Raw genomic sequence first — 57,671 nt, 5'->3', positions numbered from 1 at the left:
TAGTTTGCGTAGAAGCGATAAACAGGTAAACCAAAGCCTGATCTTCATCTTCAGGTAAGCCTTTCTTTATACCGATTGCATTCAGTGCGGCATCGCTCAGTGCAAGAGCATTGATATTCTGTGACATGGCAAAAGCTGCACCTGCTGCATAACTAATAGAGGTAGTATCCTGTCCGGAAGCTTTTTGTGCCACTCCGAACACTTTACCGTCCGCTGTCGTTACCGGACAACTCACCATCTTATCTTTCAATACCATATCCAGTGTATAATAATGATATTTATCACCACCGATATTATCCACCTTTTTCACTTTGCCGCTGGTCACGTTTCCACCTTTCTGAGTGGAATAAGGTAACAGATAGACTTCGGCACCTACAGCCGGAGCTACAGTGGACACCTGTAATGCCGGTACCTTCTTTACTGTAATGCCGACACGGAACTTTATGATATCATACATATCATTGGCTCCCAGAATACATTCAACCGGCATTTTCTCTCCTTCGGAATTAATGATAACAGCACGCTGAGCTCCTTTAAACAAAGAATAGTCAGACAGAGCCACTCCGTCTTCGGTCACAAAAAATCCGTTACCAGTATTCTGAATTTTGTCGTCTTTATCATACGTAACGATGGAAAACACCGATCGTTTCGCCTTCTCTACCCATTTGGGGGCTTGCGCTACACTCCATTGTGACAGGAGACAAAGCACAAATGTGAATAATATGCTCTTTTTCATGTATTTGAATGTTGTTTTAGTTTGTACGTTGTTTCACGCCTTCATAAATCAGGATACCAGCGGCTACCGACACATTGAGTGACTCAATACTGCCCAACATCGGAATCTTGACCCATTCGTCGCATAACGCAAGGTTATCGTACGAAACACCGGTGTCCTCGGCGCCCATAATGATGCACATCGGACCGGTATAGTCGGCCTTCGTATAATCATAATCACCCTTTTCGGTAGCAGCCACAATGCGGAATCCACTATCTTTCAGATATTGTAAAGTTGTCTTTAAGTTCTGTTCACGACAGACAGGCAAAGTATGCAGAGCTCCGGCTGAAGTCTTCATCGCATCCGCATTGACCGTAACACTTCCTTTCGCAGGAATAATGACAGCATCCACTCCGGCACATTCGCAAGTACGGGCTATGGCACCAAAATTACGCACATCCGTAATCCCGTCGAGCATAACAAAGAACGGACTCTTACCTTCCTCAAAGAGGAAAGGCACCAGATCTTCGGTCTTCTGATACGTCACCGAAGATATGAATGCCACTACACCCTGATGATTTTTACGGGTGATGCGGTTGATACGTTCCACCGGGACGCGCTGAACAGGAATCAGCGTACCTTTCAGAGCAGCAAACAGCTCCTTGGACAAGTCACTCTGAATGTCTTTCTTCACCAAAATCTTGTCTATCTCTTTACCAGCCTGAATGGCTTCAATCACGGCACGGACGCCGAAAATCATTTCGCTTTTATCAATCATGTAATTGTCTGCATTTTTAGAGTATGCAACTCGCCAATGTTCATTGCACGCCACTATATACTTATTTTATTATTTTTCTCTCTTTCAAAGAAGGTTCCAGCAATGCCCTTGCATTGCTTAGTGCAGCCTCGGTCAAAGTGGCGCCACTCAGCATATGTGCCAACTCTTCTACCCGCTCTTCGTCAGTCAGACGACGAATATGGCTATTCGTTTCCGTATCATTATCCCGCTTGTATACCTTATAATGGGCACGTCCACGGGCAGCAATCTGAGGCAAGTGGGTGATACTGATCACCTGCCTGTTTTGTTCACCCATCTCTTGCATGATGTCCGCCATGCGATCTGCAATCTCACCGGATACTCCGGTATCGATTTCATCGAACACAATAGTGGGCAATTTTACGGCTCCTGCTATCATTGCCTTGATAGACAGCATAACACGAGCTATTTCACCACCGGACGCAACTGAAGATATACTCTGCAGCGCTCCGTTCTTATTGGCAGAGAATAAGAAGTTCACCGTATCTTCTCCTTGGGGACCCAATTCTTTTTTCAGCCCCATTTCCACCTGGAAGCGGACATTGGGCATTCCCAAAGGAATCAGACGAGCTGCCATCTGCTTTTCCACTTCACAGGCAATCTCCGTACGGGCCTTCGTCAGGACAAACGCCTGTTTCTTTACCTTATTATATTGCGCATCTCTCTGTTCCGTCAATTGAGCTATCCGATCATCATACGAAGTAATGGCAGCAAGTTTCGTTGCATATTGCTCTGAAAGGACGATCAACTCTTCTACTGTCTGAACACGGTGTTTTTGTTCCAAAGAATAGATCAGGTTCAACCGGTCATTCACTTCTTCCAGCCGGGATGGATTGAACTCGACACTCTCTCCCTGATCCGATATTTCCTGAGCTATATCTTTCAGTTCTATATAAGTGCTCTCCATCCGTTCAGCCAATTCTCCGGCAGGCTGGTATACCCGCTGCAATCCATTCAGAGTACCCAAACTCTCTTTCAAAGCAGGCAACAGTCCTCCTTCGTCTGAGGCAAGAGTTTGCTCTACCCGATATAATCCGGCTTTGATATCTTCGGCATGTGCCAATGTTTCGGCCTCCTGTTCCAATTCTTCCTGCTCTCCGGCAGAAAGATGTGCCTCCTCCAATTGTTCTAACTGGAAACGGATATAATCTTCATCCGTTTTGCTCTGTTCGGCCAGTACAATCAGTTCGTCAAGTTCTTTACTGAGCTTTTTCCATTCCTGATATAAATGATGATATACATCCAAAGCCTCTTCGTTGTGGGAAAGTATATCAAGTACATTGAGCTGGAAACCTTCTTTGTTAAGCAACAGATTCTGGTGCTGCGAATGTACATCGATCAATTGCTCGCCCAATTCTTTCATTTGTGTGAGCGATGCAGGCGTATCGTTAATAAATGCTCTGCTTTTGCCGGAAGACTGTACCTCACGGCGAAGTATACATTCGGGCTCATACTCCAGCCCGTTCTCTTCGAAAAAAGCTTCCATATGATAAGCTGATATATCGAACCTGGCCTCAATAATACATTTCGAAGCACCTTGCCGAATAGCCTTCACATCAGCACGCTGTCCGAGTAAAAGTCCGATTGCGCCCAGAATAATGGATTTCCCGGCACCGGTTTCACCGGTAATCACAGAAAATCCGGTTTCGAAACGGATATCAAGTTTCTCAATCAGAGCATAATTCTGGATGTATAATGAACGTAACATAAATCACAATTCTTTTATCATTCGATCAATAATATCTCTGGCTACTTCAGTCTTGGATTTTAACGGATAATCGGTTCTGCCTCTACAACTGAGAATACTGATTTTATTTGTATCGTAACGGAAACCCGCACCTGCATCATTCAATGAATTCAGTACAATAAAATCGAAGTTCTTCCGGATCAGTTTTCCTTCGGCATTACGCTGTTCATCATCCGTTTCAAGAGCAAAACCGATTAATTTCTGCCCCGGTGTCTTCAGTTTACCCAATGCAGCGGCAATATCGTGGGTGGGCTTGAGATGTAGCATCAAATCATCTCCCTCCCGTTTTATCTTCTTATCGGCTACAACATCCGGAGTAAAATCTGCTACTGCAGCACATAATATTCCGGCATCCACCAATGGGTATTGCGCCATAGCAGCCTCATACATTTCCTGAGCAGACTCCACATCAATACGGGTAATGTGTGAATGATATACCTTCTGTTGCACCGGTCCGGCTATCAGCACTACCTCCGCTCCGCGACGGGCACACTCCTCTGCCAATGCAAATCCCATTTTACCGGAAGAATAATTACCAATGAAACGTACCGGATCAATCTTTTCATAAGTCGGTCCGGCTGTAATCAGCACTTTCTTTCCTGCCAGCTCGCCCGTAGAGGAAAAGAACTCATCAAGTACCCGGATAATATTCTCCGGTTCTTCCATGCGCCCCTTACCTACCAAATGGCTTGCCAATTCTCCCGAAGCCGGTTCAATGATATGATTACCGTATGAACGCAGCGTATCCAGATTCTTCTGGGTACTGGGATGCGCAAACATATCCAAGTCCATGGCCGGAGCGATAAACACCGGTGCCTTCGCTGACAGATAAGTCGTGATCAGCATATTGTCTGCTATGCCATTTGCCATTTTACCAATGGTAGAAGCCGTCGCAGGCGCTATCAGCATAGCATCTGCCCAAAGCCCCAAGTCTACGTGGCTGTTCCACGTTCCGTCCCGCTGGGCAAAAAACTCACTGATAACAGGCTTACTGGTCAAAGCGGACAAAGTTATCGGAGTAATAAACTCCTTTCCGGCAGGAGTAATTACGACCTGTACCTCCGCTCCCTGTTTAATCAAGCCGCGTATAATGTAGCAAGCCTTATAAGCAGCAATGCTACCGGTAATGCCAAGTATAATTTTCTTTCCGTTCAGCATAGTTATTTTCCCGTTAACTCACGCAGGCGAATCTTCGTCAACATGGCTTTTGTATTCAGCGTAAAGTCACTATTGAGAATCCAACTGTAATATCCGGGATCTTTTTTCAGCACTTCACTCACCGGCTGGCCTTTGTATTTGCCAAAATTAAAAACCTCCACTCCATTGTCATCATACACCATACGTCCGGCAAAATCCACATTCTTGTTATAGCTTGAGTAATCGGCCAGGAAAGACATATCGTTTTGCAAATCTTCCGGATAGCGGTCAAGTTGAGCCATCAGAACCTCGTACGTGGCGCGGGTATCGGCTTCCGCTGTATGTGCATCTTCCAAATTACGGCCACAATAGAATTTATAAGCAGCCGAAAGAGTACGTTGTTCCATCTTATGGAAAATTACCTGTACATCAACAAACTTGCGCTTACTCATATCAATATCAACCCCGGCACGAAGAAACTCTTCCGCCAACACGGGAATGTCAAAACGGTTGGAGTTGAAACCAGCCAGATCACAACCTTCAATGTCATTCGCAATGCTTTTTGCCACCTCCTTAAAAGTAGGACAATCAGCTACGTCAGCATCAAAAATACCATGAACGGCAGATGATTCGGCAGGAATAGGCATTTCGGGATTAATACGGAGAGTTTTCGACTCTTCATTCCCGTTCGGATATACTTTAAGATAACAGATTTCTACAATTCGGTCTGAGTTGATGTTAGTCCCGGTCGTTTCCAGGTCGAAAAAGACAATAGGGTTCTTTAGGTTGAGTTTCATTATTTATACGGTTTTGTTTAAATTCACCACAGAGGACACCGAGTGCACAGAACTTCAATTCAAAAGAATGATGTCTCTGTGATCTTTGTGTCCTCTGTAATGAATCCGATTCTATTTCTGTTCCGCAGTTAGTCGTTCAGCATCATCGGCATCAGCAGCATCAACAAATCTTCGTTTTCTTCCTGTTCTACCGGAATAATGACACCTGCTCTTGACGGATCAGCCAATTCAATGATCACTTCCTCTGCCGAGATATTATTCAGAATATCGATCAGGAAAGTAGATTTAAAGCCAATACTCATTGCTGCACCGGCATATTGGCACACCTGTGTTTCCTCTGCAGAAGTAGAGAAATCAATATCCTGAGCCGAAACCACTATCTGGTTTTCCTGCATACGGAGTTTGATAAGACTGCTTGCCTGTGAAGAGAAAATGGATACACGACGCAAAGCACCTATCAGCTGCATACGGTCTACCGTCACTTTGTGCGGATTGTTTTGTGGAATCACTGAATTATAATTGGGGTAGCGTCCTTCAATCAGACGGCAAACCATACGATAACTTTCGAGCGTGAAGACAGCATTGCGTTCGTCAAACTCGATCACCACCATACCCGATTCCTTAGGCAACAGGTTCTTCAACAAAGTTGCCGGTTTTTTGGGCAAAATAAATGCAGCACGTTCATTTCCGCGTGCAGCCAATGTTTTACAACGTACCAACTTGTGCCCGTCCGAAGCTACCATTGTAATGTCTTCAGTCGTAATGTCAAAGTAGATACCATTCATCACCGGACGGAGTTCGTCATCGGCAGTAGCAAATACCGAACGGTTAATGCCTCCCAGCAATATCTGTGCTTCCATCTCCACACGAACCGCATTATCACCGAGTGTAGCCGATTGCGGAAACTCGTCGGCATTCTGCCCCATCAGGCTATATTTACCATTTTGGTACTGTACCGTAATTTCATAGGTATCCGGCTTTATTTCGAATGTCAACGGTTGTTCCGGAATCTCTTTCAATGCATCGAGCAACGTTTTTGCAGCGACGGCAAACTTTCCGTTAGAATCACTCTCGTTCACCTCAACCGAGGTTACCATCGTAGTTTCACTATCAGAAACAGTCACAGACAGTGTTCCGTCCTCCAACTGAAAGAGAAAACAATCTAAAATAGGCAGCGCATTTTTTGAGTTTATCACACGGCTAACAGCCTGTAAATGGCTGGAAAGTGCAGTACTTGAAACGATAAATTTCATATAATCTGTGATTTTAAATTTTATATTTTTGCAAAGCACAAAGTTACAAAAAAGATCGAGGCAGCACAATAAAAGAGAAGAAAAAACAGGAGAATATTCGTCGGATATCCCTAAAAAATTGTAACTTCGCCGCACAATTTAAAATTATCGCAATGGAATTTACAGGAAAAATTATCGCTATACTCCAGCCCAGAGGTGGAGTTTCTAAGACAAGCGGCAACGAATGGAAGGCTCAGGAGTATGTAATCGAAAATCATGATCAATATCCAAAGAAAATGTGTTTCGACATCTTCGGAGCAGACAAAATAGAACAATTCAACATCCAGATGGGTGAAGAGTTGACCGTATCATTCGATATCGATGCACGTCAATGGCAGGATCGTTGGTTCAACAGTATCCGTGCATGGAAAGTAGAGCGTGTAGGCGCAGGCGCACCCATGACTCCGGGAGCTCCGGTTCCTCCTCCGGCACCATCTTCAGCACCGGAATTCATTGCCGGTGATGCAAAAGACGACTTGCCTTTCTAAGCAAACATGCCTTAGTATAAGACACAAAACCCCGAAAGCTATCCAATTTCTTTCGGGGTTTTGTGCCTCTTACCGTAGTCAGGAAACATCGTCAGAATCACCTTTATAAATCAAAACCACATTAGGATAGACAACTCCGTCAGTACAGGTAAATTGTGCAGAAAGAACAAAATGACGGAAGAACTCCTGATTGCGAAAGAAAAATGCAGGTATCAACCTGACGTAGTTCTCCGGCTGGGAAAAAGTTTCTCCCAAGTCAGCCACCATCATAAAGTTATATGACGGAGAAAGATTTACTACCGCTTCCTCGTATCCGGGAGTATCGTTCAGAATTTCTTTTTTATCCAGGCAACGGACATATGTGGCAAGACTCTCCGCATCCGGAGCCAAAATCAGTCTCTCTCCATAGAAACAAGCATAGACATATAAGGCAGATTCCGTGATTCCGGTCAATTGCGTAAACAATGTATTACGTGGCAACACATAAAGCGTATAAGCTCTTAAAGGCGTATTACAGAAAGTAGTACGTGGCTTCGGAGGGCCGTCCACTTCTTTCGGAGCACTCCGGAGCACTCCTTGCAACACCCGCTCAGCCTGCTGGGCATCCTTCAAGGGAATAGTCATCACCGCACAAGGATTCGCAAGAGTGTCCGCCGAATGGAACAGGCAGGTCACAAGTTCGCCTCCGGCATTATCCTTGAGGAATGCAAGCAGTTCTCCGTCCCGGTCCCTGATATAGTCTGAATAGGTTGATGTTGTATATTCCTGCCGGGCAGTAAAGTCAAGCATCGCCTGCATATCCGTCACCGACCGTTTATTGAAAAAGAAAGTAGAAGCCGGCAGGATGTCTCCCGGAAAGTCTTCTACAGGTTGTTGTTGCCGAAGCACGTTCATAAAAGTCATACAGGTATCAGTATCATGACTGACTCCAGAAAAGTAAATGGCATCCCCGTTCATTTTCATATCAAATTCGGTCCATCCCCCCAATTGTGTACACGAACGAATCCCATCGGTAGCCTTGCCCATACTCAAGGGTTGCATACGGGCATAAATAGTAGCCGCTACACGGGCACGCTTGTCTTCATGCACTTTTACAAAAGAGCTGTCGGTCAGCAAAGACTTTTTCGACAAACGTGCGTCGATCACTTGTTCTATCAGCTTCTTCTGATAGCTCACCGCCAAAAAATCGGAAGTGAAGTAGCAAGCTAAAAAGCTATCATCCGGCATCGGATAGATGCGTATCTCCTCCCCTTTATAATCAAACAGTTTTGATGGGAAACTGCTTGAACAGTATTTACGTATAAATTTCTCCACTAACTCATAATCACCATTTCCCAAACTGCAATACAACACCTGGTTACGGTCATTATCCGGCTCATGAAAGCTCAACAACACCTTATTCATCTGTTTACTCAACCCGTGAGGCGTATCTTCCAACAATGTATAAAGATGGAGTTTCAAATAAGAAAATAATTTGGAAATATAAAGGAAATGCTGATCTTTGCTACAACTCAGTTCATTGATACTCTGTATCATCCCGGCAAGATCATCCGTTTCGAGAACCACAGTGGCCGAGCGCGGAACAAGCGTATAAAGATTAAAGTCTTTACGCCCCTCAACCGCCGATAATCTGAAAAAAGAAAACATAGCAAAGCCTGTACACAGTAGTACAACAGACGAGATTACGGCTATTTTCACTATCGTACGGAGTTTCATGGCATTCGTTGTTTATCGGCTCACTGCAAAAATAATAAATTCTCCAAATAAAACAAAATATACTTAAAGAAAGAATTATTAAGCATTAATCACTAACATTCTATTTCAAGCCCGTCGAATGCAAAATGCACATGCGGAGGAAGTAGTTTTTCCACATCTGCCTGAAGTCCGATATGATGACTCATGTGAATAAACCAGGTTTCCTTTGCCCCAATGCGTTTCACAGCCTCCAGCGCTTCAGAAAGGCTTTGATGGGTGTTGTGTGGTGCTACACGCAATGCATTCATCACCAGCACATCTACCCCTTGTAACTGCTCAAACGATTCATCAGGCATGGTCAGCATATCAGTAATATATCCGAGCTTTCCGATCCGATATCCCAGAATGGGCAGTTTGCCGTGCATTACCCTCAAGGGTAACACTTCGGTATGATTAACAAGAAACGGACGATTGGGTTCAATCTCACGCAAAGGAATATTCGGAACTCCCGGATAAGTATGTTCCACAAAGCAATAAGGCATCCGGCTACGCAAACGCTCAGCCGTATACGTTTCGGCATAAATAGGTACCTCTCCGAAACGACAGAAAGGACGTAAGTCATCCAAACCTCCCACATGGTCATAATGTTCGTGGGAAATCAATACGGCATCAATTTTACCAAACGGGACATGTAACATCTGTTCCCTGAAATCCGGACCGCAGTCCAGCAATAAAGTAGCATCCCCGGTCTGCACCAACGCCGAGGTACGAAGACGATGATCTTTCGGATCTTTTGAAGTGCAAACCGCACAAGTGCATCCAATCTCGGGCACTCCGGTAGAAGTCCCGCTACCAAGTATTCTTATTTTCATTTCAGATAAAATTCACCTCCGGATGAATATCTATTCCAAACTTCTCTCTAACCGAAGCGCGTACTGCATCCGAAAGTGCCATAACATCCGCGCCTCTGGCTCCTCCGCGATTCACCAGTACCAGCGCTTGCTTATCATGTACCGCTGCCGGCCCCAAAGCTTTACCTTTCCAGCCACACTGATCAATCATCCAACCGGCGGGAATCTTTATCCGGTCGGCATCTATTTCGTAAAAAGGCATATGTGGATACTCTTCTTGCAACGCTTCAAATTTGATGCGGGACACAATCGGATTCATAAAGAAACTTCCCGCATTACCCATCACCCGGGGATCCGGCAATTTCTCCTCACGGATGGCGATAATCACCCGGCGCACGGTCTCCAATGTCACCGTAGGATACTTCTCCAATTCCCGGCGGATAGTACCGTAATCCAACGTATAATATTCCTTCTTACTTAACTTAAAGCTGACATAAGTGACAAAAACACTCTTATTTGCAGGGCGCTTAAAGATACTGTCCCGATAGGAATATCCACACTCTGAAATATCATAAACACGTTCTTTCCCCTCAATGTTCAAGGTTTCCACCCGCACAATCAGATCTTTTACCTCAACCCCATAAGCCCCGATATTCTGCACCGCACTGGCTCCCACTTCTCCGGGAATCAGGGAGAGGTTTTCCGCACCGTACCAATTATGCTTCACGCAATAATCCACAAAGTCGTCCCAGACTACACCTGCACCTACACGAACGACAATATCATCATCCGTTTCGTCCACCACCTCTACTCCTTCGATACGCGAGTGTAAAACAGTACCTTCGTAATCTTTAGTAAACAGCAGGTTACTGCCTCCCCCAATGTGCAAATAAGGAGAAGTCACTTGTCCTGAATCAATCAACCGATGCAATTCATCCACTGAAGCGTACTCCAAAAAACGAGCTGCGGACACATCGATGCCAAAAGTGTTATGTGATAAAAGAGAGTATTTTTGTTCCATAATCATAAAAAGCAATCACTAAATACTTGTATCCTCAAACTTATACAGTTCCCATCCGCTGTCTTTGCGCTGGAAATAGAGGATATTGGAGAACCCGTTGCCAATACCTTTCAATGCCAATATCTTGCGTGAAGTATTGTCATCATTCTGCTGTCCGTAATTAATATTCGAAAGCTTATCAGTAGGCAATACCGGCTTAAAGGCAAACCACTGGTTCAAGTCAAGTGTAGTTTCGAGTATTGAGAAATCGTCATCCGGATCAGTGGTAACAAACGCAAGCGGCTGCCGGATTCGGTGACTCTGGAAGATACTGTCTGTTGCAAAGTGCCCATAAAATTCGACGAAATCCTCGTTCTCGCTTTTCTCAATCGGACGCAGATTGATTGCTTCAAGCATCCACGCCCCTTTAATTCTTTCAAAATAATATTTCTTCACCATTCGTTTCTTGATGAAAATCCATTCCACCTGAACGGAAGTGAGTGAAGTATCCCCTACCATGTCCATGTCCTCTTCCCGGTCGAAGAGCAAGGTATAATAACTCTGTTTAGTAAACAAGTCATCGTGCTTCCAGTACTTCTTATCAATTTTTGAAGCTCGTTCTCCGTTGTAGTAGGGCAACGGAAACACTACGCGCTGCCTTTGCAGAGCGTCATCAGAAGCAAAGTTATAGATAAAGTCGTCAAACGATTCGTCAGCTTCAATCGGTTTAGGTTCGTCCGAAGCCTTCTCTTTATCAATGGAGTCGGCTTTGTTCACCATAGCCGAATCTACCAGATGTGTAATAGATGCAAAGGGGTCAGCGTCAGTCTTTTTGTTGTTTCCACATGCGGCAAACAACACCAGGACGGTGACTCCCGCCATTATTGTTTTCATTTTAATAGTTAGCAATGTGTCGATATTCCCATGTGCCAACCGGTTTTCAAAACCATTTCATTATTCCGGCGGGCACATGGGCCTATATCATCACATTATTTTAATTTAGCTCTTAGTTTTTCAAGCATATCTACTGTCATACTCTCCAAATCGTAAGCCGGTTTCCAGCCCCACTCTTCGCGGGCACAAGAATCATCCATACTGTCAGGCCAGCTGTTGGCGATGCGCTGTTTCAGCGGGTCTACCTTATATTCCATTTCAAAGTCAGGAACATGTTTCTTGATGGCAGCATAAATTGTTTCGGGTGCAAAGCTCATAGAAGCGATGTTGAAAGCATTACGGTGTACCAGTTTCGTCGGATCAGCTTCCATCAGCGAGATAGCTGCGTTCAGCGCATCCGGCATATACATCATATCCATCAGTGTTCCTTCCGGAATCGGACAGATAAACTTCTCTCCTTTTACGGCAGAGTAGTAGATGTCTACTGCGTAGTCAGTCGTACCACCTCCCGGAGGTGTCACATTCGAAATGATTCCCGGGAAACGCACGGCACGTGTATCTACGCCATACTTATTAAAATAATAGTCGCTCAGCAACTCCGTGGTTACCTTGCTGATACCATACATAGTGCGCGGACGCTGAATGGTATCCTGCGGTGTCTGCACGTGAGGTGTGCTTTCGCCAAACGAACCGATCGAACTCGGAGTAAACACGGCGCATTTGTTTTCGCGGGCCACTTCGAGTACATTCCATAATCCGTCGATACCGATTTTCCAAGCCAGTTTGGGCTTCGATTCGGCCACAACAGACAGCAGGGCTGCCAGGTTGTAGATTGTGTCGATATTATACTCCTTCACTACAGAGGCGATCATCTCCTGATCTGTTACATCGACTACCGCCGACGGACCGGATTCTTTCAATTCCCCTTTGGGCTCTGCCCCGTGAATATAACCTGCTACTACATGTGTGTTTCCGTAGCGTTTACGTAGTTCCATCGTGAGCTCCGAACCAATCTGGCCGGTTGCTCCAATTACCAAAATATTTTTCATTATCTTTACTAATAAGGTGTATTAAGCTAAATGGTGCGCAAAGTAAGCACTTTTTTTTCATTTTTATACCAAATATATGTTGTTTATTCCAAGAAAAATTGTGTCCTTTGCAAAAGAAACTAAAACCCCAAACACTATGTACGGTAAAATGAAAGAACACCTCAGCAACACGATTGCTGAAATTAAAGAAGCAGGCCTCTACAAAGAGGAACGCTTAATCGAAAGTGCACAACAAGCTGCTATCACTGTTAAAGGCAAGGAAGTACTGAATTTCTGTGCCAACAACTACCTTGGATTGTCTAACCATCCCCGCCTGATCGAAGGTGCAAAGAAGATGATGGACCGTCGTGGATACGGTATGTCTTCTGTACGTTTCATCTGCGGAACTCAAGATATACATAAGGAGCTGGAAGCCGCAATTTCAGACTATTTCAAAACCGAAGACACTATTTTGTACGCAGCTTGCTTTGATGCCAACGGCGGTGTGTTCGAACCGTTGTTCACCGACGAAGATGCCATCATCTCCGACTCACTGAACCACGCTTCTATCATCGACGGAGTACGTCTTTGCAAGGCAAAACGCTATCGTTATGCCAATGCAGACATGGCCGATCTGGAACGTTGCCTGCAGGAAGCACAAGCCCAGCGTTTCCGCATTATCGTTACCGACGGCGTATTCTCAATGGACGGTAATGTAGCTCCAATGGACAAAATCTGTGATCTGGCCGAGAAGTACGATGCCCTGGTGATGGTAGACGAATCTCACTCTGCCGGTGTAGTTGGTGCAACCGGTCATGGAGTAAGCGAACAGTACAACACTTACGGACGTGTAGATATCTACACCGGAACTCTGGGTAAAGCCTTTGGTGGTGCTTTGGGCGGATTCACAACCGGCCGCAAAGAGATCATCGACCTGCTTCGCCAGCGCAGCCGTCCGTACCTGTTCTCAAACTCACTTGCTCCGGGTATTATCGGTGCCAGCCTCGAAGTATTCAAGATGCTGAAAGAAAGCAACGAAATCCATGACAAACTGGTAGAAAACGTAAACTACTTCCGCGACAAGATGACCGCAGCCGGATTTGACATCAAACCGACTCAGAGTGCTATCTGTGCCGTGATGCTGTACGATGCCAAACTGTCACAGGTTTATGCAGCCCGCATGCAGGAAGAAGGTATTTATGTAACAGGTTTCTACTATCCGGTAGTTCCGAAAGACCAGGCACGTATCCGTGTACAGATTTCAGCCGGTCACGAGAAAGAACACCTCGATAAATGTATCGCTGCATTCATCAAAGTAGGTAAAGAATTAGGTGTACTGAAGTAAACCTTTATTTCTCTTCCATTGTTATTGTATATAAAAGTATGATAACAATGGAAGAACTTACACTCACGACACCCGCGCTGCTATTTTCAGCCGTTTCACTTATTCTTTTGGCATACACCAACCGTTTTCTCTCGTATGCCCAATTGGTACGCACTCTTCGCGACCGTTATATGGAAGATCCCTCTGATATCAATGTAGCTCAAATTGAGAATCTGCGCAAACGCCTCAACCTGACCCGCATGATGCAGGTGTTCGGCATTGCCAGCCTATTCTTCTGCGTAGTTACCATGTTTCTTATCTACATCGGGTTGTTCCTGCTTTCCATCTATATTTTCGGACTCGCACTGCTTCTGTTAATCGCCTCTTTAGGCGTTTCTCTCCGTGAGATACAGATATCGACTCGTGCCTTGGACATCTACCTGAGCACAATGGAAGGAAAACTAAAACATTAAAAATTACTTTTCCACACCACGCCCATAGGAGCCACATAAATAAAGTTCCGCTCCTCCCCACCGGAAGCAAGCGGAACTTTCACAAACAAAACAACAGATCGTTTATAACTTTATCAATCCATACCGGTCAGTCAGCCCGCTCCTGAATGCAACGTAGGGGAATCGCTTCACGTTCATGTCCTGTAAGAACAATACTTGCTTTTGTCGAAGCAGTTTTTCCTATTTTAAAATAACTCACTGTTTCCCCTCCCGAAGCAGTACCTAACTTATTTCCGCACCAAATTAAAGCAGATTCTCCAATATACGCAAACTGACTATCCAAATAATAATAACCGGTGAGCCGAACATAAGTCGTTAGTTTTTTATTTGTATCATATGCCATAACCATTCCTCCATGTGCACCAACACTATCCGAATTCATCACATTAGCACCATTGTCTGATGCTTTGACTGCTTGATTCACATTGCTAAACAGTGAAAGATAGTTCTCAATCAGTGCTACACGCCATCCTGCCGGACACGGATCATGAACTGTCTTCTGAATATTCCAAGCATTCAGATATGTATTATTCCGATCACTGTCCGCTATCCATTTATGTACATTTGTCTTTTTATATATATTCAACGGATTCTGGTAAGCCGTCCGATAAGTCGCCTGAGCATTTACAGCCGGATCAAAAGGCAGGAAAGTGACTCCATCCGGCTTATATAAGCTTAATATTCCCACAATCGGTTTAGTCATCGGAGTAGGAAGATTCACTATCGTGATCGGCTTATTCGAATAACTGCTCGGATATGGATCTTTCCTTCCCCATTGATAATGGAATCCATGTGTCTTAAACTTCTCCACATCCGACGGCGGCACGCCGGCATATCCGGCCATAGCCCCCAGATTACGATCCATCATCGGTAACTGGTTTCCATGATTGCCATATGTAAATTTCAGTTTTCTTTTAGTCAACGGCTCTTGCACATCCGCATCACCTGTCGCGTCCGGGCGGTAGTCCGTCACCCACACATGCCAGCTCCAGAGTATCTTACCATCCGCACCATAAGCGGCAATCACCCCGCTACCACCGGTAGTTCCCGGAGCCACACGGCAATAAACACGGGCTTCCCCTTTATTCTTCACCGGATACAACGTCGGATCGGTTCCATCTGTCCGTTTCAAATCCACGATGTTCGTATGGTCATCCTCCGAAGTTACGATTCCCATTACCGGCTCACCGATGTCTCCATCCTCTTTGGTTTGCCAGAGCAGTTTCATCGTAGTGATTCCTCCGGAAGCCTCACACCAACCTTTCAATACATCGTTCGTTTTATCCGGATCTCCATTCTGTTGGTATGCCAGCGGATCAAAGCAGAAGCCGCCTCCGGCGGATACCATAAAGCAATTGGCCGTAGGCACAAAGTTTTCATTATTTTCCGAAGCGGGTACAGGGTTGATATAGGTCACCCGTTTATCACTTGTCGGGATACCGCTATGTGCAAAGTTCACCGTATAATCATAATTTGCATTACTCTTAATGTCGAAATTCGTCGACTGCCTCCCGCCGATATAAACACGATAGTCCAGTTTAACTTTTGCATCCTGATCGCTCACCGCGACAAAGTTAAAGAAAGAACTTCCTTTAGGAGCATTCTCTTTTGTCCGTTGGGTTTCAGAGTTCGCTGCCGGTTTCTCTCCGCGCATATTGGCCGGTACCCAGCAAGAGTAACTTCCGCTTTGTGCCACATTTTTTATCTGCAAAGTAGTAAACTGATCCAGGATAGAAGGATAATTTCCCTCACTATCGGGGGTAGGGATAACCGCATAGTTCAACGGGACACTTTGGAGCAACAGTTGTTTCAAAGTATATCCGCTCACAGCATATGTCCACTCCACGGTGAGCCGGGCAGCCAGGCGCTTCAGCAACAGGCGGGTATCATAGCTCCCCTCCGGACTCTGAATCACAGCCTTACCGTCGGTGCCCGTCACCACATTCACATGCTCCAGATGGAGCACATAAGGCATCTTCTTCATATCTTCACTATTCGAAGGATTAATCGCATTGATCACAGACGAGTTTACGTCCATCGCCTGCACCTTCTCCAAAGAGTTACTACCCAAGGCAGCTATCGCCCCCCCGTTGCCACGCGCCACAATCAGCAACTGGCAGTCCGTCAGTGCGCTTAAAGTGACCTCCAGATGTTTCCCAAGCGCTACATTGCCATAGTCCTTCCCGTTTTTATAAGTTCCATTCGAGTCATACTGACGTATCTCCAGGTTATATAACTGATCCGGAACGCTTGTCCCGCCACGAGTCATCGTTCCTGACGAAAGGTTCACATCAAAAGCAGCTTTGCTGCTTTCAACGGCGAGCCGTTGAGGCGAGCCGTTGAGGCGAGCCGTTGAGGCGAGCCGTTGAGGCGAGCCGTTGAGGCGAGCCGTTGAGGCGAGCCGTTGAGGCGAGCCGTTGAGGATCATTATCACTTGAATCTTCGGCAAAGCCGAAGACCATCGATACCGTCACCTCTTCACTATCCGCCGGAGGAACCACCGCCTCTTCCGTCCGGTCCTCACATCCACTCAACCCTCCCAGAAGGATCACTCCTCCCAAGAGCATTAACCATTTATTCTTCCAAGTCTGTTTCATATCATTATTATTCTTGTACACATCGAAACGGATAAGGTTCACCGAGAACTCCCCAACCATTAGCCGGAGTAGTCAATTCTCCTGCCGCTATTTTTGTATAATATATCCGGTAGTTATTGCCAGTCTTTGCTATCGTATTCGTTCCTTCGTATCCGGCGGCACTTCCATTAAATATCAAATTTCCATTGGCAAAAGACCGGTATGCCGTGACCGGGAACCAGGCTGTATTATCTTCCGTACGGGGAGAGGGCACACCACTTCCACCGGATACATTATACAGACGTCCACCCCGCTCGTGTGCACTACCATTTTGCACAAACGCTCCATTCGCATTAAACCAATACCCCTGCCCCGTGTTCCAGCCCTTGTACACTGTTTGATAGGGAGTCTTCCATCCTGCCGGACAAGGGTCATAAAGAGTTTTAGAGTTATTATACAAATACTGATACTCCGCGGTAGTTTCATTCAAACTATACCAAGAGCACCTGCTATTGTTCTGATCGCTGCCCGAACCTGTTATAATATGATCAGGATGCTCAATCACATATTGCAGCGTATTGCCATTTACTAATGTAATATTGGAATAAGCGACCTTTCCCAGTTTTACCCCTCGTCCTTCTCCGTCATAAATAACGTTGAGTTCATTCGCCGTTCCGTCTATCGACCCCAAGAACGGGTCCTTGCGCCCCCAATAGTACAGATAGCCTATCCGCTTTGCAAATTCCAGCAATGAAGCATTCTCACCGGGAAATCCTCCGGCAGTCGCGCACAGATTCCGGTCCATAATCACTTTCCCGACATGCGCTCCTCCATCTTTGAAAGCATCAGTAGCATACTGATGTACACTCCCGTTCTGAGTCAACTGCTGTGCCTGGGCATAAGTGACAGAGGAAGTAATCCCCTGCGGCACATAATCGGTTATCCAAAGGTGCCAGCTCCATACAATCGTACTGCCGGAATAGGCAGCAATCAAGGCATTCCCCCCTTTGCTCACCGGCACTTTAACGTGGATACGGGCTTTTTGCAGATCACCTCCGTCGGTGATACGCGCCAGATTTGAATGATCGTCTCTACTGATGGCATACCCCATCACCAAATCGCCCGACGTAGCATCATCCTTGGTTTGCCAGATCAACTTAACATCCGTTATTTTTTTGTTATCGGCCAGCGTCGCACCATCCGTCAGATGTGTATTCCAACCACTCAACGGAACATTATAACCATTCATCCCCGCTTCGTGCTTATACGGATTAAAACAGATATTCGTACCGGGCTTCATCATGAAGCAGTTGGAGGTCTCCACCAGGTTGGTGCTTAGCACCGGACTCTGATCTAACAGTTGGATGCGTCTGTCGGCCTGATAATTAGTCGATGTGATATGCACATCCCAGTTATAATCCTTATTCTCGTAAAGGTTGAAGTCTGTCGACTCCCGTCCGCCCAGATAAGCACGGTAGTAGAGGCGCTCCTTCTTCTCTACGTTGTCCACCACTAACTCCATGTACGAAGCGGCGGTAGGCGCATTCTCTTTCGTACGATAATAGGCAGAGGTAGCCTTGGCCGAAGCACCCCGCACATTGGCGGGTATCCATACGGTTTTCTCTCCCCCCGCCAGATCAGCGGCATTCGTCAGGCGATAATAATCGACATACTCCACCAATTCGCTCGGATAGGTTTTTCCCCACTCCGTGTCTGTCTCCGTAGGAAGCAGACGGAAGTCAGCCGGCACCTGGCAGAGTTTTACCTCTTTCAGCACATACCCCTTTTGGGTGAGGTTTTTATCATCCACCGTCCAGGTCACTTTCAGCCTGGCAGCCAGCCGCTTGAGCAGCAAGCGGGTATCATAGTTGCCATCCGGACTCTGAAGTTTGCCGTCGGCCGTCACGTTGACGTGAGGCAGATGAAGTATATAGGGCATTTTGTTGATATCGGCTTGCGTAAGTCCGCCGGCCGGAATGGTATGTTTGAAGAGTGTAGTATCCATCATCTGTTTCTGCACATTGGCAAGGTTACCGCTAATGGCAGGTGTCGTATTCCCTTGCCCGCGGACTATCACCACCAACTGGCAATCCGTGGCTTGCTGCAAGGTGACGGAAGTGGGAACGGTAGAGAAATTCGCTCCGATAGGGACCGTCTCCTTATATTGCACGCTCCCTATCAGATTGCCGCTCCGGTCATACTGCATCAGGTAGAACTGGTAAAGCGCGTCCGGACGGGTGACTTCCCCGGTCCGGGTCTTCGCCGCAGGCAGCAGGCGTGCGCTGAACGCTCCGCCCTCTCCATCCTCTCCGGCACGCGTATCGGCGGGCACTGAAAGCGCGTATCCATCCTCCTCCTCGGCAAAACCGAAAGAAAGAGAAACTTCTACCGGATTTCCTTCACCGGCTGCCGGAACAGACTCACTGAACCGCTCCTCACAAGACGTCAACCCCATCAACAGAGCCGTTACCGTGAGCATACATCCTAACCTATTCATACAACTGCTGTATTTCATCTTACCTCCTTCGTATTATCTAAAATTCACTTCATTCGGGATGATTTCCACTTCATCGAACATGATCACGTTACCATCCGTGATGGTCACCCTTACGTCCGCACTATTGGCTCCGCTGATGTTGACGGTCAAATCATAAAGATAGCCCCGCTGGATATTATAGTCATTCATTAAGTTACCTCCCAAATAAATACGGTATTTCATGCCGATTGCATCCGTCGCACCAGGATAAGTATAAGTTCCCTCCAAATCCAGATACGTGCATCCCGTCAACGCTCCACCGTCTCCCGGTCCTTTTCCTGTCAGGTTCTTTTCAGCGAAACTCCCCCCTGTACCTGTACCCCGAAGATTCTCAGCCATGTGGAAACTGCGAGGTGTGTTCACCGGAAAAACACTTGTGCCATCCGTAGATTTAATTTCCACAACTGAACCGCTAACCGACGACAGATCGGGATACGGAGCCGTCAATGCCCCACCCCCACGTGCATAAAGCGCACTCTTCTCAGGCAAGTTATATACTTTTAAAGCAGTGATTGCGACCTTTGCGCCATGGTTTGCTCCCTCCGTTGAAGTTATATCGGACGAAAGCCTCCATGTCACGTTTACCTTGGCGAATGCACGAAGCAACGGAGCTACCACCACCAGTTTACCCTCGGCACTGGCCGATGTCAACGGGCCGGAAGACAGCAAAGTAGGATTGCTACTCTGAAAATCAACAGTGACCGCTTTCAGTTTCGATTCTTTTTCAATTCCGCTGCCACCTGCAACCGTCTGTTCCGTAAACAAGTCGGAACCAGCATTGGCTATCACGTAAAACCGGCTTGCCGCTGTCGAGAAGTCCGAAGTAGCAACTTCAATGGTCATGTTCTCCTTCGGAATGCTCAGCTTTGAATTATCAAAATACTGGGCTTTCAGAAATGTTCCATCCACCAGCTGCGTTCCGCCGTCACCAGTCGTACTGTATTGCACTACCCATACATTATCAATCATCACCTCGTTCAGCGTTCCTCCTCCCCGTGTGTTCACCTCCAACACTCCCGGCAAACTCAGCCGGAAGACCATGTTTCGCGATCCGGCGGAAGTCTCTTCCTCAGTGCAGCCTCCCATCGACGACAATAGAACCAATGCCATTGCCACTTGTCCCCAGAGATTCCTGAATCCTATTTTTACTCCATCCATATTGCTATTATAACTTTGTCTATTTCTTCAAAACGATGATCCGGAAAAGCGTATCTATCCCTTTCCCAAATCGTCGGTATTCAGCGTAATTGTATTATATTCTTTCACGGCCAGCGTCAGATCGGTTGGTTTCAGAATACCATAAAACGTCAACGTAAAGTCGAACTGATAAGTCATTCCCGGCAACAACACTTTCTGTATCTCGGCAGGGAACGAACTGACATAAGGGGTATCCGCATAATAATCCACTGTCAGATCTACATCGAACTTTATCAACGTCGAACCATCAACGGGAAGCAATACCTCTTTGCTGCTTTCACGCCATGCTATCGGATTTCCACCAGCCGGTTCCTGAAACGATTCAAAAGCGAATGAAGATTCATAGCCGGACGCTGTCCCCCATGCCGGTTGTCCCAGCGTATAAGCCAGCGAAGGCGGCAGTCCTGTTATGGTCACCCTATTGGCTTTCAATTTTTCCACACGTACCGGCGAGCCGTCTTTGGCTCTTACCCTCACCTGCACCTGTGCCCCCATTCTCTTAAACGGATTGGGCAGCGTCACGCTCATGTGGCTCTCTCCCATCTGGTTGGGTTGTACCACGATTCCTTTCAGCGTAGTATACATAAAGTCTTTGCCGTTCCCGACCGGAATCGTACCGTCCGCCTTTAGTTCCGGTACTTCGGTCGAGGAATTATACGACACCAGATAAAGATCGTACGTCCCACGATATAAATAGAGTTCACCCGTGGCCACTCCATTCTTCACCGTATAGATCTTACCGTCCAGCGGTTGGGTCTTTGTTGTGGAAGCATTGGCCGGAAAAGCGTAAACCTGGAATGTCTTTCCGTCCGCCATATCCGCCGGATCACCGTCCACACGCGTCGACGCCTCTCCTGCCACCAAGCGGCAGAGCCGGAAACTGAGTGCCACCGTCTCTCCTTCATCTCCGCCGGAACCGGACACCCCGGGCATATCATCCCCCGAACACCCTGCCAGCCCAAGACTCCCCAAGCAGCAAAGGCCACAACCTATCCAATATTTCAGTCTCTTATTCATCATCGTTCTATTTTTGTCACCACAGATTACACAGAATTCTCACGGATTAATAATTTATCCTGGTTGATATTGAAGAGTAAATAATCTGTGTTAATCCGTGTAATCTGTGGTGAAACTTAAATTCCAATACTCGTGTTCTGGTTCGCGTCACTCTTCCAGTCATCTATCTTCACCGAACTCAAGCTGCCCCCCATCTTGTCCACCGTGATCTGATAGACGTAGTGGTAACCGGCTTTCCATTCGGCACTTACCGATTTCGTTTCAAACGCATGGGCGTTTTCTGCCGACTCACCATTGATGCGAACCTTCAGGCGGAACGAAAGCACAGTTTCCTTTCCCGTCATCGGGGCTGTCAGGCAACTCACATTCGGTGTAGCCTGCTGCTCTTTCAGCACGACCGGACTTGCCGCATCGGCAAGCGTCAACAGGGAGGTGGACGACAGGCCATTGAGGACACCGGTCTTCAGGTTCATTGTACCCGTACCCGACTGCAAACGACTGGTTCCGCTCTGTATCTCTATCTGCACCAACTCCAGCTTATCTTTATTCGCCGAAGCCGACTTCACAATCCGGAAGCTGACCTTTGCCAAAGCGTGCTTCATCCTGAAGCTGACCGCCCGGGCACCCGAAGTGGCCGTGACCGGTGCCAGCCCCGAAGCGGGAGATACTCCATAGAGATAGTCCGGCTGATCCGTCGCCAGAAAATCGGCTGCACCGGCGGTAGTCATCACCGATACGGGTACAGTGTGGTTGCCGTCGGCCTGATGGGTTACTCCCGCCACCGGAGGATGACAGGCATACAGAAGGGCATTGGCGGTAATCACCGGAGCAGGGTCCGCGCTCCAGGAGTTGTTCTGCAGCCGATACTCCGAAAACGGATTGCTGCCATAAGCCACGTGAGCCTCAGTAGTGGCATATACACTGATCGCCTCGACGGCGGTGACCGCCGCACGGGTGGCGGCACTTCCCTCTCCGGTTTCCACTTCCACCCCGGTCAGCCGCAGAGGGCCGCCCGCAGGCAACGGATCGTCCGCCCCGCACGAGGTGAATAAGGCTGCGAGTAGCAGTACGGCTCCCATCGTGCCCTTATGGGCTTTCCTATTCTTCATCGGTCTATATTCTTTCTGTTTCATCTCTCTTCCTTTCTCAGGTTGCGCTTCCCACATTTTCTTCCGTCACATCGCTGAAAGGCGCCACGGTGACACCCGTCAGAATCAGTTCGTTGGTGGCGGTGAAGTTATATTGGTAGTTATATCCCGCCTGTAGCGTAAACGGCGACGTGTCGGTATAAGTCTTTTCCTGTTCCGTCGTCGTTTTCAGCTTGATGGTGAACTGCCGCAAGCCGGGACAGACTATCGCCACATAGGTATGGCGGACGGAAGTCGTCGTGCTTCCCGAGGCGCAATACGGGGTTATGGTTTCCGAGGCACCGGCATCGGTACGAATCCCCGTCCCGGACAAAGAGGCGCTCTCAGGTGTCTGCGACGACTGATAAGTCACCACCACAGTCACCTTCGCCGCTGCCGGCGCAAAGGTAAAGCTGCATTTATTTCCGTTCAATACTCCTGCCGCCGTCAACCGGTTGCTTTTCCAGAAATTGGTTGGCGTGCTTTGATCGGCAAGGATACCGCTGAATTCCTCCGGAAAGGAAGCCGCAAAAGACTCTGATCCGGTAGTGGTCAGCGCTGTCTGTCCGTCGGCCAGCCCCCAGCCACCCTCCGCTTTGCGCTGATAGAGTGCACTTTCGGCAGCACCACCGGATTTCGATATTTTTATCCGGTCGCCGGTGACGAACGTCCGTTTGTCATAGTCAGTCGCGTGCGTGTCCCCGGCACGGGTCTCTCCTTGTCCTATTTCCGCCGATACTTCCAACGGAACAGGCAACGGATCCCCTTGGGCGCACGCCGCCAGAGCCAGCGCAATCCATACTCCTCCTATCCAATTCGTTCTCTTACCGTTCATTGTTCATCATTTAATTTACCACAGAGTGACACAAGGTCACACAGAGGTTATTCGTTCATAATTCATTGTTACGTGAGACTTCCCGTATGCGACTCTCCGTTCTCCCATCCTTTGATCTCTTCTCCTACGGGCATCAGGATGTTGTTTTGCAACGTAAGGGTGTAACTGTAATGGCTGCCCGCCTTCCGCTCGCAAGTCAGGCTGGCGGTATAGCTCACTCCGTTGTAGTCGGTCACCGTAACGGTAACCTTCTTCTGCTCCGGCGTAGGTGATTCGGCTGTCAGCGGTGACAGGATGCCGTGCCAGGTGTATTTCGTCTCGTCCGGACGATACAGGTAGATATCTTCGTCAGCGGTTCCGCCGCTATAAAGCCCTTGACCTTGCACGGTCATATACGCAAAGGGTTGTGTCAACGCATTCTTACCCTCAAATGTCAAGGTCAACTTGGTGTTGCGGTGCACAAAAGCATTCTCGTCTCCCGTGAAGGAGAGCACCCCGGTTGCACCGGAAGTCACCCCGGCACTGGTACGGAGCAAGTTACTGTTGCGGTAGTTCTCACCGTCCACACCTCCCGTTTTGTTTCGTTGATCGGCATAAATGCCGGAGTAATCGGCGGGATACATAGCCTGATAGGTAGCTCCCGACTCAAAAAGCAATTCCGAGCCCGCTGCCGAAGGGGTCCACTCTCCTGTGGCGGAAAGCGTATAATCCACCGGAGCGGACGAACTTCCACCACGCGTACGGATGATACGGATGCGGTCGGCAGTAACGAAAGTGCTGCGGTCATAACCATTGTCGGTGGCAACGGCACGGGTGGGCGCCATCGTCCGCGCCGCATCCGGCACACTTATTTCGGCGGTCACCGTCAGCGGAGTTCCCTCCGGTACGGAGGGCAACACCGTGTCATCGGCACATCCGGCCAGCACCGGCAGCAGACACACGATATAGAATTGAATTGCTTTCATACACATCATTTAAAAAATTATCATCCTATCGGCTTCATATCCTGGCCCACCGGAGTCTCAGCATTCCAAGGCAGAATGGCCGCGTCCTGCAAGGTCAGTCCCCGCTTACCCAGCGTCAACGTATATATGTATTGGTTTCCCCGATCCCATGCCTGATTGAAAACATCGGTCGTAAGGGTCAGTTCACGTTCGGTGGCGGTGTTACCCAAACCGGCTTCGCCCAGCCGCAAAGTCAAAGTGACCCGTACAGACGATGCCGCCGCCGTTTTCGGCGCCACCAGTCCATAGGCCACGGTAACAGCTCCGGTGGTTCCTATCTTCTGTGGGTTTGTCGAAGGGGTGAAGGTTAGCTTACCACTTGCAGACAATCCGGACAACGCCCCATCCGATAAAGCCATCGCACCCGAAGTGCCCGCAAGAAAGGGTGTAGCGCCTCCCTCAGCGGTCAGGTGGACGCTTTTTACATAATCATACACCGCATCCGCAGGCCGGTCAGTCGCATTCTGGATGCGAAACACCAGTTGTGCCAACGCATGTTGCAAGTAAATGGCAGGAGTGGCACTTTGGCTGTTGGCAGTGATGGGCTCAGCCGATCCCTGAGTGGAAGTGGCGGAACCGTACAGATAGTCATGGACGGAACAACCGTAGTCATTGGCTCCGTCAAAGGTCTGCCCCTCAGGCAGAGTTACCGGAAGTGTGGGCAGAGTGGTTCCGCTACCGGCCGTCAACGTCACGGTGGCAGGCGACCAGGCATGGAGCCTTGCCGTCCGGAGACTGACATAGGTAGGCGGGGTGCTGCTCCAACTGTTGCCGGAACCTTTGGTAAAGGTGGCTCCCGTGGCACTGCTACCGGGATAGAGACTACCGTCCGGAGCTGCGAGGTAGATGCCGATGCTATTGATCCGGTCTGCACCCGTACCGATGCCATTGACAAGGGTACGGCTGGAGACGAGGGTAGCACCGGCATGAATACCGGGACGCAAGGGAACGCGGTCTCCGTCGGTGGCGGAAGAGTCTTCGCCGGAACAGGCACCGAAAAACAGGGCTACGCTCCAAAGGAGTAAAAAGGTAAATGGTCGGGTCATCTATTATTTGGTTTAATTCACCACAGAGGACACAGAGGACACAGAGTTTTACTGTTCTCAACTGTTCATTGTTGATCGTTCATCATTGATCGTTCCGTCCTCTGTGGTGAATGTATTTCATAACTATTACCTATTGTATTTCTAAAGAACCTCCGGTTTTTCCACTCCACTGGGCTACGGTCACGCTGGTGATAGAGAGTTCTTTACCGCTGAGCTTGACGGTGTAGAGGTAATTCTCGCCGGCTTTCCAGGCATTCGTCGCAGCATTACCGAGACTGACCGCATAATCCTGACCGTCAATCTTGAGGGTGACCTCTACATTCGTTTTGTCCTGCGTCGATTCGGGCAGCACCAAGATACTTACTTTTTTCGAAGCGTTCTGGGCTGTGGTTCTGGCATTATCAGCGTCAGCCGAGGCTTTCTGCAAAGTATAATTCGAGATACCTCGTGTATAGGTCGCTGCCGCAGGGCTGCTTCCCGGGGTTATCGTACCGTCCGAAATCTTCATTGTAGGATTGGTACCGCCATTATTCAGTATAGTGGCAGAATTTACATTCTTAAGCACCAACTTGGTTAACGCACCGGTATTCTTATAAGTATGATCCGCGTATACCCGGAAGCTGACCATGGCAAGGGCATGCTTCATGGAGAGAGTGACCGTTCCCTCTTTACCGGATACGCCTTTTTTATAGCTGGCTTTCGGAGTACTTGTTTGGTCGGCATACATATAGTCCACTTCTCCCGAAGCTGTAAGAAGCGCTGTACTGCTACCGCTATTATCTGTTGAAGCATCAATCGCAGCAGATTCTGTCCCCGGAAATACAGAGATATTCACGGTAGAATTAGCAGTCACCTGCCCGCTTCCGTTCACCTTCAAAGCGGTACCGGTTGTCGCAAGCGCCCCGCCTGTCCCCGGCTTATAGGCCGGATAATGCGCATAGATGTTCGCCTCTTCTGCCGAGAGATAAATCTTATCCGTACCGCTATTACTCCAACTGCTGCCGGCATAGGTATAGAGCCCGTAATTATTCGTCGCATTGTTGGTCGTCGCGTTGCTTGCGTATACCGCGATGCTTCCCATCGCAGTTCCGTCCGTAGCCGCATCTGTGCCTTGTATTGCGCTGCGTGTCAGTGCCACCTGCGGTGACACCTGCAATTCTACTCTTTCCTCTTCGTCCGGCCCTTCTTCGGGCAATGCGCTCTCACCACACCCTACGGCAAGAAGCATTGCCGACAGAGCAAGCAGCCAATGAATTTTCATATTATGGTTCATCATGTTTCGTTTTTCCTTTAATATATAATTCGTTTTTCTTTTGAGTTCACCACGGAGGACACAGAGGACACAGAGTTTTTTTTAGTCTTTCTATCTAATACCTCTTGAATAAATCCCCTCTGTGTACTCTGCGTACTCTGTGGTGAAATTACTCTGTGGTGAAATTATTCCGCCTCCAGGTCACCGTCCACCGTCACCGTAGTCCACGGTTGTGTGGTCACGGAGGTGATTCCTAATTCATGGTCACCGATGGTCAGCGTCACGGTATGGGACATGCCTGCCTGCAACAGATTCTCTCCGGCGGCGTAGTTCACCGTTAAACCGCTGAACGTGCCTATGGAAGTTTCTACAGTCAGTGTATAGGTGTCGCCCGCCTGTAAAGGGGGCACCTGTATCGTTCCTATTTCCACGGGAGCGGTACCGGTCACCTCGGTTCCCGGTCCGGCAAGGCTCAGTGAGAGTCCGGCGGGATGTTCCTCCGTAGCGCTGAACACCGGCACTCCCGTAGCCAACGTCAAGTCCGCGCAAGGCAGCGCCCCGTTCACCGTAATCCGGCGGATGCTTACAGCCACTCCGTCCGTAAGGCCCTTGCAGGCTTTGAAGCAGAGCTGTGTGAGCAGATGGCTGAACTCCAGCGGACGGTCCGCCTTCAAGCGGTTGCCGGCAAAGCGCTCACCTTCCCACTTGTTGCCACGAAGCTCGGCGGCATAAAGCAGGTCGGTCTGTCCCGTAAGCACGAAAGACGCCACGCCGCTTACCGGAACGGCCGCCGGAGCGAAAGCGGTCAGGTAGAGCCAGTCGCCCGAAAGGGGGAATACAGGCTCGGCTTCCGCCGCCGCTTTCCACTCCATAGAGCCGTCAGTCCGGACCGTGGCGTCCCAAGCGCCTTCGTATGCCTCCGATAAAGAAGCGTAGTCACCCTTCACAGTAGAAAGTGCCACCGTAGCTTCGAACTCCTGTTCCGGCAGATTGCCGGCAGCGGCATCCCTCGACAGCGCTCCGTCCCGGGCACAGAGCTGCACCGGGACCCTCTCTTCCGTCAAGAGAGAGTCGCCGGCGGCCGTACAGCCGGAAACCCATGCGCCCAGCAGGGCGAAGAGGCCTATCTGTGTAAAAGAGTGTTTCGTCAACATGGGCAACAGAGAGATTTATTCTAATGTCGCGCTGCCGTCAGCACCGGCCTTCCATGGAGTCACGGTAGCGGTAGCCGTCACTTTGGTAGCATTCGCACCCTTCGGCTCTTTCACTGTCAAGGTGATCAGGTGGGCTTCGCCTTTCACTGTAGCCAGATCATCTCCGCTCGCAGCCTTAACGGGCACATTGTGGAAAGGAATATCTGTGCCGCCTACATTGATAATGGCGCAAACCGTCAGTTTAGCCGCAGGACGGATCATGACCGGTGTACCCACTTTCACGGCTTCCGCCGACAGCACATTGTTAGAAATGCCCGGGACAGGAAGAGTACCGCTATTGATATTATCCCACGTCACATCGCCATTGGTGGCGTTCACCATGGTAGGACGATAAGCCTCCTGCACCTCAATGCTTTTCAGGCTGACCGTTTTACCTGCCCACTCTCCTTTGTTCTCGGCAACCGGTTCCAGTTTCATCGCAAAATTAAGCTGGGTGGTGAGGTGCTCAAAAACCAGGGCGGCTGTTTGCGAAGCCCCGCTGTTGCCGGCCGCTACTTCCTTCGCATACATCACGTCCTGCTGTCCGTCTGTCTGAAGGATCTTTACTGTAGTCGCATTCACCTCGCCTGCGGGAGAGACTGCCGCCAGGAAAGAATTCTCACTCGTATTTGACGCATGATAGTAAAGAGTAGGGTTCAGCCCTAAATCGGCGGCAGAACCGCCTACCGTGAAAGTGGTGTTCGACACAGTGGCGCGTGCATTCAGCGCTCCGTCATCGCCAACCTCGTTCTTGGTGACCGGAGTAAAACCCGACCATTCTCCCGATGTTCCGTCGTGCATCAGCACGGTAGCTGTCACCTCGGCTCCTTCGGTAGCCACAGCACGGCTGGTGGCCAGGCCCTGTACGCTCTGCGACACCCGGATAGGGGTTGCGTTCACCGGACTCTCGGGCAGACTGTCCGTGTCATTGCTTGAGCAGCCCGCCAATAGGAATGCCATGGCCGCTACACTTAATTTCGTTTTCATCATTTTTTTTTAAGTTTATAGTTAATAATATAGTTGTTATTTCAAGGATTCACCGCTTACCTTGCCTCCATCCAGTTCGCCGCTTCCCGGTTTCCCCGCCTGCCACTCTCCTACTGTGGCCACGGCGCTTATCTCTACAGGATCGGGTGCGGAAGGTGAGGGTAACTCCACCTTCACCGTATACGAGATGCCTCCCTCGCCTGCCCCGCCTCCTTCGAAACGGATGGGAAGTTCCCGGTAGACCCGGTCGTGTGTACGGTCATCGTCCACGGCCAGCGTCAGGTCGAGGGTGAACGTAGCCGAAGGTTGCACCAATACATAGCCCGGAAGAGAAAGTTTGCCATCGGTAAACCCTAATCCGTCCCCTCCTTCCTCAACGGTATAGATGGGCACCGAAACCGTTTCATCCGCAGCGGTAAGCAGTTCCGTAGCAAGCGAAAGGCTGACCTCGCCCGCCAGACCATTGAGGTGGAGCTCACGGATGCGAAACCCTTCGGCGTTTTCCGCCTCGATGGTGAGGGCAAAACTGAGCCGGGTCAGCAGATGGCGGTACATCAGCGATTGTTCTTCCGCCGGACCGAAAGGTGACGACAGCGAACCGGACTGTTCCCCGGTCAGCATCAGGTCTTCTTCGCCCGTGAGCCGGTAAGTCAGGCTGCCGTCCGCCTCCAGGGGAGCCGGGGGATAATATCCCCTCAGAAAGAGCGCCGAACCGTCAGCGGGATAATAGCGTTCGGGGGTGAGGCGGATTTCGTTGTCCGTAGCCACCCCGTCCCAAGCACCGTCGTACTCTCCCGTGCGGCTTCCATAGGCAATGCCCACAGAAGTTTCGCCAAAGGTGCTGACCAACGCACGGGTGCGGATGCCTGTGTAAAGCCGGATGGGGACAGGCTCTACCTCGGGACGCGGCTCAAGGGTGCGCTCGGTGCAGGAGCAGAAGCAGAAGCCAATAAGAGCGACCACTTTTATCATATATTTCGGCTTGAATATCATATTCCCAATCTTCTTGTTTTAGTTCACCACTATTATTAAAACCTATATCCCACGCCCACGTTGATCCCCGTCAGCCCCCAACGGACGGACGAGGCATCGTGATGATAGTATGCATGGGGCGGCTCGTTGTCGTAAGCCTTCGCCGAGGCATTGCGATAGCCTCCACGTATCCCGGCTTCTATCCCCCAATGGCGTGACAGGGGCAGATAGACACCGAAAGAAAGTCCGGTATGCCAGTAGCATCCCGTGCGGCTGGCACCTGTAGCGCCCGCATCTCCCGAAGGTGAAGGCTGATAGTCGAAGTCGCCCAGTTGCCCGTAAACTCCCAGATAGAACCGGCGGTAACGCCCGTCTCCCCTAAGCCACAGGCGGGGTTCGAGGCTAATGCCCGAAACACCCCAGAAACGGTGCTCCTTCCCCCCTTTCCAACCGGAATATGCCGCCGAGGCCATCACTGACCAACGACGGGCAAAGCACAGTTCGGCAGCCAGGTTGGGACGGAAAGCCGCCAAACGGCCCTCCGGCGTCAGACCCGCCCAGTCGGACAGATTGGTTTTCAGGGAGAAGATGACCCGCGAGGGCCCGACCTGCGCAGGGTATGCGTGCTCCGCCGCGAGCGGGCGGGACTGTTCGTGAAGAGCGGGTACCGGGCACGTTCCGCCCTCCGGCAACGAAGGAGCCCGTGCGGGCAAAAGCGGATAACGGGAGGCATACCCGGCATAGCGGGAACGGCTCAGGGTATCGGCCGCCAACGGTTCGCGCAGGCATACCACCACCACATCGCGCTCCTCGTCGGGACACGGCACGGCATGGTTGTGTGTCACAAACCAGGCTTCTTTCATCCCCTTGCGGGTGATAAGTTCGGATTTCACACGGCTGCTGCGTACATAACCCAGCCGGAGATTATCGCGCACACTGCTCCCCGACGTACAGTAACCGTCTACGTAGATGCGCATCTTTCCATCCACGATGGAGGAACGGAAAGCGGTGACTGCCGCAAAAAGCCGTTTCAGTTCGTGGTCGTTGCCACGATAGTCGGCATACAGCACATCACGCCCCTGTACAAAACGGAATGTATGCAGCGAATCGCACCGCCGGGCAGGGCAAGCGCCGCCCTCTTGTCCCAAGGCAGGGGCGGAAAGCAGAAAGACATATAGGAGCAGAAGTAAAATCCGGTTCATGGCAGACAATCTCTAAAAATCAAATTACAAACACAATTCCGTCAAATGAATCTCACCGAAGATGCTGCGCATCATCTGGTTGACCACACCCATACGGGAAGCGACTACCCCATAGCGTCCGTAGACACGCTGTTCGTCCACGTCGGGAGAAACCGGGTGTACACCCTCGTTCAGTATCAGCAAAAGGGATAAAAGGTTGACGGACTCCAAAGGCTTACAGAGTTCGTACGACTCCGGCTTATCCGGAGCCTCCTGACAGACACAACGAACCAAGCCTCCGCCCTCTAATTGAAGCAGAAGTACGGAAGCATCTTTAAAAACACAGTCAGCAGGATGGTAAGGACAGCCGCAGGATGTGTCCCGATAATAGATATAACGCAAAAGCCTGATGGCTTCCTGAGTAATTGCTGTAAGCATATTTTCTTGTTTTGTTGTGTGATGGCCGTTACTTTGTAGGTAACGGCACATGACAGGCCGAAGTGTCAGCGGGCATCTCACTCTCTAAACATCAGAAATAAAAACATTTATACGTTTAGCAACCGGCATAAAATGTCAATATCGCATTTAAACATTTAAATGTGAAAGTCACTCACATGCGGTTTTTCTTCATGAAAAGATAAAAGGCAGGTAAAAAAGACAGTATGGAAGATTATTTGGAGATTTAAACGAAATTATTTACGGTTTTATTTGGATATTTGCTTTGTTTTGTTCACTTTTGTGCAATTATACTCGTGCCGTTACCTACAAATTAACGGCTGATTATCAGCCAGATACTACTACACGGCAGCATTCATCTGTCCCATGGTGTACTTTATGATTCCTTCGTTGACACGGTTTAGCTCTTCCTCTTCAAAAGGTTTCAGGTACGTCTCCGTCACTTTAACGGACGAGTGCCCCATAGCATTGGCAATCAAGCCTATCGGTACTTTTTGACGGAAGGCGGTTGTTGCCCATGTATGGCGGATGGTATACGAACTGATGCGGACACCCAGCCCCAACACCTTGGAAAGCCTGTCCAGGCGATGGTTGAACTTGCGGAGTTCCCGTTGATACGTTTTATATCCCGCCTCACTCCCCCATTCGCAGGTCCCCAGGATGGGGAAAAGATAGTCCGATCCCTCCTGAGGGTTTGCATCGAGATCGATCAGAGCCTGTGTCTCCGCCGAAACAAGGGCAGTCAGCGCACGCCCCGTCTTCTTACGCTTGTACGTTAGCCGCTTCTTGGGCTGCAAGCCCTCGGCAGGCAGATAAGCATAGTCGGCAAAAGACATCCCACGGAAACGATACATCAGGCTGGCGCGTACGCATGCCGTACGAAGCGACTTGGGAAGTGCAGAAAGGTCGGCATTGAGTATCCTGCTCATGACATCGGGTTCGATGGCACGCTTGATACCGGCACGCGTACCGGTACCGACGTCGCTGAACAGCATAGGGTCATAGTCCTCTACTATCTTCTCGCGAACTGCCCTGCGATAAGCGGCTTTGAGCATACGGAGGTAGGTGGAAACCGTATTCTCCCTCTTACCCGCTCCCCTCAAATGATTTTCGTACCGTTTCAGACATTCGGGTGTGAGCACACCGAACGGAACAGTCTTATTTCCGCAAAAAGTGGAGAACGACTTCATGGCACAATCGTACACGTGGGCAGTGCCGTAACGCCCGCCCGACTTCATCTTTTTGACCAGAGAAGCCAAATAAAATGTTAAACTTTGTTTTTTCATATTTTATCAATTTAATTACAAATAACACCTCTCGCGCGTTCCGGTTCATTGCGGGCGCACGCGATGAAACATCAGGACAAATAACTAAATACCCCATAAACAGAGGGATCGGGGGAAAAAGAACTATTCAAAAAATTCATATATCTTTGCGCCCCAAAATGTAAATTAACTGCTTTTCGGCAGAAATTATAAACATTTAAATGATTTAAAAACATGAACAATCAACACCCAAACTGGCTACTCGAAGGATTCCATCCGATATCCACCGTAGCCATTGCTTATTTTCCGGACTTACAGGCCAGCAGTTCAGCAATCCGCCGCTTCCGCAGCGAAATACAGAAGCACCCCCGACTTGCCCGGGAACTGGCGGAAGCGGAATACCACCCGCACACCCTGATGCTTTCTCCCAGACAAATCAGTATCATCATCCGGCATTGGGGCATGCCGGACGAAGCAGGATTATTGATCACCCGAAACCCGGAATTGAGGGAGACTCTGCTCAATCGTGACCGGAAATTCGACTGATATATTCATATATCTTTTTTTGTTAGTATTTATTATATGGTCCACCTGATATTTTCGAGGGATGACAAGACACCGCATAAACATCTGTGAGCCAAACGATAAGAGACAGAAAAAAGGTGGCTCCGGCACTGGCCCACCTATGGAGGACGAAACGGGGAGGAAACGGAGCCTCAAACACAGGCAAACAGAGCCTCCGTCACAGGCCGACAGAGGCTCTGCCGGAGAGAAACGGAGCCTCTGTAGCCACCCTCCCCAGCCTATCCCCCCCGAAAAACAAACAGGAAGCAACAGAGAATGACTTGTTCCAACCAATCAGAACCCGTTTTTTGGAGAGAGGGCCAAGGGAGGGTACTTTTGCGGAGAGTTCACCACAGAGTAACACAGAGTTTTTGTTTCTTTTTGATAACCGGTACACTTGAAAAAATATTTTCTCTGTGTTACTCTGTGGTGAGAAATCAGATTAGAAATCCATTAAAAACAAAACTGCCATGAAAACACCAACTGTCGAAATGCTGAAAAAAGGCTATATCGTCATCCCAAAATCTCTGTTAGAAAACTATTTCGCCACTCACGGACAAACAGAGGGGCGATTCGAAGCCCTGATACGGGTATTGATGAACGTCAACTACTCGGATACGGAGTGCGACTCGTGCGGACAGCACTTCATCTGCCACCGCGGAGAATCACCCCACAGCCTGCTCCACTGGGCGAGCCTGCTGGGCTGGAAACGCACGCAAACCCGGCACTTCTTCAACGCAATGATCAAAGAAGGCATCATCGAGCGACTACCCTCTCCCAACGGAATGATGCGGATACGAGTCAACAACTACGACTTATGGACGGGGAAGCTGAAAGCGTACGAAACGGGAAACAGTTCGTCGGACCGGAGTTTCCACCTCTTCTGGGAAAGGTATCACGAGATGACGCAAACAGCCAAAGTAAACATCGGACGTGCAAGGCGCGAATGGAAAAAGCTGAGCGAACCCGAACGACAGGCGGCCATCGAAAGCGTGGAGGAATACTATTGTCACTTGAACGACACACGGTTCTGCAAACAAGCAGCGATGTATCTGGCGGATAAAGCGTTTCTGAATGAATATGAAATGTAAGGTACACGCGCGCGTACATTATATATAAACGAATCAGGGTTCACCACAGATTTCACAGATTAACACAGATTTAAAATTAAAAGGGGAACATCGAAAAATAGAACCGGAACTATGAGAGAAATCAATCGCTCACCACAGATTACACGGATTAACACAGATTTATCTATTTCTCAATCTGTGTTAATCCGTGTAATCTGTGGTGAAAAACATTAAAACTCTGTGTACTCCGTGTACTCTGTGGTGAACAACCTTATCGCTGGCCGAGCTGAGAGTCGATAAAGAAAATACCGGAATCACCGGCTCTCTTAATCTTATCGATAATGCCCTGTGCAGTAGCTTCTTCTTCTACCTGTTCGCGAACGAATCCCCAAAGGAAATCCTGAGTCGCTTTATCTTTTTCGGCTGCGGCCATGTCGACCAATGCATCCACTAATTTCGATACATGGCGTTCGTGCTCAAAGACGTGTTCAAACACTTCGAGGGGAGTACCCCAACCGGTAGGAACAACATCTACCTTATCTACTTTGGCCGTACCGCCACGTTTGATAATATATTCGGCCATGGCATAAGCATGCCCCATCTCTTCTTGAGATTGCTTCTTCATCCAATGTGCAAAACCGCTAAAACCTTCTCTTTCAAAATAGAAAGACATAGACAAATACAGATTAGAAGACCACATCTCGGCTGTAATCTGTTCGTTAATTGCATTCTGTAATTTCTCTGAAATCATAATCGTATTCATTTTAAGTTATTAAAATCACTACAAAAATAACAATTTTAAAAGATAGATTGTTCGGAGATTACACTAATTCCTCCGAAGTATAGCCCTTCGGTAATTCACGGCAGTTATAGCCGGAAGCCATAATCTCGCCATAAGCACCGGCGGAACGAAGGGCAATCAAGTCGCCACGCTTCACCTTATTCAGATCGACGGCTTTGCCAAAAACGTCGGACGACTCACAGATGGGACCTACCACGTCGTAGGTTTCAACGGTCGTATCCTCGGAAGTCAGGTTCTCCATCTTGTGATGAGCCTGATAGAGTGCCGGACGAATCAGGTCGGTCATACCGGCATCGAGAATAGCAAACTGCTTGTTGGTGCCTTGCTTGACATAAAGCACTTTTGAAATCAGCGAACCGCATTGTCCCGTAATGGCACGCCCCAGTTCGAAATGTAAAGTCTGGTGCGGACGAAGTTTCAGATGTTCATCGTACGTACGGAAGTAGTCGGCAAAGTCCGGAATGGCCTGACGGTTGGGGTGATCGTAATCAATGCCCAGTCCGCCGCCTACGTTGATATGTTCCACAAGGATGTGACGGGCTTCGAGCTTATCCTGCAACTCGTTGACACGGTTGCAAAGCGCAATGAAATCCCCCATATCGAGAATCTGCGAACCGATGTGGAAATGAAGGCCGATAAACTTCACGTTCTTCATGCCCAAAGCCACGTCGATCACCTTATCCATATCGTGCATGCTGATGCCGAATTTGTTTTCGGCCAGCCCGGTAGTGATATTGGCATGGGTATGCGCACCGACATTGGGGTTGATGCGGAAAGCAACGTTGGCTACTTTGCCCTTGACAGCGGCCAGTTCGTTGATGACTTCCAATTCAGGAACCGACTCGACGTTGAAACAGAAAATATCGTAATCGAGTCCCAGGTTGATCTCCCAATCAGCTTTGCCTACACCGGCAAAGACAATCTTCCCGGCAGGAAAACCGGCTTTGATGGCAGCACGGATTTCACCTCCGCTGACACAGTCGGCACCCAGTCCGCTTTCGCGGATGATGGTCAGTACCTTGGAATTGGCATTGGCCTTGACGGCATAGTGTACACTGAAGTTGTCGTAACGTGCCACCTCACGGTTGACGCACGCCAGCGTGTCGCGAAGCACCTTTGTATCATAATAATAAAAAGGGGTCTGCAACTCGCGGAATTTATGAATGGGGAATACAGTTTTCATTTTGAAAAATTACTAATCAGTTTTGAATTCACCACAGATTACACGGATTTTCACAGATTAATAATTTATCTCGTCGATATTTTAAGATTAAAAGTTCTGTGTTAATCTGTGCAATCTGTGGTGAACCTAATTCATTTCTATTTGCCGTTGAACAGCATATCGCTGAGCGACTGCAAAGCAACCTTCTTGTCGCACTCACGAATCAGGAAGGAAATATTATAGTTGCTACCGCCAAACGAAATCATACGCACGGGAATGTCGCGCATAGCATCGAGCGCTTTGGCTTCGAAACCTACGTTCTCCCACTCCAGGTCGCCTACGACGCAGATGATACACATGTCTTTGTCGACTGTAACGGTACCGTATTTCTTCAGGTCGTCCAGAATTTCGTTGAGGTGCTTGGTATTGTCGACAGATACGGAAACTCCTACCTCCGACGTACAGATCATATCGATGGAAGTCTGGTAGCTCTCAAAGATCTCGAACACCTTGCGGAGGAAACCGTGAGCAAGCAGCATACGGCTCGACTTGATCTTGATAGCAGTAATATTGTCTTTGGCAGCTACTGCTTTGATCTTACCTTTTTCCGTATCGTTGGAGATCAGTGTGCCCGGCGCAAGAGGGTCCATGGTGTTCAGCAGGCGGACCGGAATGTTGGCATATTTGGCAGGCTGAATACAGGTGGGGTGCAGAATCTTGGCACCGAAGTAGGCCAACTCGGCAGCTTCTTCAAAATGCAGCTGGCGCACCGGTGCTGTTTTGTCGACAATGCGCGGGTCATTGTTGTGCATACCGTCGATATCGGTCCAGATCTGGATTTCGGAAGCATGGATAGCGGCACCGATCAGTGAAGCGGTATAGTCGCTTCCACCACGCTGCAAGTTGTCAATCTCGCCATAAGCATTGCGGCAGATGAAGCCTTGGGTGATGTAAATTTCAGCATCCGGATAGAGTTCCAGTTGTGCCTGAAGTTTATCTTTAATATAGATAGGATCGGGTTCCGCATTCTTATCTGTACGCATATACTCCAAAGCCGGAAGCAATACGGATTTCACGCCACACTCCTGCAAGTAATAGTTGACCATAGCGGTAGAGATCAGCTCGCCCTGTGCCAGCACCACTTTCTCTTCGAACAGGGTGAAGAGGTCTTTGGTGTACGAACGGATATAGTCGAAATGAGATTTTATGATCTCCAACCCTTTCTGTTTATACTCCTCAGTAGCGTAAAGCTCGTCAACATGCTGTTTATATTTAGCCTCCAGCTTATTGATAATCTCGTTGGCACCTTCCGGATTCTTCTTGTACAGATAGTCGGAAATCTCCACCAATGTGTTTGTTGTGCCCGACATAGCCGAGAGGACAACAATCTTTCTTTCACCATCGGTAATCAATTTGGCCACTTCCTTCATCCGCTGTGCAGAGCCTACGGAAGTTCCTCCAAACTTTAAAACTTTCATTTTCGTTACTGTGTTAAAATTAGTATGTATATTAATTATTTTCTCTTTTCACAAATTCGTCCGTCACATTGACAATGCGGTGTTCGGCACACCGGTATACCTGTCCGGGATATTCGGTAACCAACTGGAGATTATGGGTGGTCATCACTACCAATGATCCCGCCTGACAGATGTTGTGCAGCAGTTCGACAATGGCCTTTCCAGTCTCCACATCGAGGTTCCCGGTAGGCTCGTCCGCTAAGATAATCTCCGGCGAGTTGAGCACGGCACGCGCTATTACGATGCGTTGCTGCTCGCCACCCGAAAGTTCATTAGGCAGTTTATAGCCCTTATTCTCCATCCCGACAAGGTTGAGCACCTCAGCGATGCGCTCCCTGATCTCTTGTTTATTCTTCCACCCGGTAGCGCGAAGCACGAATTCAAGGTTGTCGTTCACTGTACGGTCGGTGAGGAGTTGAAAATCCTGAAAGACAATGCCCAGCTTGCGCCGCAACTGCGGAATGTGCTTGCGTTTGATGGATGTCATCCGGTAACCAAGCACTTCGGCTTCGCCGGAAGCCACATCAAGCTCACCATAGAAGGTCTTGAGCAGACTGGTCTTGCCGGAGCCTACTTTACCCACCAGGTAAACGAACTCACCTTTGTGCAGTTGCAGATTGACATCGCTCAGCACACAGAGTTCCTGCTGATGTATCTCTACGTCGGTATAGTGAATCAGTGTTTCGTCCATGAGTCGCTATGTCTTATCTGCAATTCGCGTGCCAGATCTTCGATGCGGTATCCTTTGGAAGTCAACAATACAATCAGGTGATAGATCAGATCGGAACCTTCGTAGATCAGACGGTCGTCTGTGCCGTTGGTGGCTTCGATAACAGTTTCCACCGCCTCTTCACCTACCTTCTGGGCAATCTTGTTGATACCGGAATCGAACAGGCTGGTGGTATAGGACTTCTCGGGCATCTCTTCGTGACGTCTGTCAATGAAATCCTGCAGCAACTTGAGGAACATGACAGGTTCTTCGTTCTTCTCTCCCCAACAAGTATCAGTTCCGGTATGGCATACCGGACCGACCGGATTTACCTGAATCAGCAGAGTGTCTTTGTCACAATCTTCTTTGATAGACACGACATTCAGGAAGTTACCGCTCTCTTCACCTTTAGTCCACAAACGGTTCTTGGTACGGCTGAAAAAGGTTACTTTCCCGGTTTCAACAGTTTTCTCGTAAGCCTCCTTGTTCATGAAGCCAAGCATCAGCACCTTGCGGGTGTTGTTGTCTTGTATGATAGCCGGAACGAGTCCGTTCATTTTATCAAAATCTAAATCCATGGTTCTTATGTTTTCGGGTTCACCACAGATGACACGGATTTTCACTGATTAATCTTTGATCTCTCTGATTATCTACGATTAAAAGTTCTGTGTTAATCTGTGTAATCTGTGGTGAACTCTTATTTAATTCATTTCTATATCGTCTTTTATCTTCAGGCTAAGATTTGCTTACGCTTTCTACCTGACGGTAATTCTCTGGTCGCAAAGATACGATTTTAATTCGGGAATTTTAATTTCTCCGAAGTGAAAAACACTGGCTGCCAGTGCGGCATCTGCTTTACCAAGTGTAAAAGCATCGCGGAAGTGCTCCATCCGGCCTGCTCCGCCCGATGCGATAACGGGTATGGAGAGTTGGGAAGCCAGCTCCGCCAGGGCTTCATTGGCGTATCCGGTCTTCACTCCATCGTGGTCCATACTGGTAAACAGCACTTCGCCGGCTCCGCGCTCCTGAGCTTCTTTGGTCCACGTCATCAGTTCTTTGTCAGTCTCGATACGCCCGCCGTTGAGATAACATTTCCATCCGTTTCCGGTCTGTCTGGCATCTACCGCGAGCACACATACCTGTGACCCGAAATGCTTGGCAATATCGTCTATCAGCTGCGGATTGCGAATGGCGGAAGAGTTAATGGAAATTTTGTCGGCACCGGCATTGAGCAGGCGGTCTACGTCACTCAGTTCGTTGATCCCTCCCCCAACGGTAAAAGGAATACTGATATTGGCAGCAATCCGCCGGACCAGTTCGGCAAAAGTCTTACGCCCTTCATGACTGGCGGTAATATCAAGAAACACCAGTTCGTCGGCTCCCTGCTCGCTATAGGCACGCCCCAATTCTACCGGATCACCGGCCTGGCGGAGGTTTACGAAATTCGTCCCTTTCACGGTCTGCCCGTCTTTGATGTCGAGACAAGGTATAATTCTTTTTGCTAACACGATTCTATATTTACGATTTTACGTTTGATTAATGGTTGACCACAAAATTACGCAGAACTCCAAAGAGTGCAACGATTAGAGAAAACAGAACTCTGTAAAACTCCGCATTACCCTATGGTTAAATAAATGCCTGAAGCTCTTTAAGAGTGATACGCCCCTCGTAAAGAGCCTTGCCGAAAATGACGGCAGGCACCCCGGCTTCGTGCAACGCTTCAATGTCGGCCACACTGCTCACTCCACCACTGGCTATCAGGTAAAGGGTGGGATGCTCTGTCAGTATCTCCTTATACAGTTCCAGGGAAGGTCCGGCCAGCATACCGTCACAACTGATGTCGGTACAGATCACCTTTTCAACGCCCTTTTTCGTATAATCTTTTAGAAAAGGGAAAAGTTCACAGTCACTTTCGTCCTTCCAACCGTTGACAGCTATCTTATGATCTTTGACATCGGCGCCCAGAATGATTTTTTCACTACCGTAACGGTCTATCCAACGACAAAACATATCAGGGTTCCTGACGGCTATACTGCCGCCGGTAACCATCTGCGCCCCGTTCTCAAAAGCGATTATCAGGTCTTCGTCGCTCTTCAGCCCACCGCCGAAATCGATAATCAGCGAAGTGCGGCTGGCTATCAGGTCGAGTGTCCGGTAGTTGACCACATGATGTGAAGCAGCACCATCCAGATCCACAACGTGCAGACGCCGGATGCCATTGGCCTCAAACTCCTTGGCAACCTCCACCGGGTTTTCATTATATACCTTTTTGCTATCATAATCTCCCTGGGAAAGGCGTACACACTTCCCGTCGATAATATCAATGGCCGGAATTAATTCTATCATCTGTCTGTTCTCAATTAACGGTTTAAACTTCCGGGGGAATCAGAGCTCCAGGAAATTCTTTATAATTCTCTCACCCGCCACCCCACTTTTTTCGGGATGAAACTGGGTGGCATAGAAGTTATCTTTATGCAAAGCGGCACTGAAAGGGTGAATATAATCGGTCTCGGCAGCCGTAAACTCACTGACGGGTACATAATAACTATGTACGAAATAAACAAATTCATCACGGGTGAATCCTTTGAACAAGTCACTCTTCAACTGACCGATGGTATTCCATCCCATGTGGGGTACCTTATCCTCGTGTTTCCGGGGCACAAAACGTTTCACATCGGTATCGAAAATCCCAAGGCAACCGACGTTCCCCTCTTCGGAGAAACGACACATCAGCTGCATGCCCAGACAAATGCCCAATACCGGCTGGCGGAGTTCTTTAATGAAACGGTCCATACCACTCTCTTTGAGATGAAGCATAGTAGTCTCAGCCTCTCCCACCCCGGGAAAGATCACTTTATCAGCGGCTTTCAACACCTCTTTGTCAGAGGTAATCACCGCTTCCACTCCCAGGCGTTTCAATGCATAGTCCACAGAACGGATGTTACCTGCATTATATTTGATAACTGCTACTTTCATTTTAATGTACTACATTTAGTCCGCAAAAATAACGAATTATTGCAAAACCACGAAAAATCGGAGCAAGAAGTTTGAATTAAAAGATAGATTTATAACAGATAGAAAGATTTTCGGCATATAAAACGAATAAGTATTATCCGAAAGGGAAAACAGAAAGAAAACAGGAGGCCAATTACACTATTATTTTTTCACACTTTTTTTTCAAACTAAATGACTTAAAAATGAGGAACTAAGCCAAAATCGCTTCATTTTTTTCAAAAAACTTTTCGTTCAGCTATTGCAGGTTTCGGAAAAATGCCTACCTTTGCAACCGCAATCGAGAGAGATAGCGATTAAGAAATGAAATACTGGTGCGTTAGTTCAGTTGGTTAGAATACATGCCTGTCACGCATGGGGTCACGGGTTCGAGTCCCGTACGCACCGCATCTCAAATCTTAATAAAAAAAATAAAATTGGTGCGTTAGTTCAGTTGGTTAGAATACATGCCTGTCACGCATGGGGTCACGGGTTCGAGTCCCGTACGCACCGCAGATAAATATTGGAAATCAATATATTATATAATAGCATCCAATTTTACACCATTACTAATAATGTAAAATTGGGTATTATTTTTTCTCTAAGAGAATCATCTCATAATACTTATCAAATATCATGCCAATAATAAGGGACGTCGTCTCAAACGCTTGTGTGTCCCTGTACAACTCACATTCTCATCCCGCATTTGGTCATCCACCACGTTTATGTAGAAATTCAGTTGCTCAGCATATTTGGGTTTGAACGGAGTGGCTTTCAATTCCACCACTATGTAGGTGTGAAGTTTAATGTTGTACAAGATAAGGTCTGCATAGGAATCACTGCTGCCTACTTGAAAATGCTTCTGTCTGGCGACAAAGGCAAATCCGTTTCCCATTTCCAGCAGATACTTTATGATGTGCTCTGCCAACTGCTTTTCAATGTCTCTTCATCCGCAGACTCTTTGGCGTTTGCTATGTCGAATATATAAGGGTCTTTCAACAGTTCCATATCGCACGATAGCAGTTTTTGTAGCACTTCCAGCGGATAGGTACGGGAAAATTGGCACATATAAGTGAGATTTCTTGGTGAATATCCTTTCTTTTCGGGATAATTCATCTTGATTGCCTTTGAAATTTGAGATATGATTTTTCCACCCCAGCCCAGTTTCTTTTGGTAGTACCGGATAAAGTGCCCCAGCTTCCAGTAATGGGACAGCATTTAGGCATTCGCCGCAACAATCTGTTTGACCTGTGCGTACTCTATCTCAAAGCTTATCGCATGATAAGGACTTCAAAGTCTTTTCTCTCCATACGCTGGTTAAAGTTTTCCATTGTCTTAATACATTGTTATGTAGTACAAAGGTAATCAGAATATATCATAGTCGGTTAAACTTGTTCATCGCATTTACTTTCACATCATCGGCTATGTCTATATAGAGCTTCATGGCTTTATAGTCGCTGTATCTAATTTCACCAATAGATATTATTTATCAGACAATCTCTTGTAGGTACTTAGGAAAATAAGTCCTGGGTATTCATTCAATACTTCAAACTATTTCTTGCCCTTCATTTTCAATAATTCTAACTAACAGTATACCCAAATCAATATAGTCCATTGTATCCTCTTCCTCTGGAAGATCTATTGTCACATTTTCTCCTTCCTGAACATTAACTATAAGCTCGGGATAATTATGGGCAATTATTGAAGCTATATCTATAAGTGCCTCCACAAACCAAACACCATTTTTAAAACCAATAGCAGCTCCACAACTTGTAATCAAAATAGGACTACATCCATGATCATCAAGTTGGTAGATTTGATTATTACCTAAACGATTCCAAAGAATATTGGTCATCATCATCCACTCAAGATTATTTTCACTATGCTGTGAGCTATTTAGAATTATTAAATCAAGAGGATTTTTGTCACGATTATCCCATACCCCCATGCCATAGCGAGTATAATCCCTGTTTGATTCGAATGGATACTTAGCTACATAGTATTTCCAATCACGAATGGAGAACTCCAGACACTTTTCTTCCGGCGATTTCAGTTCGGCGGGTACTGGCATCTTATCAAGTATTTGCAAGATGCTTTCTTGATTTCTGCGCTGACCATATCTGATATAAAAGTTACTGAGATTCTCTTGTGCAGTAAGAAAGTAACGGCGTACGCTATCACCCCCATCTTTTTGCATATAAGGATCATATTGCATGTATTCAATCTCGGAATCAAGTTGAGCAATACGTATTCTCTCAAAATATTCAAAATAGTTATCAGCAAATACAGTTTCAAATTTATTAAGAAGTCCAAGCAGTTTTGCCGCATCAAGAGGCTCTCCAACTCTGTAATTCTCCACAGTCGTTTCATCAAGACAAAAATCCATGAAAAGGGACAATGAACATTGAAGTATATTATGATTTTCATATCTTATAAGACGCTCATAGTCTGCACTATTCAGATAATTCTGTTTCTTATACTCTTCATTCCATGCATTCTGTGTAAACGCAAGTTTATGAACTTCACCGTCAATCATCAGAGCTTCATCTTTATCATAGTAAACGTCGACTCCTTCGTGGTCTATAATATATTTTACTTCAGTCAGGAAGCTGGGGAGTTTATCGGTACGGGCATCTACAACACGAACATTGGATGTCATTAGATTATGTATTATTCTCAAACATTTCTTACTCACCTTTTCACTCGTTTCCTTTTTATAAAGCAGATATAGGGCATAGAAATAAACGGTTTCCGGAACAGTCAGATCGCCAAGCATTGCTAATTCAAATACAGAACTACGTTTACGACTCCAAAACAGACGTATGCTGTCATCCAGGCCAACTACCGAATCAGAGAAATAGAAATATTTAAACCATAATTTATCAAAGCCTTCATTCTTGTGAATTTTGTAGAGCGTATTGAACACGTCAATAACACCTTCAACCCCTTCTTTATCAGAGAGAATATTATCAATAGTCGGTTCTTTCTGACCTAAAGACGGCAGATTTCGGCGATAGAACTCCATGCGAAATATATTGTTGAAAAGTGTAGAATATTTTTTATCTACTTCTTGAGTGATATCAAGAGAAACACGTTTGTTTTCAAGTGTCTTATCGGTATAGTCCCATATAATATCTATCCACTCAGTATCCATTTTTTTTGAGAAGATATCTTTTAATTCTTTATCAACGGCATCAATATCTGCCATCATGTTCGATTTGAATATTTCAAATGGTGTGAGCTTCTTCCCGCGCGCATTCATTTTGATGAAAAGATCATCAGTCAACCCAAAATCCTCTAATGAAAGTGTATAAAATTTAATATAACCGCCATCCATTAAACGTTCCCAGAGACAAGGAGTTAGATTATTTACACCTACCTCTGCGCACTTACTCTCAATTTTATAAAGGACATTGAGCATGGATAAAATAGTTGGATCACTATTATATGTACTCAAGTAAAGAGCGTCATCCTCAATCAGATCCTTGATATTATTAATTCCCGGCTTATAGTTTTTGAGTAAGTTCGTACGGATTTTCTTCACTAACTGTAGGCAGAACTCGGTTGCAGATTGACGAGTCTCATATCTGAACCTAGTCAAGATATCCACTTTCTCTTGGGGGATCACGTTCCCTTGTTCGTCTCTAAGTAGCGATGCATAAAAGTGAAGGAGAAACAGAGTTGTCAAACGTTGTTGCCCGTCAAGTGGAATCAAACCACCAATAACTTTGTTTTTACGAACATATGATCCTCCATATATAAAATCAAGGATGTTCGTATTCTTATTTTTAATAGCTCGCAATATTCCTCCAAGCATATCATTCAACAGTTCAGCAACTTTCTCTTCTTGTCTTCCATAAGCATAGTCGCGTTGAACTTTCGGGATGATAATGGTATTCTCATCAATTAGTAGTTGATGAAACGTTGTAAGTTTACCTATATTATTCATACTTATTTTCTTCGTTTAATTCTACATTATCTGTTGTTTCTTCCTTATCGGGGTTAGTAGCGTTGAGGACATTTTCCAATATTTTTTCTATAGCATCGAGATAATTTTTCCTATCCTCTTCGCTCCAATAAAATGATTGTTGAACGCTAAAATCTTCCTTGTCTTTGTTATAATACTTCAAGAAAACAAGTCGGGTACAATATGGAATATATTCACCCTCTGCATCCTTTTTCATGATAAGTTGACGTTTAACCTCAAATACAGAATTTCCAATCGACGTATTCATAGTACCACTAAGTAAAGTCATATTAGATATATTGTGTACTTCTGGTGATCCCCCTTCTGCTTTAGCCATTCTATCAAAGTAAGCATTTACGCTATCAAAACATTTTGTAAAATCATTAAATACAAAGGTGTTGGTTTTTACAATATTTCTCTTTTCTTCCAACATTTCAATCAACTTTCCAGGGTCGAACGGGTCATCATTCTTGAAACGTTTCTGCAAGTGCCTTAAAGCTTTCACATTTTCATCTATCCACTCTATCCATTTTTGCTTATCCGTTCGATCAATACGCTCTGAGTTTTGGGCGTGGATATGCTCCAAAGTCCAATTGGTAGCTTTATAAAGTCCAAATGGGAACTTATCCTGTGTAGTGGCTATACGCGTAGACTCTACATTAAAAAAGAAAAGCAAACGGCAAAGTTCGTTTCGATTTTCATCGTAGTTGTAGCTATACACATTAGTATTTGTGTTACGGTCAGTCAAATGTAATCTGATTAGCCAATCAAGGCTCTTGTTAAATTTCGTCTTTGTCAGTTTTGCTGATTTATCGAGCAAATCCACCAATACATTATTATCAGTTTCGGCAATTAAGTATCCAATTTTATGGTAATAGTTACGATCCGTATACCAAGAAAGAAGTGTAGCAAAATAACTCTCTACTTTCAACCACAAATGCCATAAGCCTTCTACATCATTTTTTTCTCGTACCATCTCTTCGAAACGTAGAAAAGTGGTGAGTTCGTCTTTATCATTAGATTTCTTCTTCGAAATTAAGTCAAAGAGATACTCAATACGGCTACTATAATCTTTATCAGAAGCGTCTTTCTTGACAAAAGCCCAAAAATTAGGTTGACGCAGTTGTTTCTCTATGATATCCCACTGTTCTATGATATGAGCCTGCTTACGAGCCTGCTCACGTTCTATAACGATATTCTGGACCTCTTCAGGATAACCACTTATCAAGCCCTCTTCATATTCGTAAACAGCAGAATCAGAAAGAAACATAGCGCGAATAAGTTCAGCGTTATTGAGCGAAACTTTTTTGTCATTCAGACGCTTAAAGGTTTCATTAGGATCACTCCCATCACGTAGTTCATACCATATAATTTGCACTGACTTTTTGTCTTCAAGCCCTTTGGGATGAGTGAAGTTCTCGTAAAAAGAACCTTTGAAATAACGCAATCCGTTACCTCTTGCTTCTCCTTCCTTAAACCAATTCATTATACAGTTTGCAGCTTCAAGAATATGCCAGGAATCAATATCCAGATTATCTTGACGCTCTGCATCAATTCGATAGTCATCTTCGTCATTACGCCTAAGTTTTTCAAAAAAGCAGCCCAGTTCCGGACGTGTTTTGTATTTCAATGTAAACTGCTCTTTGTTATCACGATCCATTAAATGGGCCATAGTAAAGATGATACGAATAGTCGTTAAACGCTGCTGTCCATCGATGACCTCATACCATCGGTTGTTATCAGTTTTCGAAATCAAACCGTATTTATTCTTATCTTCATCCTTAGTTATTTCCTTTACCACTATGGGTTGAAGACAATAGAACTGCCCTTTGCCTCTATCAAAGAATGCACAAAGATCATCAAGTAATTGTTCGACTTGACGTGTCCCCCAACGGTATCCACGTTGATAGTCGGGAATAAAGAAATTCTTGTTACAAAGCTCAGGTAACGCCCAAAGTTCAAGGATGTTTTCTGATCTTGCTTCATTGACAATTGATGTATCATTATATTCATTCATATCTTATGTATCATACTAAAAGGTTAATATTTAGAGTTGTATGCATTATTGATTTTTGAGGCATTAGAAATACTCAAGATTACAATATTCAATCATTGTATCCACAATTATGCAATATTCATAAAAAATTTCGACATAAGCAAATAGTCTATAAGAAAGATTGTCAATACAAAAGAAATATTTCAAGATATGGAATATTTTAATACCTTACACACGCCCAAAGAGAAAAATAAATTTATTTCTATCATACTACAAAATCTTATATCTATTATCTATATTTGTAGGTAGATAATATCATATTTAAAGAATAAAAGCTATGCCATTATATAAAAACACCTCTGCACAGTTGGCCGGCATCAAAGAAAAGCCCTTTAAACTGGAACGTGAAATACAAAAAATATTCGAAAACAATCTATTTACCATTATGGGAATAGAATTAGTAAAATCTGAATTTACAATCAAGAACAAGCGTATCGATAGTTTAGGATTTGATCCGCAAACTAAAGCTTTTGTTATCATCGAATATAAACGAGAACGCAATAGCAGCGTAATAGACCAAGGATTCACATACCTCAGTTTAATGCTACAAAACAAAGCTGACTTTATATTGGAATATAATGAAAATAATCAAAAGATTTTAAAAAGAAACGATGTAGACTGGTCACAATCTCGTGTAGCTTTTGTTTCACCAAGCTTTACAGACAATCAAAAAGAGGCCGTTAATTTCAGAGATTTAGCGATTGAGCTTTGGGAAATAAAACGTTATGAAGGTGAACTGATTTCTATCAATCCCATTCGTAAAACAAATGCAGCAGAGAGTATCAAACCCATTATGCAGAAAAACACTGAATTCAAACAGGTAGCGGATGAAATCAAAGTCTACACAGAAGAGAACCTATTACAGGGGAAATCGGATGATATCGTGGAACTATATGAAAAATACAAGAATGCAATTTTAAATCTTTCGGCAGATATTGAAGTTAAACCACAAAAGTGGTATATCTCTTTTAAGAAAGGGAATAGCATTATTTGTGCCATTGAAATTCAGAGAAGCAATCTGAAGCTATATATAAATGTAACCAAAGGCAATTTGGATGATGGTAAACATCTCACAAGAGATGTTTCAAACCTAGGACACCTAGGAAGTGGAGATTATGAGCTGAAGATAAATGATGACGCCAATCTTGAATATATATTAAGTTTAGTGAAACAAGCCATTATAGAGGTATAATTTACTCAATGCCATAGCGGATCAAAAAGATGAATTATAGTCATTTTAACAGAAGTCATAATGGAAGCCATGTGAAATCGAAGTGTAATTCAGGTGTACTCTTCGATTTCTGCTTGGGAAACAAAACTACACCTCTTGCAACAGAATGCACATAAAGAGAATCATTTCGGAACAACTTATCGCAAAAAAGAATATCTGAACTAATTTAAAAGAAAAGAATCTGAAAGGAACTGTTCTTATAATGTAAAAGACAAAACGGTGAAATAAAATAAAAAGATATCCATGTGAACCGAACAAACTACGCGATTCTATTGAATGTGCCCGATACACAGTTATAGCCTATTGAGAGCCGGCCATAGACTTGGGAAAATACATATAACTCGAAAAAAATACATTTTTTTTGCTCACTCCTGAACAAAATGATTTCTTCTGCGTTTATAATTATGCAAATCGGCCTGAAGCGCTTTATGCCTATGGGAATATCCATAATAGTCGCACCGTATGCCTCCCCGGCATAGACAGGTAAGATTGCATAGTAGTTTTGTCGTGTTTTATTTTGTGTTTGTGTTGTGACGGTGCTGCGATGTGAATCGAAGTACCGTTTTTTTTGTACCTACCTCTCAGAAGCTAAAAAGATTTACCATAAAAGAAGCAGAATACAGAGTAACGGGTTAAATGTTCCGATGGACGAATTGTCCGTCGATCCAGAACGTAGCATGCTCAGAACGGAACTTCAGTAAAACGTATTCCGGATCAGTCGGTCCCTTTGGAAAATGGGCGATAAACCAGTCTTGCCAATACTTCTGTTTGAGTCCGGCATCTGTCACTACCTCCACTTCACCCGTCAGGGCAACGCTATTCCCTTGTTCGTAGAAACAAAGACCCGCTTTCGGGTTGCTCCGGAAATCTTTCGTTTTCACAGAATGTTCTCCGGTTGCCATCCAAATCTCAGAAATACCTTCCGAAGCAATCTTGCTCAAAGGAACAGGACGGGGATATCCCTCTTGATTGACCGAACTGAGTATTACCGTTTCACAACCTTGCAGCAAATCTGCTGCTCTTTCGTTTAATGATTTCATTGTATATGATATTTAGATTGATAATCCCTGCAAATATAAGCTTGCCCACCTACCCCGGCGTTGTAAAAAAACGACTTTTACAGAATAAGAAGCAGACTAAATTTCTTACAGACATAGTTTATTTTACGCTCGCGATACAATGCCTGTACCCGAAACCAAATCCGAAACGCTTTTCTAAAGGAGATTTCCTTTATCACCCAACCGATATTTTATTTCTCAATATACGTCAGCAGCCCCTCTTGCGGTAAGGTCGGAGAGAGGAATGATTCTGCAGTACCGCCGGACAGTGTCTTGACCTCTTTCAGGAAGTGCGAAACATCGTAATATCCGGCATTCACCGCTACCGAGAGCAGGTTATTTGCCTCCGTCGTACTTTTCAGCAGATCGATCGCCTGCCTGAACTTCACAATCCGACTGTATTCTTTAGGGGTAAATCCGGTAAACAGCTTGAACCGCCGTTCCAGATGCCGTTGACACAAACAGGCATCTTCTGCCAGCAAACGGATCTCCCGCTGACCGTGGTACAAATGAATGTGGTTTACTGCAAAAACAATCTGTTTGTCCACTACATCGTGCTTGTACATCGACCGCACCAATACTGCCTCAATACACTGAATCCTGCTCCGCAAATCCGGAAGCTCGTAGAGTCGCTCTGTAAACGAATCATCGAACAGCTTGATTCCCAAGTCGGCACTACTGATTCGCTGACCGCCCAACTCCTGCACGGGCAAGTCCATGAATCGGAATAATCCGCAAGGATGAAAACGAATACCAACCATGTGAACCGTTTCGGTATACGCAACCAACTCCGAATAACGTTTCATCGGTCCCACGAAAAACGAACGGCAAGACGGCATGATCCGTCCTTCGCTGCCTACCGGTTGTGTTATCCCGCCCAAAGCGAAAATCAAATCGGTACACCCGTCCGGCAGGACATTGATGCGCATCCCATACTCAGGACTTCCTCTGAACTCCCAGATTTTATCGACGTAAGGAGCCAGTAGTCCACAAGGTTGATATTCTCTATACATACTTCAATTTCGGGCAAATATAGTGAGAATCACTCACACCTGCTATTTATCCGAATACAAACCAATATGGTTTCCTTCGCTATCGGCAAAAACAGCGAAATGTCCCCTGCCTTCAGCGTCAATCTTCGTCTCGGGGATAATGACTTTCCCGCCTTTCTGCAGGACACGTTCCAGCGACTTGCCGATCTCTTCGCAATAGAAGTGAATCAATGTTCCCCGCTCCGAAGGCAGGAAATCGGGTGCCCACGACACCGCTCCCACCGCTTCGCCCTGCTCCATGAAGCAGGCCATCTTCTCCTCTTCATACTCCGAGACCGCCAATTTGATGTCCAACACTGTTTCATAAAATCCTACCGCCCGGTGGAAATCTGCCGCCGGAATCTCAAAAAACGCAATAAACTTTTCCATGTTTTTTCTATTAATAAGATGAATACTGTATGCCGGAAGTCACGTCTCCCAAGCACACCGCAAAAGTAGGCCAAAGCACCCGCCCCGGATAGTAGAAAACAGACATCATTCCTCCACAGAGAAATAATCGGAATAAGGAGCGCAAACAGCTAAGTATTCCGCCGGAGTATATCCCGAAAAGAGTTTGAACTCTTTAATCATGTGTGATTGGTCGAAGAAACCACATTCGCAGGCCAGTTGCGCAAACGAAATGCCCGGCTGGCATTGCAGGGTGTACAACGCCCGCTGTATCCGCACAATGCGCAGAAACTCCTTGGGAGTAGCGCCTACGTACTCCGCAAACACCCGCCCAAACTGCTTATTGCTCAGGCAGGCTACGTCCGCCAGTTGTGTCGTATGGATGTGCGGATGGAGGGTCACTGCCTCCAAAGCGGTCGAAACCCGCTTCAGGTTGTATTCGGGAAAAGCGTATAGACGGCTTAGCAGAAACTCTTCTATCAGGCGGATGCACGCCGCCTGATCCGGCATATCGGCTACCCGCCTGCCCAGATTAACCAACTGAGGATCGTCCGTCTCTTCGGTATTTACATTCATCCCACGAAACTCGCTGACAGGCATGTGGAGGAAAGCTTTTGCGGCAAAGGGCTGAAAAACGACTACGATCATCTCCAACATCCCCGTAGACTCGACATCGGAATAGCCGAACGCCTGCCCGCTGATGAAAGAAGAGGGTTGCAACCGGCCTTCGGTCAGCGAAAGCAGTTGCCGCCCCCGGTGAAAGACCATCTGGACGCACCCCACGGGCAGCGTCCGTTCGGATACCGGCGCAAGCGCATCGTCGCTCAATACCCAGTAATGCCGGACATAAGGGACAAGTGCCGCAGCAGGTTTTATGATTCTGAATGATTGCATAGACTACAAATATATTGTTTTTTAGATCATCATGGCAAAGATAAGGTACGGGAAAAAGAAGGGATAGGAAAAAAGAGACAAAGAAAAGCAAGAATGGACAAACGCAGCTGATATTTAGAACGTACTTTTGTCCACCAAAACAAACAGGCATGAATATACAAGAAAGAAGCAGGATAGAACATCATTCCAGGATTAATAGGGTGATGGATTTCATCGACCAGAACCTGGAGCAACCGATCGAACTGAAAGACATCGCTGCCGTTGCCAACTTTTCACCCTTTCATTTCCACCGGATATTTACCTTTCTGATAGGTGAAACACCGACCGACTACATCCAGCGTCTCAGGGTGGAGAAGGCAGCATGGAAATTACAGAAAGATCCCTTCCCGTCCATCACCGAGATTGCTTACAGCTGCGGTTTCGGCAGTACATCCCTGTTCTGCCGGACCTTCAAAAAGTATTTCGGCATCACCCCTACCCAGTTCAGCCGAACGGATAAGCCGGTCTATGTATTCGAAGGAAACCTATTTAGCAACAACGGGCAAGCGATCCGCAAGAATATGACACACAGTGCAGTGGCAAATTTCGACCTTTGCGGTGTAAAACTAAAACAACTATATTTTATGGAATCAATTGTAGAAGTAAAAGAAATGCCGGAAATGAAGGCGATCTATTGCCGCCACATCGGCCCGTTCCACCTGATTGGCCAGGCTTACGCAAAATTGGGACAATGGGCAACACCCAGGGGATTGTACACGCCTAATGTTACTAAAACCGCTACCGTCACACACGACGATCCTTCGATCACCGATGAAGACAAAATCAGGCAAAGTGCCTGCATCATTGTCGACAAAGAGGTGAAGGTAGAAGGCGAAATCGGTAAAATGACGATTCCGGGCGGTCAGTATGCAGTCGGGCATTTCGAACTTGGAATGGACGAGTTTCAGAAGGCATGGAACACCATGTGCCATTGGTTCACCGAAAGCGGCTACCAGCAAGGAGATGGATGTGCGTATGAATTGTACCACAACGACTACACCACCCATCCGCAAAAGAAACACATTGTTGACATCTGCATACCGGTAAAACCATTATAGATCAAAAGAAAGGTATGGAAGACTACCTTAAAGTAGAATTTAAGAATCTTATAGATTGAAGCCTTTTTAAGGATAATTCCCTTGTTTAAATATTAATATATTAAGTACCAATGCATATTTAGTTATCAATATTAATTTGAGTATAATATTAAAGACCAATAAATTATACTTCTAATAGATTCAGCTAATCTTGATTAACTACTTAATAATATTAGATGCAAGCAAGGGAATTAGTATGTTTCGACTTACAGCGTTATAAGTAACGCTGCCTTATTTTCCTATTATATTCTCTTTTTTTTAAAAGAATCGTATCTTTGTGCATCTATAAACCTTTTAATCCTTTCGCCCATGATAGAAGCTCCCGAAGCTCGCCTGCTGTGCGAGCAACTGAACAAAACCGTATGCGGCAAACGAATCACGGATATATTCGCCCAATATACACCACATAAATTTGCTTGGTTTTATGGTAAACCGGAAGAGTGTGCCGAACGCCTGGTTGGCAAGACCATTGACAAAGCCTGCCCACAAGGCGGAATGGTCGAACTAACGGCTGGAGACACGATGTTGGTTTTGACAGACGGGGTCAATCTTCGTTATTTCGAACCGGGAGCGAAGTTACCCTCCAAACATCAACTGCTGGTGGCATTCGATGACGAAAGTTGCCTGTTAGCATCTGTACGGATGTACGGAGCACTGTTGTGCTTTACCCGAGGGCATTTTGACGCACCATTGGCCGCCTATTACGAAACGGCCAGAACAAAGCCACAAGTGATGTCGGACGCCTTTGACAAGGAGTACTTTCTTGGATTGGTAAATGCGCCGGATGCACAGAAGAAATCGGCAAAAGCTTTTCTGGCCACGGAACAGACAATTCCCGGACTGGGCAACGGAGTATTGCAAGACATCCTGTACCATGCGCATATCCATCCAAAAACAAAGATCGACAAACTGGGCGCAGAGGAAAAGGAGAAAATGTACGAACAAGTGAAAGAGACACTACAAGATATCTACCGCCTGGGCGGACGAAGCACCGAAACTGATTTGTTTGGAGTTCCCGGGCAATATGTAGCCTCCCTGTCAAAAAATACAGCGGGACATGCGTGCCCCAAATGTGGTGAAACCATTGTGAAAGAGAACTATCTGGGAGGAAGCATTTATTATTGCAGGGGATGCCAGGTAATGAAATAAGCCCCTCACAGTCACTATTCAATTATAAAAACAAAAAAAAACAATGAAACAAGAAGTATTATTTATCATTCTCAACGAGTATGCCGATTGGGAAAGTGCTTTCGTAGCAGCGTCCCTTCATTCCGGACTAATGCCGGGCAGTGAAATCAAGTACGTAGTCAAAACAGTAGCCCCCACTTTGGATCCGGTCTGCTCTTTGGGTGGTTTCCGTACTCTGCCGGACTACAGTTTCGACAACCTTCCTTCCGATTATGCTGCCTTGGTCCTAATTGGTGGTATGCAATGGCAATCTCCTGAAGCAGAACGTGTATTCCCCATCGTGCAAAATGCTTTTGAAAAAGGGAAAGTGATTGGCGGTATCTGCAACGCTGCTTCATTTCTGTGCGCCCATGGCTTCCTAAACAATGTTAAGCATACCGGAAACACCCTTGCCGTGCTCAAACAGTGGGGCGGAGAACGATATACCAACGAAGATGGTTACCTGGAAAAGCAAGCTGTCGGTGATAAGAACATAGTTACGGCAAACGGTACCGGTTATCTGGAATTCACCCGTGAGTTGCTATTAGCATTGAAAGCCGATACGGAGGAAAAGATCGAAGCATTTTATGATTTCAGTAAGAATGGACTTGTGAGATAGCAACATGTTCATCAAGCATACGGGACAACATGAAAAAAGGATTCACCATACTGCTTCTTTTACTCTCATTGGCAGAAGTGTACGCACAAACAGAATTCACAACCAGCCTGTTTGATTCAAGACGTAACCGGATAGTGCCGGTAGCTGTTTACCGGCCAAAAAAAGAAAGCGCCAGGACCGGAGTCATTATATTCAACCATGGATATGACGGAAACAAGAACGATAAATCGAACCAGAGTTATTCATATCTGACTCGTTTTTTGGCAGAAAAAGGATATTATGTGATAAGTATCCAACATGAATTGTCCGATGATCCTCTTTTGGCTATGGAAGGAAATTTTATGGAAACCCGTATGCCTAACTGGAAAAGAGGAGAAGAAAATATTCTCTTTACAATCCGGGAGTTTAAGAAGCTAAAACCGAACCTGCAATGGGAGAAACTTTGTGTGATAGGTCATTCAAACGGAGGTGATATAACCATGCTCACCGCAACAAATCATCCGGAACTGATAATGAAAGCTATCTCAATGGACCACCGGAGAATGATAATCCCAAGAACACAAAAGCCACGGATATACACGTTGAGAGGGTGCGATTATGATGCTGATCCGGGCGTACTCCCAACCAGCGAGGAGCAACAGAAATTTCGAATAGAAGTTGTGCGACTGGATGGAGTTACACACAGTAACATGGGAGAAAACGGATCGGCAGAACAACACGATCTTATTAACCGACACATATATATGTTCTTAAATAACTAATTAATTTTCATGATATTATATAATACACCATGACGTACCATGATACAATAAAACCCATAATCATAAGAAATCAGATCTATGAAGCAACAAGAAACTAATCCAGACAGCCTAATTGAGAACTATCTTCCGGCAGATTATTATGACTCCTTTTCAAAAGAGTTGCATAATAAGAATGCAATCTCCACTGACGAGTTTGCAGATATAGCTTTTAACCAACTACCCTCCTGGATTATCCGGCTTCTAAAAGTAAGAAATAGTATAGTCAAGCCTTTCGGGCTCAATACAAACAGACGAATCACGGATATGGAGTGTGAAAGAAATCAACACGAAATAATCTTTGGTATGTCCGATAAACACTTGACTTTCTACGTATCCCTTTGGTGTAAGGTTTCCGAAGCCAACAGCCAAACTTTACGAATCACCACGATAGTCAAATACCACAACCGTTTGGGAAAACTCTACTTTTTCGTGGTTCGTCCTTTCCATAAAGTTATTATTCGATCATTATTGGAGAGAGTAGAAAAAAGGTATAAACTTATATCTCTGGAGAAAGAAGTGTCTTGATATCACGTAATTAAACATACTTTTTTATTGTTCTGAAATCTTTTTTACTACCGGTTTATCCGCTTCCGCCCAGTCCAAAGTTGCCATCTCCCCAGGAAAGAGCCACTGTGCAGCAATATGTTCTTTCAATACATATTGCTCCCCGATAGGATGACATAGAAAAGCGTGCATCGTAATTTCGAAATCAGGATAGATGTGATGGACTGTCAAAAGCTTTTCTCCCACTTCGATAGTATAATCCATTTCTTCCATAATTTCTCTTTGAAGTGCTTCCTGCAAAGATTCACCTTTCTCCACTTTTCCACCCGGAAATTCGTACCTGAAAGAAGTATATGAAAATTTAGTCCGTCCCCGTTGTACACAAAGATATTTTCCTCCAGATCTGATAACGGCTGCTACGACTTCTATACTTTTCATAATGACTGCGGTATTGGGTTTCGAAGATAATGGATGCAAAAGTAATAAAAGAATGTGGGAAAGGAGGAAATTAAAAGTAATAAAGACTAATCTTAAATATTTTCCCTACCTTTGTTAATCACCGGAATGTAAGTCCCATAACGATAAGACAATTAACAATTAATACATTGAAAAACAATTATCAGCATATAAAATGAACACCACTCCCCAACTCTACCAATCAGGTAACAGTGCACTCATATCGAAGAAGAAAATTGCTTTCTTATGTTCCCGGCAAGTACCTGAAAATAAAACAGCATCTATTTATCGCTGGGCAAATCAATTATTACCGGAAAGAGATTGCATCCTTTGCGGAAATCATTCAAAAATGGAACAAGAGGTCTTTAATATACTATTGGAGAAGAAAATACCAGTCATTCTGGTACTGGCTGAAAGCATGAAAGAAGAATGGAGTAATCATATTAAGTTGGCACTCAAAGAGAAGAGGCTATTGATAGTAACTGCCTGTAATAGCCAGGTACACAGAATTAATCATCAATCAGCCTATGACCGGAATAAAATAATACTTTCATTTGCGGACCATGTTATAATCGGTTATTGTAAACC

54 protein-coding genes, 2 tRNA genes and 1 pseudogene (2 of these 57 cut by a window edge) are annotated in these 57,671 nt (G+C 46.3%); 14 read left to right on the top strand and 43 right to left on the bottom strand.

The genetic code is table 11. The annotated features are described in order from the left end of the window. The 6 genes from QK890_RS13680 to dnaN all read right to left on the bottom strand — a co-directional run. Positions 1-736, bottom strand: the 5' portion of a protein-coding gene (locus tag QK890_RS13680; protein ID WP_122200455.1) for a serine protease. Its footprint begins 962 nt before the window's first position; the window shows 736 of its 1,698 coding nt (coding positions 1-736); it begins with the start codon at positions 734-736; the stop codon falls past the left edge of the window. Positions 737-752: 16 nt separating this feature from the next. After that, positions 753-1,493: a 23S rRNA (guanosine(2251)-2'-O)-methyltransferase RlmB gene (gene rlmB, locus QK890_RS13675; protein WP_005779999.1), complete on the bottom strand. Its 741-nt coding sequence runs from the start codon at positions 1,491-1,493 to the stop codon at positions 753-755. A 61-nt stretch (positions 1,494-1,554) separates the two neighbouring features. Continuing rightward, positions 1,555-3,240 carry a DNA repair protein RecN gene (gene recN, locus QK890_RS13670; RefSeq protein ID WP_367627405.1) on the bottom strand — a complete coding sequence of 562 codons (1,686 nt, stop codon included), beginning with the start codon at positions 3,238-3,240 and terminating at the stop codon, positions 1,555-1,557. A gap of 3 nt (positions 3,241-3,243) precedes the next feature. Beyond that, positions 3,244-4,437: a bifunctional phosphopantothenoylcysteine decarboxylase/phosphopantothenate--cysteine ligase CoaBC gene (gene coaBC, locus QK890_RS13665; protein ID WP_188520544.1), complete on the bottom strand. Its 1,194-nt coding sequence runs from the start codon at positions 4,435-4,437 to the stop codon at positions 3,244-3,246. A gap of 2 nt (positions 4,438-4,439) precedes the next feature. After that, positions 4,440-5,213: a 3'-5' exonuclease gene (locus QK890_RS13660; protein ID WP_005780002.1), complete on the bottom strand. Its 774-nt coding sequence runs from the start codon at positions 5,211-5,213 to the stop codon at positions 4,440-4,442. A gap of 128 nt (positions 5,214-5,341) precedes the next feature. Continuing rightward, the gene (dnaN, locus tag QK890_RS13655) at positions 5,342-6,466 is read right to left on the bottom strand and encodes a DNA polymerase III subunit beta (RefSeq protein WP_005806961.1); all 1,125 of its coding nucleotides are present in this window, start codon (positions 6,464-6,466) and stop codon (positions 5,342-5,344) included. Positions 6,467-6,618: 152 nt separating this feature from the next. On the opposite strand from dnaN, the gene QK890_RS13650 reads away from it, so the two are divergent. After that, a complete protein-coding gene (locus QK890_RS13650) occupies positions 6,619-6,993 on the top strand; it encodes a DUF3127 domain-containing protein (protein WP_005780004.1) in 375 nt (124 codons plus the stop codon). 78 nt (positions 6,994-7,071) lie between these two features. On the opposite strand, the gene QK890_RS13645 is transcribed toward QK890_RS13650, so the two are convergent. The 5 genes from QK890_RS13645 to QK890_RS13625 form a co-directional block, all read right to left on the bottom strand. Next, entirely contained in the window at positions 7,072-8,709 is a 1,638-nt protein-coding gene (locus QK890_RS13645; RefSeq protein ID WP_032541037.1) for a hypothetical protein, read from the bottom strand. Positions 8,710-8,801: 92 nt separating this feature from the next. Next, positions 8,802-9,560, bottom strand: a complete 759-nt coding sequence (locus tag QK890_RS13640) for an MBL fold metallo-hydrolase (protein WP_005780008.1) — start codon at positions 9,558-9,560, stop codon at positions 8,802-8,804. A 1-nt stretch (position 9,561) separates the two neighbouring features. Continuing rightward, positions 9,562-10,560, bottom strand: a complete 999-nt coding sequence (gene murB / locus QK890_RS13635; RefSeq protein WP_032541048.1) for a UDP-N-acetylmuramate dehydrogenase — start codon at positions 10,558-10,560, stop codon at positions 9,562-9,564. A gap of 18 nt (positions 10,561-10,578) precedes the next feature. Next, positions 10,579-11,433 (bottom strand): DUF4348 domain-containing protein, encoded by an 855-nt coding sequence (locus QK890_RS13630; protein WP_005780011.1) that lies wholly within the window; start codon positions 11,431-11,433, stop codon positions 10,579-10,581. Between the two features lie 95 nt (positions 11,434-11,528). After that, positions 11,529-12,482, bottom strand: coding sequence for an NAD-dependent epimerase/dehydratase family protein (locus QK890_RS13625; protein WP_005780013.1), 954 nt, complete (start codon positions 12,480-12,482; stop codon positions 11,529-11,531). Between the two features lie 136 nt (positions 12,483-12,618). On the opposite strand from QK890_RS13625, the gene kbl reads away from it, so the two are divergent. Beyond that, positions 12,619-13,806: a glycine C-acetyltransferase gene (gene kbl, locus QK890_RS13620; RefSeq protein ID WP_005806971.1), complete on the top strand. Its 1,188-nt coding sequence runs from the start codon at positions 12,619-12,621 to the stop codon at positions 13,804-13,806. Between the two features lie 47 nt (positions 13,807-13,853). Continuing rightward, the gene (locus QK890_RS13615) at positions 13,854-14,258 is read left to right on the top strand and encodes a DUF2721 domain-containing protein (RefSeq protein WP_005806973.1); all 405 of its coding nucleotides are present in this window, start codon (positions 13,854-13,856) and stop codon (positions 14,256-14,258) included. Positions 14,259-14,385: 127 nt separating this feature from the next. Here the strand turns inward: QK890_RS13615 and QK890_RS13610 are convergent, their stop codons facing one another. The 16 genes from QK890_RS13610 to QK890_RS13535 form a co-directional block, all read right to left on the bottom strand. Continuing rightward, the gene (locus QK890_RS13610; RefSeq protein WP_255580226.1) at positions 14,386-16,725 is read right to left on the bottom strand and encodes a DUF4906 domain-containing protein; all 2,340 of its coding nucleotides are present in this window, start codon (positions 16,723-16,725) and stop codon (positions 14,386-14,388) included. Beyond that, on the bottom strand, positions 16,610-16,894 hold the full coding sequence (locus tag QK890_RS13605; protein ID WP_250702876.1) for a hypothetical protein: 285 nt from the start codon (positions 16,892-16,894) through the stop codon (positions 16,610-16,612). Before QK890_RS13605 ends, QK890_RS13610 begins: the two co-directional genes overlap by 116 nt. A gap of 7 nt (positions 16,895-16,901) precedes the next feature. After that, positions 16,902-19,370, bottom strand: a complete 2,469-nt coding sequence (locus tag QK890_RS13600) for a DUF4906 domain-containing protein (RefSeq protein WP_367627404.1) — start codon at positions 19,368-19,370, stop codon at positions 16,902-16,904. Positions 19,371-19,403: 33 nt separating this feature from the next. Further along, a complete protein-coding gene (locus QK890_RS13595; protein WP_250711609.1) occupies positions 19,404-20,567 on the bottom strand; it encodes a DUF4906 domain-containing protein in 1,164 nt (387 codons plus the stop codon). 54 nt (positions 20,568-20,621) lie between these two features. After that, positions 20,622-21,623: a fimbrillin family protein gene (locus tag QK890_RS13590; RefSeq protein WP_350354710.1), complete on the bottom strand. Its 1,002-nt coding sequence runs from the start codon at positions 21,621-21,623 to the stop codon at positions 20,622-20,624. Between the two features lie 116 nt (positions 21,624-21,739). After that, entirely contained in the window at positions 21,740-22,732 is a 993-nt protein-coding gene (locus tag QK890_RS13585; RefSeq protein WP_223126547.1) for a fimbrillin family protein, read from the bottom strand. A gap of 37 nt (positions 22,733-22,769) precedes the next feature. After that, positions 22,770-23,585 (bottom strand): fimbrillin family protein, encoded by an 816-nt coding sequence (locus QK890_RS13580; protein WP_367627403.1) that lies wholly within the window; start codon positions 23,583-23,585, stop codon positions 22,770-22,772. A gap of 68 nt (positions 23,586-23,653) precedes the next feature. Continuing rightward, a complete protein-coding gene (locus tag QK890_RS13575; protein ID WP_367627402.1) occupies positions 23,654-24,559 on the bottom strand; it encodes a fimbrillin family protein in 906 nt (301 codons plus the stop codon). 11 nt (positions 24,560-24,570) lie between these two features. Next, a complete protein-coding gene (locus QK890_RS13570; RefSeq protein ID WP_367627401.1) occupies positions 24,571-25,635 on the bottom strand; it encodes a fimbrillin family protein in 1,065 nt (354 codons plus the stop codon). A 130-nt stretch (positions 25,636-25,765) separates the two neighbouring features. Continuing rightward, positions 25,766-26,911, bottom strand: coding sequence for a fimbrillin family protein (locus QK890_RS13565; protein ID WP_367627400.1), 1,146 nt, complete (start codon positions 26,909-26,911; stop codon positions 25,766-25,768). A gap of 161 nt (positions 26,912-27,072) precedes the next feature. Continuing rightward, a complete protein-coding gene (locus QK890_RS13560) occupies positions 27,073-28,041 on the bottom strand; it encodes a fimbrillin family protein (protein WP_367627399.1) in 969 nt (322 codons plus the stop codon). Between the two features lie 15 nt (positions 28,042-28,056). Continuing rightward, positions 28,057-29,070, bottom strand: coding sequence for a fimbrillin family protein (locus QK890_RS13555; RefSeq protein WP_367627398.1), 1,014 nt, complete (start codon positions 29,068-29,070; stop codon positions 28,057-28,059). 33 nt (positions 29,071-29,103) lie between these two features. Further along, on the bottom strand, positions 29,104-30,060 hold the full coding sequence (locus QK890_RS13550; protein ID WP_367627397.1) for a fimbrillin family protein: 957 nt from the start codon (positions 30,058-30,060) through the stop codon (positions 29,104-29,106). A 35-nt stretch (positions 30,061-30,095) separates the two neighbouring features. Beyond that, a complete protein-coding gene (locus QK890_RS13545; protein WP_284697307.1) occupies positions 30,096-30,902 on the bottom strand; it encodes a DUF3575 domain-containing protein in 807 nt (268 codons plus the stop codon). A 363-nt stretch (positions 30,903-31,265) separates the two neighbouring features. Beyond that, entirely contained in the window at positions 31,266-31,658 is a 393-nt protein-coding gene (locus QK890_RS13540) for a hypothetical protein (protein ID WP_234191623.1), read from the bottom strand. Positions 31,659-32,017: 359 nt separating this feature from the next. Next, positions 32,018-32,962: a tyrosine-type recombinase/integrase gene (locus QK890_RS13535; protein ID WP_367627396.1), complete on the bottom strand. Its 945-nt coding sequence runs from the start codon at positions 32,960-32,962 to the stop codon at positions 32,018-32,020. A gap of 213 nt (positions 32,963-33,175) precedes the next feature. Here QK890_RS13535 and QK890_RS13530 point away from each other — a divergent pair, with 213 nt between their 5' ends. Both QK890_RS13530 and QK890_RS13525 read left to right on the top strand, forming a co-directional pair. Beyond that, the gene (locus tag QK890_RS13530; protein WP_122130719.1) at positions 33,176-33,487 is read left to right on the top strand and encodes a DUF4248 domain-containing protein; all 312 of its coding nucleotides are present in this window, start codon (positions 33,176-33,178) and stop codon (positions 33,485-33,487) included. A gap of 488 nt (positions 33,488-33,975) precedes the next feature. After that, positions 33,976-34,596 (top strand): hypothetical protein, encoded by a 621-nt coding sequence (locus QK890_RS13525; RefSeq protein ID WP_032543840.1) that lies wholly within the window; start codon positions 33,976-33,978, stop codon positions 34,594-34,596. Positions 34,597-34,846: 250 nt separating this feature from the next. On the opposite strand, the gene QK890_RS13520 is transcribed toward QK890_RS13525, so the two are convergent. The 8 genes from QK890_RS13520 to hisH all read right to left on the bottom strand — a co-directional run bounded on the left by QK890_RS13520 (position 34,847) and on the right by hisH (position 41,741). Further along, on the bottom strand, positions 34,847-35,326 hold the full coding sequence (locus QK890_RS13520) for a ferritin (protein WP_005807003.1): 480 nt from the start codon (positions 35,324-35,326) through the stop codon (positions 34,847-34,849). 70 nt (positions 35,327-35,396) lie between these two features. Further along, entirely contained in the window at positions 35,397-36,560 is a 1,164-nt protein-coding gene (gene lysA / locus QK890_RS13515) for a diaminopimelate decarboxylase (protein ID WP_122141749.1), read from the bottom strand. A 137-nt stretch (positions 36,561-36,697) separates the two neighbouring features. Beyond that, positions 36,698-38,017, bottom strand: coding sequence for an aspartate kinase (locus tag QK890_RS13510; protein WP_005780056.1), 1,320 nt, complete (start codon positions 38,015-38,017; stop codon positions 36,698-36,700). Between the two features lie 31 nt (positions 38,018-38,048). Then, complete coding sequence (locus QK890_RS13505) at positions 38,049-38,747, bottom strand: cell division ATP-binding protein FtsE (RefSeq protein ID WP_005780058.1); 699 nt, start codon at positions 38,745-38,747, stop codon at positions 38,049-38,051. Next, positions 38,732-39,343 carry a bifunctional phosphoribosyl-AMP cyclohydrolase/phosphoribosyl-ATP diphosphatase HisIE gene (gene hisIE, locus QK890_RS13500; protein WP_367627395.1) on the bottom strand — a complete coding sequence of 204 codons (612 nt, stop codon included), beginning with the start codon at positions 39,341-39,343 and terminating at the stop codon, positions 38,732-38,734. Before hisIE ends, QK890_RS13505 begins: the two co-directional genes overlap by 16 nt. 177 nt (positions 39,344-39,520) lie before the next feature. Continuing rightward, entirely contained in the window at positions 39,521-40,273 is a 753-nt protein-coding gene (gene hisF / locus QK890_RS13495; protein WP_234077405.1) for an imidazole glycerol phosphate synthase subunit HisF, read from the bottom strand. Between the two features lie 118 nt (positions 40,274-40,391). Further along, entirely contained in the window at positions 40,392-41,111 is a 720-nt protein-coding gene (gene hisA / locus QK890_RS13490; RefSeq protein WP_005807013.1) for a 1-(5-phosphoribosyl)-5-[(5-phosphoribosylamino)methylideneamino]imidazole-4-carboxamide isomerase, read from the bottom strand. Between the two features lie 39 nt (positions 41,112-41,150). Continuing rightward, positions 41,151-41,741, bottom strand: a complete 591-nt coding sequence (gene hisH / locus QK890_RS13485; protein WP_005780065.1) for an imidazole glycerol phosphate synthase subunit HisH — start codon at positions 41,739-41,741, stop codon at positions 41,151-41,153. A gap of 349 nt (positions 41,742-42,090) precedes the next feature. Between hisH and QK890_RS13480 the strand changes: the two genes are divergently transcribed. Both QK890_RS13480 and QK890_RS13475 read left to right on the top strand, forming a co-directional pair. Then, a tRNA-Asp gene (locus QK890_RS13480) sits at positions 42,091-42,164 on the top strand. Between the two features lie 31 nt (positions 42,165-42,195). Continuing rightward, positions 42,196-42,269: transfer RNA gene (locus QK890_RS13475), tRNA-Asp, on the top strand. Between the two features lie 121 nt (positions 42,270-42,390). Here the strand turns inward: QK890_RS13475 and QK890_RS13470 are convergent. The 3 genes and pseudogenes from QK890_RS13470 to QK890_RS13460 all read right to left on the bottom strand — a co-directional run bounded on the left by QK890_RS13470 (position 42,391) and on the right by QK890_RS13460 (position 47,740). Next, a pseudogene (locus QK890_RS13470) lies at positions 42,391-43,087 on the bottom strand (PDDEXK nuclease domain-containing protein). 215 nt (positions 43,088-43,302) lie between these two features. Beyond that, entirely contained in the window at positions 43,303-45,705 is a 2,403-nt protein-coding gene (locus QK890_RS13465; protein ID WP_367627394.1) for a DUF262 domain-containing protein, read from the bottom strand. Continuing rightward, complete coding sequence (locus tag QK890_RS13460) at positions 45,698-47,740, bottom strand: DUF262 domain-containing protein (RefSeq protein WP_032541703.1); 2,043 nt, start codon at positions 47,738-47,740, stop codon at positions 45,698-45,700. Before QK890_RS13460 ends, QK890_RS13465 begins: the two co-directional genes overlap by 8 nt. 316 nt (positions 47,741-48,056) lie before the next feature. Here QK890_RS13460 and QK890_RS13455 point away from each other — a divergent pair, with 316 nt between their 5' ends. Then, the gene (locus QK890_RS13455; RefSeq protein ID WP_005780085.1) at positions 48,057-48,971 is read left to right on the top strand and encodes a DUF5655 domain-containing protein; all 915 of its coding nucleotides are present in this window, start codon (positions 48,057-48,059) and stop codon (positions 48,969-48,971) included. A 671-nt stretch (positions 48,972-49,642) separates the two neighbouring features. On the opposite strand, the gene QK890_RS13450 is transcribed toward QK890_RS13455, so the two are convergent. The 4 genes from QK890_RS13450 to QK890_RS13435 all read right to left on the bottom strand — a co-directional run bounded on the left by QK890_RS13450 (position 49,643) and on the right by QK890_RS13435 (position 52,401). Then, positions 49,643-50,050 (bottom strand): pyridoxamine 5'-phosphate oxidase family protein, encoded by a 408-nt coding sequence (locus QK890_RS13450; protein ID WP_005780089.1) that lies wholly within the window; start codon positions 50,048-50,050, stop codon positions 49,643-49,645. Positions 50,051-50,259: 209 nt separating this feature from the next. After that, positions 50,260-51,081, bottom strand: coding sequence for a DUF6597 domain-containing transcriptional factor (locus QK890_RS13445; RefSeq protein WP_367627393.1), 822 nt, complete (start codon positions 51,079-51,081; stop codon positions 50,260-50,262). 42 nt (positions 51,082-51,123) lie between these two features. Further along, on the bottom strand, positions 51,124-51,489 hold the full coding sequence (locus QK890_RS13440) for a VOC family protein (RefSeq protein WP_005780096.1): 366 nt from the start codon (positions 51,487-51,489) through the stop codon (positions 51,124-51,126). A 105-nt stretch (positions 51,490-51,594) separates the two neighbouring features. Beyond that, positions 51,595-52,401, bottom strand: a complete 807-nt coding sequence (locus QK890_RS13435; RefSeq protein WP_367627392.1) for a DUF6597 domain-containing transcriptional factor — start codon at positions 52,399-52,401, stop codon at positions 51,595-51,597. 149 nt (positions 52,402-52,550) lie between these two features. On the opposite strand from QK890_RS13435, the gene QK890_RS13430 reads away from it, so the two are divergent. The 5 genes from QK890_RS13430 (at position 52,551) to QK890_RS13410 (ending at position 56,648) form a co-directional block, all read left to right on the top strand. After that, on the top strand, positions 52,551-53,498 hold the full coding sequence (locus QK890_RS13430; RefSeq protein WP_032539949.1) for a GyrI-like domain-containing protein: 948 nt from the start codon (positions 52,551-52,553) through the stop codon (positions 53,496-53,498). Positions 53,499-53,846: 348 nt separating this feature from the next. Next, positions 53,847-54,686, top strand: coding sequence for a formamidopyrimidine-DNA glycosylase (locus QK890_RS13425; RefSeq protein WP_005807300.1), 840 nt, complete (start codon positions 53,847-53,849; stop codon positions 54,684-54,686). Positions 54,687-54,729: 43 nt separating this feature from the next. Continuing rightward, positions 54,730-55,323, top strand: a complete 594-nt coding sequence (locus QK890_RS13420; RefSeq protein ID WP_005820903.1) for a type 1 glutamine amidotransferase family protein — start codon at positions 54,730-54,732, stop codon at positions 55,321-55,323. A gap of 29 nt (positions 55,324-55,352) precedes the next feature. Beyond that, positions 55,353-56,084, top strand: a complete 732-nt coding sequence (locus QK890_RS13415) for an alpha/beta hydrolase (RefSeq protein ID WP_005807303.1) — start codon at positions 55,353-55,355, stop codon at positions 56,082-56,084. A 78-nt stretch (positions 56,085-56,162) separates the two neighbouring features. Continuing rightward, a complete protein-coding gene (locus QK890_RS13410; RefSeq protein WP_367627391.1) occupies positions 56,163-56,648 on the top strand; it encodes a DUF2867 domain-containing protein in 486 nt (161 codons plus the stop codon). Between the two features lie 24 nt (positions 56,649-56,672). Here QK890_RS13410 and QK890_RS13405 read toward each other — a convergent pair whose 3' ends face one another. Further along, positions 56,673-57,065, bottom strand: coding sequence for a (deoxy)nucleoside triphosphate pyrophosphohydrolase (locus QK890_RS13405; protein WP_032530654.1), 393 nt, complete (start codon positions 57,063-57,065; stop codon positions 56,673-56,675). Between the two features lie 193 nt (positions 57,066-57,258). On the opposite strand from QK890_RS13405, the gene QK890_RS13400 reads away from it, so the two are divergent. Then, positions 57,259-57,671, top strand: the 5' portion of a protein-coding gene (locus QK890_RS13400; protein ID WP_199446704.1) for a DUF3276 family protein. Its footprint extends 520 nt past the window's final position; only the first 413 of its 933 coding nucleotides appear in the window; its start codon is at positions 57,259-57,261; the stop codon falls past the right edge of the window.

Source organism: Bacteroides sp. NGMCC 1.200775, assembly GCF_040798045.1.
GTDB lineage: Bacteria > Bacteroidota > Bacteroidia > Bacteroidales > Bacteroidaceae > Bacteroides > Bacteroides hominis.
This window is presented reverse-complemented; position numbering and strand designations above follow the sequence as displayed.

Coding starts and splice junctions, on each gene's coding strand:
- QK890_RS13660 (WP_005780002.1), bottom strand. CDS start 5,213: ATGAAACTCAACCTAAAGAACCCTATTGTCTTTTTCGACCTGGAAACG.
- dnaN (WP_005806961.1), bottom strand. CDS start 6,466: ATGAAATTTATCGTTTCAAGTACTGCACTTTCCAGCCATTTACAGGCT.
- kbl (WP_005806971.1), top strand. CDS start 12,619: ATGTACGGTAAAATGAAAGAACACCTCAGCAACACGATTGCTGAAATT.
- QK890_RS13555 (WP_367627398.1), bottom strand. CDS start 29,070: ATGATGAAAACGAAATTAAGTGTAGCGGCCATGGCATTCCTATTGGCG.
- QK890_RS13545 (WP_284697307.1), bottom strand. CDS start 30,902: ATGAAAGAAGCCTGGTTTGTGACACACAACCATGCCGTGCCGTGTCCC.
- murB (WP_032541048.1), bottom strand. CDS start 10,560: ATGGAACAAAAATACTCTCTTTTATCACATAACACTTTTGGCATCGAT.
- QK890_RS13425 (WP_005807300.1), top strand. CDS start 53,847: ATGATAGAAGCTCCCGAAGCTCGCCTGCTGTGCGAGCAACTGAACAAA.
- QK890_RS13650 (WP_005780004.1), top strand. CDS start 6,619: ATGGAATTTACAGGAAAAATTATCGCTATACTCCAGCCCAGAGGTGGA.
- QK890_RS13580 (WP_367627403.1), bottom strand. CDS start 23,585: ATGAACGGTAAGAGAACGAATTGGATAGGAGGAGTATGGATTGCGCTG.
- QK890_RS13410 (WP_367627391.1), top strand. CDS start 56,163: ATGAAGCAACAAGAAACTAATCCAGACAGCCTAATTGAGAACTATCTT.
- QK890_RS13440 (WP_005780096.1), bottom strand. CDS start 51,489: ATGGAAAAGTTTATTGCGTTTTTTGAGATTCCGGCGGCAGATTTCCAC.
- QK890_RS13630 (WP_005780011.1), bottom strand. CDS start 11,433: ATGAAAACAATAATGGCGGGAGTCACCGTCCTGGTGTTGTTTGCCGCA.
- QK890_RS13605 (WP_250702876.1), bottom strand. CDS start 16,894: ATGAAACAGACTTGGAAGAATAAATGGTTAATGCTCTTGGGAGGAGTG.
- QK890_RS13645 (WP_032541037.1), bottom strand. CDS start 8,709: ATGAAACTCCGTACGATAGTGAAAATAGCCGTAATCTCGTCTGTTGTA.
- QK890_RS13535 (WP_367627396.1), bottom strand. CDS start 32,962: ATGAAAAAACAAAGTTTAACATTTTATTTGGCTTCTCTGGTCAAAAAG.
- rlmB (WP_005779999.1), bottom strand. CDS start 1,493: ATGATTGATAAAAGCGAAATGATTTTCGGCGTCCGTGCCGTGATTGAA.
- QK890_RS13525 (WP_032543840.1), top strand. CDS start 33,976: ATGAAAACACCAACTGTCGAAATGCTGAAAAAAGGCTATATCGTCATC.
- hisIE (WP_367627395.1), bottom strand. CDS start 39,343: ATGGATTTAGATTTTGATAAAATGAACGGACTCGTTCCGGCTATCATA.
- QK890_RS13445 (WP_367627393.1), bottom strand. CDS start 51,081: ATGTATAGAGAATATCAACCTTGTGGACTACTGGCTCCTTACGTCGAT.
- QK890_RS13590 (WP_350354710.1), bottom strand. CDS start 21,623: ATGAATAAGAGACTGAAATATTGGATAGGTTGTGGCCTTTGCTGCTTG.
- QK890_RS13625 (WP_005780013.1), bottom strand. CDS start 12,482: ATGAAAAATATTTTGGTAATTGGAGCAACCGGCCAGATTGGTTCGGAG.
- QK890_RS13530 (WP_122130719.1), top strand. CDS start 33,176: ATGAACAATCAACACCCAAACTGGCTACTCGAAGGATTCCATCCGATA.
- QK890_RS13505 (WP_005780058.1), bottom strand. CDS start 38,747: ATGGACGAAACACTGATTCACTATACCGACGTAGAGATACATCAGCAG.
- QK890_RS13615 (WP_005806973.1), top strand. CDS start 13,854: ATGGAAGAACTTACACTCACGACACCCGCGCTGCTATTTTCAGCCGTT.
- QK890_RS13570 (WP_367627401.1), bottom strand. CDS start 25,635: ATGACCCGACCATTTACCTTTTTACTCCTTTGGAGCGTAGCCCTGTTT.
- QK890_RS13595 (WP_250711609.1), bottom strand. CDS start 20,567: ATGGATGGAGTAAAAATAGGATTCAGGAATCTCTGGGGACAAGTGGCA.
- QK890_RS13415 (WP_005807303.1), top strand. CDS start 55,353: ATGAAAAAAGGATTCACCATACTGCTTCTTTTACTCTCATTGGCAGAA.
- QK890_RS13435 (WP_367627392.1), bottom strand. CDS start 52,401: ATGCAATCATTCAGAATCATAAAACCTGCTGCGGCACTTGTCCCTTAT.
- QK890_RS13405 (WP_032530654.1), bottom strand. CDS start 57,065: ATGAAAAGTATAGAAGTCGTAGCAGCCGTTATCAGATCTGGAGGAAAA.
- QK890_RS13465 (WP_367627394.1), bottom strand. CDS start 45,705: ATGAATAATATAGGTAAACTTACAACGTTTCATCAACTACTAATTGAT.
- QK890_RS13560 (WP_367627399.1), bottom strand. CDS start 28,041: ATGTTGACGAAACACTCTTTTACACAGATAGGCCTCTTCGCCCTGCTG.
- QK890_RS13565 (WP_367627400.1), bottom strand. CDS start 26,911: ATGATGAACCATAATATGAAAATTCATTGGCTGCTTGCTCTGTCGGCA.
- QK890_RS13585 (WP_223126547.1), bottom strand. CDS start 22,732: ATGAAGAATAGGAAAGCCCATAAGGGCACGATGGGAGCCGTACTGCTA.
- QK890_RS13460 (WP_032541703.1), bottom strand. CDS start 47,740: ATGAATGAATATAATGATACATCAATTGTCAATGAAGCAAGATCAGAA.
- QK890_RS13610 (WP_255580226.1), bottom strand. CDS start 16,725: ATGATCCTCAACGGCTCGCCTCAACGGCTCGCCTCAACGGCTCGCCTC.
- QK890_RS13520 (WP_005807003.1), bottom strand. CDS start 35,326: ATGATTTCAGAGAAATTACAGAATGCAATTAACGAACAGATTACAGCC.
- QK890_RS13600 (WP_367627404.1), bottom strand. CDS start 19,370: ATGAATAGGTTAGGATGTATGCTCACGGTAACGGCTCTGTTGATGGGG.
- QK890_RS13420 (WP_005820903.1), top strand. CDS start 54,730: ATGAAACAAGAAGTATTATTTATCATTCTCAACGAGTATGCCGATTGG.
- QK890_RS13540 (WP_234191623.1), bottom strand. CDS start 31,658: ATGCTTACAGCAATTACTCAGGAAGCCATCAGGCTTTTGCGTTATATC.
- QK890_RS13430 (WP_032539949.1), top strand. CDS start 52,551: ATGAATATACAAGAAAGAAGCAGGATAGAACATCATTCCAGGATTAAT.
- QK890_RS13550 (WP_367627397.1), bottom strand. CDS start 30,060: ATGATATTCAAGCCGAAATATATGATAAAAGTGGTCGCTCTTATTGGC.
- QK890_RS13510 (WP_005780056.1), bottom strand. CDS start 38,017: ATGAAAGTTTTAAAGTTTGGAGGAACTTCCGTAGGCTCTGCACAGCGG.
- coaBC (WP_188520544.1), bottom strand. CDS start 4,437: ATGCTGAACGGAAAGAAAATTATACTTGGCATTACCGGTAGCATTGCT.
- QK890_RS13575 (WP_367627402.1), bottom strand. CDS start 24,559: ATGATGTGTATGAAAGCAATTCAATTCTATATCGTGTGTCTGCTGCCG.
- recN (WP_367627405.1), bottom strand. CDS start 3,240: ATGTTACGTTCATTATACATCCAGAATTATGCTCTGATTGAGAAACTT.
- lysA (WP_122141749.1), bottom strand. CDS start 36,560: ATGAAAACTGTATTCCCCATTCATAAATTCCGCGAGTTGCAGACCCCT.
- QK890_RS13455 (WP_005780085.1), top strand. CDS start 48,057: ATGCCATTATATAAAAACACCTCTGCACAGTTGGCCGGCATCAAAGAA.
- hisA (WP_005807013.1), bottom strand. CDS start 41,111: ATGATAGAATTAATTCCGGCCATTGATATTATCGACGGGAAGTGTGTA.
- QK890_RS13640 (WP_005780008.1), bottom strand. CDS start 9,560: ATGAAAATAAGAATACTTGGTAGCGGGACTTCTACCGGAGTGCCCGAG.
- hisH (WP_005780065.1), bottom strand. CDS start 41,741: ATGAAAGTAGCAGTTATCAAATATAATGCAGGTAACATCCGTTCTGTG.
- QK890_RS13450 (WP_005780089.1), bottom strand. CDS start 50,050: ATGAAATCATTAAACGAAAGAGCAGCAGATTTGCTGCAAGGTTGTGAA.